General features: G+C 71.0%; 46 protein-coding genes (1 of these 46 running past the window's edge). 18 read left to right on the top strand and 28 right to left on the bottom strand.

The window, feature by feature from the left end; genetic code table 11:
* Positions 1–1,423, top strand: partial view of an MMPL family transporter gene (locus tag FK530_RS26915; protein ID WP_146489093.1) — the end only. 1,613 nt of this gene lie to the left of the window's left edge; only the last 1,423 of its 3,036 coding nucleotides appear in the window; its start codon lies off the left edge, out of view; its stop codon occupies positions 1,421–1,423.
* Positions 1,424–1,516: 93 nt separating this feature from the next.
* Here FK530_RS26915 and FK530_RS21905 read toward each other — a convergent pair whose 3' ends face one another.
* From FK530_RS21905 to FK530_RS21890, 4 genes are all read right to left on the bottom strand, one after another.
* Positions 1,517–1,990 (bottom strand): hypothetical protein, encoded by a 474-nt coding sequence (locus tag FK530_RS21905; protein ID WP_146489092.1) that lies wholly within the window; start codon positions 1,988–1,990, stop codon positions 1,517–1,519.
* A gap of 179 nt (positions 1,991–2,169) precedes the next feature.
* Positions 2,170–2,478: a hypothetical protein gene (locus tag FK530_RS26775; protein WP_231706749.1), complete on the bottom strand. Its 309-nt coding sequence runs from the start codon at positions 2,476–2,478 to the stop codon at positions 2,170–2,172.
* Between the two features lie 36 nt (positions 2,479–2,514).
* Positions 2,515–3,687 carry a fatty acid desaturase family protein gene (locus FK530_RS21895; protein WP_146489091.1) on the bottom strand — a complete coding sequence of 391 codons (1,173 nt, stop codon included), beginning with the start codon at positions 3,685–3,687 and terminating at the stop codon, positions 2,515–2,517.
* Between the two features lie 31 nt (positions 3,688–3,718).
* Positions 3,719–4,771 (bottom strand): flavin reductase family protein, encoded by a 1,053-nt coding sequence (locus tag FK530_RS21890; protein ID WP_146489090.1) that lies wholly within the window; start codon positions 4,769–4,771, stop codon positions 3,719–3,721.
* Between the two features lie 144 nt (positions 4,772–4,915).
* On the opposite strand from FK530_RS21890, the gene FK530_RS21885 reads away from it, so the two are divergent.
* From FK530_RS21885 to FK530_RS21845, 9 genes are all read left to right on the top strand, one after another.
* The gene (locus FK530_RS21885) at positions 4,916–5,575 is read left to right on the top strand and encodes a TetR family transcriptional regulator (protein ID WP_146489089.1); all 660 of its coding nucleotides are present in this window, start codon (positions 4,916–4,918) and stop codon (positions 5,573–5,575) included.
* 113 nt (positions 5,576–5,688) lie between these two features.
* Positions 5,689–6,069: a guanyl-specific ribonuclease gene (locus FK530_RS21880; protein ID WP_146489088.1), complete on the top strand. Its 381-nt coding sequence runs from the start codon at positions 5,689–5,691 to the stop codon at positions 6,067–6,069.
* 3 nt (positions 6,070–6,072) lie between these two features.
* Complete coding sequence (locus tag FK530_RS21875) at positions 6,073–6,360, top strand: barstar family protein (protein ID WP_146489087.1); 288 nt, start codon at positions 6,073–6,075, stop codon at positions 6,358–6,360.
* A gap of 76 nt (positions 6,361–6,436) precedes the next feature.
* The gene (locus FK530_RS21870) at positions 6,437–7,882 is read left to right on the top strand and encodes an aspartate ammonia-lyase (RefSeq protein WP_146489086.1); all 1,446 of its coding nucleotides are present in this window, start codon (positions 6,437–6,439) and stop codon (positions 7,880–7,882) included.
* A gap of 181 nt (positions 7,883–8,063) precedes the next feature.
* Positions 8,064–8,618: a hypothetical protein gene (locus FK530_RS21865; RefSeq protein ID WP_146489085.1), complete on the top strand. Its 555-nt coding sequence runs from the start codon at positions 8,064–8,066 to the stop codon at positions 8,616–8,618.
* A gap of 31 nt (positions 8,619–8,649) precedes the next feature.
* A complete protein-coding gene (locus FK530_RS21860) occupies positions 8,650–9,189 on the top strand; it encodes a DoxX family protein (RefSeq protein WP_146489084.1) in 540 nt (179 codons plus the stop codon).
* Between the two features lie 122 nt (positions 9,190–9,311).
* Positions 9,312–10,013, top strand: coding sequence for a GAF and ANTAR domain-containing protein (locus FK530_RS21855; RefSeq protein WP_231706748.1), 702 nt, complete (start codon positions 9,312–9,314; stop codon positions 10,011–10,013).
* Positions 10,014–10,284: 271 nt separating this feature from the next.
* The gene (locus tag FK530_RS21850) at positions 10,285–10,590 is read left to right on the top strand and encodes a GlsB/YeaQ/YmgE family stress response membrane protein (RefSeq protein WP_146489083.1); all 306 of its coding nucleotides are present in this window, start codon (positions 10,285–10,287) and stop codon (positions 10,588–10,590) included.
* Between the two features lie 13 nt (positions 10,591–10,603).
* Positions 10,604–10,885, top strand: a complete 282-nt coding sequence (locus tag FK530_RS21845; protein ID WP_146489082.1) for a hypothetical protein — start codon at positions 10,604–10,606, stop codon at positions 10,883–10,885.
* Between the two features lie 69 nt (positions 10,886–10,954).
* Here the strand turns inward: FK530_RS21845 and FK530_RS21840 are convergent, their stop codons facing one another.
* Positions 10,955–11,623: a response regulator gene (locus tag FK530_RS21840; RefSeq protein WP_146489081.1), complete on the bottom strand. Its 669-nt coding sequence runs from the start codon at positions 11,621–11,623 to the stop codon at positions 10,955–10,957.
* A complete protein-coding gene (gene macS, locus FK530_RS21835) occupies positions 11,596–12,804 on the bottom strand; it encodes a MacS family sensor histidine kinase (RefSeq protein WP_146489080.1) in 1,209 nt (402 codons plus the stop codon). Before macS ends, FK530_RS21840 begins: the two co-directional genes overlap by 28 nt.
* 34 nt (positions 12,805–12,838) lie before the next feature.
* Between macS and FK530_RS21830 the strand changes: the two genes are divergently transcribed.
* Together FK530_RS21830 and FK530_RS21825 are read left to right on the top strand one after the other, a co-directional pair.
* Positions 12,839–14,119: a lysylphosphatidylglycerol synthase transmembrane domain-containing protein gene (locus tag FK530_RS21830; RefSeq protein ID WP_146489079.1), complete on the top strand. Its 1,281-nt coding sequence runs from the start codon at positions 12,839–12,841 to the stop codon at positions 14,117–14,119.
* Positions 14,120–14,327: 208 nt separating this feature from the next.
* Positions 14,328–14,732 carry a DUF3054 domain-containing protein gene (locus FK530_RS21825; protein WP_146489078.1) on the top strand — a complete coding sequence of 135 codons (405 nt, stop codon included), beginning with the start codon at positions 14,328–14,330 and terminating at the stop codon, positions 14,730–14,732.
* A gap of 90 nt (positions 14,733–14,822) precedes the next feature.
* Here FK530_RS21825 and FK530_RS21820 read toward each other — a convergent pair whose 3' ends face one another.
* On the bottom strand, positions 14,823–16,454 hold the full coding sequence (locus FK530_RS21820) for an NTF2-like N-terminal transpeptidase domain-containing protein (RefSeq protein WP_146489077.1): 1,632 nt from the start codon (positions 16,452–16,454) through the stop codon (positions 14,823–14,825).
* A gap of 79 nt (positions 16,455–16,533) precedes the next feature.
* Here FK530_RS21820 and FK530_RS21815 point away from each other — a divergent pair, with 79 nt between their 5' ends.
* On the top strand, positions 16,534–17,259 hold the full coding sequence (locus tag FK530_RS21815) for a pirin family protein (protein ID WP_146489076.1): 726 nt from the start codon (positions 16,534–16,536) through the stop codon (positions 17,257–17,259).
* Positions 17,260–17,278: 19 nt separating this feature from the next.
* Here FK530_RS21815 and FK530_RS21810 read toward each other — a convergent pair whose 3' ends face one another.
* Together FK530_RS21810 and FK530_RS21805 are read right to left on the bottom strand one after the other, a co-directional pair.
* The gene (locus tag FK530_RS21810) at positions 17,279–19,351 is read right to left on the bottom strand and encodes a CocE/NonD family hydrolase (protein WP_146489075.1); all 2,073 of its coding nucleotides are present in this window, start codon (positions 19,349–19,351) and stop codon (positions 17,279–17,281) included.
* A 168-nt stretch (positions 19,352–19,519) separates the two neighbouring features.
* On the bottom strand, positions 19,520–21,592 hold the full coding sequence (locus FK530_RS21805; protein ID WP_146489074.1) for a CocE/NonD family hydrolase: 2,073 nt from the start codon (positions 21,590–21,592) through the stop codon (positions 19,520–19,522).
* Positions 21,593–21,750: 158 nt separating this feature from the next.
* On the opposite strand from FK530_RS21805, the gene FK530_RS21800 reads away from it, so the two are divergent.
* The 3 genes from FK530_RS21800 to FK530_RS21790 all read left to right on the top strand — a co-directional run bounded on the left by FK530_RS21800 (position 21,751) and on the right by FK530_RS21790 (position 25,481).
* Positions 21,751–23,775, top strand: a complete 2,025-nt coding sequence (locus FK530_RS21800) for a M13 family metallopeptidase (RefSeq protein ID WP_146489073.1) — start codon at positions 21,751–21,753, stop codon at positions 23,773–23,775.
* A 66-nt stretch (positions 23,776–23,841) separates the two neighbouring features.
* Complete coding sequence (locus FK530_RS21795) at positions 23,842–24,630, top strand: GAF and ANTAR domain-containing protein (RefSeq protein ID WP_316250509.1); 789 nt, start codon at positions 23,842–23,844, stop codon at positions 24,628–24,630.
* Between the two features lie 224 nt (positions 24,631–24,854).
* Entirely contained in the window at positions 24,855–25,481 is a 627-nt protein-coding gene (locus FK530_RS21790) for an HdeD family acid-resistance protein (protein WP_146489072.1), read from the top strand.
* Between the two features lie 106 nt (positions 25,482–25,587).
* Here FK530_RS21790 and FK530_RS21785 read toward each other — a convergent pair whose 3' ends face one another.
* A complete protein-coding gene (locus FK530_RS21785) occupies positions 25,588–27,780 on the bottom strand; it encodes a 3-hydroxyacyl-CoA dehydrogenase NAD-binding domain-containing protein (protein ID WP_146489071.1) in 2,193 nt (730 codons plus the stop codon).
* Positions 27,781–27,813: 33 nt separating this feature from the next.
* The gene (locus FK530_RS21780) at positions 27,814–29,025 is read right to left on the bottom strand and encodes an acetyl-CoA C-acetyltransferase (RefSeq protein WP_146489070.1); all 1,212 of its coding nucleotides are present in this window, start codon (positions 29,023–29,025) and stop codon (positions 27,814–27,816) included.
* Between the two features lie 156 nt (positions 29,026–29,181).
* On the opposite strand from FK530_RS21780, the gene FK530_RS21775 reads away from it, so the two are divergent.
* Positions 29,182–30,366 carry a TetR/AcrR family transcriptional regulator gene (locus FK530_RS21775; RefSeq protein WP_146489069.1) on the top strand — a complete coding sequence of 395 codons (1,185 nt, stop codon included), beginning with the start codon at positions 29,182–29,184 and terminating at the stop codon, positions 30,364–30,366.
* A gap of 118 nt (positions 30,367–30,484) precedes the next feature.
* The gene (locus tag FK530_RS21770) at positions 30,485–31,336 is read left to right on the top strand and encodes an endonuclease domain-containing protein (protein WP_146489068.1); all 852 of its coding nucleotides are present in this window, start codon (positions 30,485–30,487) and stop codon (positions 31,334–31,336) included.
* 85 nt (positions 31,337–31,421) lie between these two features.
* Here FK530_RS21770 and FK530_RS21765 read toward each other — a convergent pair whose 3' ends face one another.
* The 17 genes from FK530_RS21765 to FK530_RS21685 form a co-directional block, all read right to left on the bottom strand.
* Complete coding sequence (locus tag FK530_RS21765) at positions 31,422–32,078, bottom strand: nitroreductase family protein (RefSeq protein ID WP_146489067.1); 657 nt, start codon at positions 32,076–32,078, stop codon at positions 31,422–31,424.
* A gap of 22 nt (positions 32,079–32,100) precedes the next feature.
* Positions 32,101–32,748, bottom strand: coding sequence for a hypothetical protein (locus tag FK530_RS21760; RefSeq protein WP_146489066.1), 648 nt, complete (start codon positions 32,746–32,748; stop codon positions 32,101–32,103).
* A complete protein-coding gene (locus tag FK530_RS21755) occupies positions 32,748–34,823 on the bottom strand; it encodes a protein kinase domain-containing protein (protein ID WP_146489065.1) in 2,076 nt (691 codons plus the stop codon). The genes FK530_RS21760 and FK530_RS21755 overlap by 1 nt, the downstream gene beginning before the upstream one ends.
* A 66-nt stretch (positions 34,824–34,889) precedes the next feature.
* Entirely contained in the window at positions 34,890–37,049 is a 2,160-nt protein-coding gene (eccE, locus tag FK530_RS21750; RefSeq protein ID WP_146489064.1) for a type VII secretion protein EccE, read from the bottom strand.
* Positions 37,049–38,470: a type VII secretion-associated serine protease mycosin gene (gene mycP, locus FK530_RS21745; RefSeq protein WP_146489063.1), complete on the bottom strand. Its 1,422-nt coding sequence runs from the start codon at positions 38,468–38,470 to the stop codon at positions 37,049–37,051. The genes eccE and mycP overlap by 1 nt, the downstream gene beginning before the upstream one ends.
* A gap of 14 nt (positions 38,471–38,484) precedes the next feature.
* Positions 38,485–40,053: a type VII secretion integral membrane protein EccD gene (gene eccD, locus FK530_RS21740; protein WP_146489062.1), complete on the bottom strand. Its 1,569-nt coding sequence runs from the start codon at positions 40,051–40,053 to the stop codon at positions 38,485–38,487.
* A 6-nt stretch (positions 40,054–40,059) separates the two neighbouring features.
* Complete coding sequence (locus FK530_RS21735) at positions 40,060–41,847, bottom strand: hypothetical protein (protein ID WP_146489061.1); 1,788 nt, start codon at positions 41,845–41,847, stop codon at positions 40,060–40,062.
* 77 nt (positions 41,848–41,924) lie between these two features.
* The gene (locus FK530_RS21730) at positions 41,925–42,791 is read right to left on the bottom strand and encodes an ESX secretion-associated protein EspG (RefSeq protein ID WP_146489060.1); all 867 of its coding nucleotides are present in this window, start codon (positions 42,789–42,791) and stop codon (positions 41,925–41,927) included.
* Positions 42,792–42,858: 67 nt separating this feature from the next.
* Complete coding sequence (locus tag FK530_RS21725) at positions 42,859–43,161, bottom strand: hypothetical protein (RefSeq protein ID WP_146437939.1); 303 nt, start codon at positions 43,159–43,161, stop codon at positions 42,859–42,861.
* A 29-nt stretch (positions 43,162–43,190) separates the two neighbouring features.
* Positions 43,191–43,496: a hypothetical protein gene (locus tag FK530_RS21720; protein WP_146489059.1), complete on the bottom strand. Its 306-nt coding sequence runs from the start codon at positions 43,494–43,496 to the stop codon at positions 43,191–43,193.
* 53 nt (positions 43,497–43,549) lie between these two features.
* Positions 43,550–44,926 (bottom strand): PPE family protein, encoded by a 1,377-nt coding sequence (locus FK530_RS21715; protein WP_146489058.1) that lies wholly within the window; start codon positions 44,924–44,926, stop codon positions 43,550–43,552.
* A 13-nt stretch (positions 44,927–44,939) separates the two neighbouring features.
* Positions 44,940–45,215: a PE domain-containing protein gene (locus FK530_RS21710; RefSeq protein WP_269434177.1), complete on the bottom strand. Its 276-nt coding sequence runs from the start codon at positions 45,213–45,215 to the stop codon at positions 44,940–44,942.
* Positions 45,216–45,309: 94 nt separating this feature from the next.
* Positions 45,310–49,530: a type VII secretion protein EccCa gene (eccCa, locus tag FK530_RS21705; protein WP_146489056.1), complete on the bottom strand. Its 4,221-nt coding sequence runs from the start codon at positions 49,528–49,530 to the stop codon at positions 45,310–45,312.
* The gene (eccB, locus tag FK530_RS21700) at positions 49,530–51,128 is read right to left on the bottom strand and encodes a type VII secretion protein EccB (protein ID WP_158645168.1); all 1,599 of its coding nucleotides are present in this window, start codon (positions 51,126–51,128) and stop codon (positions 49,530–49,532) included. The genes eccCa and eccB overlap by 1 nt, the downstream gene beginning before the upstream one ends.
* The gene (locus tag FK530_RS21695; RefSeq protein WP_146489054.1) at positions 51,121–53,052 is read right to left on the bottom strand and encodes an AAA family ATPase; all 1,932 of its coding nucleotides are present in this window, start codon (positions 53,050–53,052) and stop codon (positions 51,121–51,123) included. Before FK530_RS21695 ends, eccB begins: the two co-directional genes overlap by 8 nt.
* Positions 53,049–56,642, bottom strand: coding sequence for a DUF5632 domain-containing protein (locus FK530_RS25970; protein ID WP_158645167.1), 3,594 nt, complete (start codon positions 56,640–56,642; stop codon positions 53,049–53,051). The genes FK530_RS21695 and FK530_RS25970 overlap by 4 nt, the downstream gene beginning before the upstream one ends.
* A 55-nt stretch (positions 56,643–56,697) precedes the next feature.
* On the bottom strand, positions 56,698–57,021 hold the full coding sequence (locus FK530_RS21685) for a hypothetical protein (protein WP_146489053.1): 324 nt from the start codon (positions 57,019–57,021) through the stop codon (positions 56,698–56,700).
* Positions 57,022–57,671 lie beyond the last annotated feature (650 nt).

Raw genomic sequence — 57,671 nt, 5'->3', positions numbered from 1 at the left:
CAAGCTCGAGGTCCGCGGGCAGCAGGTGTCGGTCCGCACGTCGAACGGCAGCATGCAGGACCCCAACGACACCGAGGCCGTGGGCGAGGCCGTGACGGCGCTCCGCGGCATCAAGATGGACGGCGCCGACGCCAGCAAGGGCATCGGCTTCCTGGTGGGCGGCATGCCGGTGCTGCAGCAGGACTCGATCGATTCGATGCTCGGCCTGCTCCCGCTGCTCATGGTGCTCCTCGTGGTGGTCACCACGATCGCGATGTTCCTGGCCTTCGGCTCGTTGACGCTGCCGCTCAAGGCCGTGCTCATGTCGCTGCTGTCCCTGGGCTCGACGCTGGGCTTCCTGACCTGGATGTTCGTCGACGGCCACGGCGGCGACCTGTTCAACTTCACCGGCGGCCCGATGATGGCGCCCGTCCTGGTGCTGGTGATCGCGGTGGTCTTCGGCCTCAGTACGGACTACGAGGTCTTCGTGATCTCCCGCATGATCGAGGAACGCGCGGGCGGCGCGACGACGAATCAGGCGATCCGCGCCGGTACGGCCAACACCGGCCGGATCATCACCGCGGCGGCCGTGCTGCTCGCGTGCGTCGCGGCGGCCTTCGCGACCTCCGACCTGGTGATGCTGAAGTACGTCTCCTTCGGCCTGATGTTCGCGCTGCTCATCGACGCGACCGTGGTCCGCATGGTGCTCGTGCCCGCGGTGATGAAGCTGCTCGGCGACGACTCCTGGTGGGCGCCGACCTGGATGCGCAAGATCCAGGAGGCCGTCGGCCTCGGCGAGACCTCGCTGCCGGCCGAGACCCGCGACGGCCGCCCGCTGTCGTCGGTCAAGCCCGCGACCGCGGCACCGGGTAAGGCCGCCCCCGAGCTCGTCGGGGCGGGGGCGCCGGCGTCCGCCGCGCGCGCGACCTCGGCGCCGGAGGACGGCCGGCTGCACCCGCCGGCGAACCTGCCCGACGTGCGTCCGGCCCGCCCGACCCCGGTCGGTCCCGGTCCGCGCCGCCCCGGCCCGCCGCCCGGCTTCTCGGGCCGGCTGGAGCTGCCGCCGCGCCCGTCGGCGCCCGTGCAGCGCCCGCCGCAGGATCCCCGCAGCTACCAGCAGCCCGTTCCGGGCCGCGGGCCGCAGCAGGGCCCGGGACAGGCTCCCGGCCAGCCCTCGCGGCACCGTCAGGGCCCGCCTCCCGGCCCGCAGGGCCCCGGCGGCCCACAGGGTCCCGGTGCGCCGCGGCCGAGCGGGCAGATGCCCCGCCCGAGCGGACAGATGCCCCGCCCGGGGGGACCGCAGGGTCCCCAGGGCGGACCGCAGGGCCCGCGCCAGCCCTATCCGCCGCGCCCGCAGGGGCCGGGTGGGCCGCAGGGCCCGCGCCCGCAGGGCCCGACCGGTGAGGGGCCGCGCCCCCAGCAGCGTCCCCCGCACCAGGACTGATCACCGACGAGCGAGCCCCGATCCACTCCGGATCGGGGCTCGCTTCGTCGTGCGGGTCGGGATCGCCGCGCGGTAGCCGGCGCGGGCCCCGGGTCAGGCCTTGGTGTCCTTCTTCGGGGCCGACGGTGCCGGCTTCGGCGCGGCGGCCTTCGTCGTCTCGGGCTTCGGCACGGGCTTCGGGGCGGGCGTCTTCGCCGCGGCGGGTCCCGGCCCCGCGGCGGTGGACCCCGCCTTCGGCCCCACGCTCGTCGGTGGCGCGCTCGTCGGCACCGGCGTGGCACCGGCCTTCGGCGCGGCAGGGGCCGTCACGCCCTTCACGGCCGCGACGTCGGCGGTGACGTTCGCCGCGGTGGCCTTCACGTCGGAGTCGAGCTTCGACCCCGCCGACTTCAGGTTGGACAGGCCCTCGGCGACCTCCTCCCCCGCGGACTTCACGTCGCCGACGTCGGTGGCGATCCGGGTCTTCTCGTCCGCGGCGCGGTCGGCCGCGCCCCGCGCGCGAGTCAGCCCGCCGACGATCTCGCTGATCTTCTTCACTACGGCCTTGCCCTGCTCGATCGCGCTCATGACCACACCTCCGGGAGATTGTTGGATTGCAACCTTCTCACGGCGGAGGGTGCGCTGCCACCGTTCTCATCACGGTGGCCGCGTCGACGGCGATCCGGCCACCGGAACGACGAAATCCGGCCCGCCGAGCCGCTGTGCGTGCTCGGGGACCGGATCCGGTCGTCGTGACGGGGGTGCCGTCAGCCCCGGTCGGGTTCCGGCGAGTCGGGCGCCGCGGCGGGGGACCCGGTCACCGGGGAGGTCGTCTCCGCCGCCTCGGCCCGTTCCTGCGGGGCCTGCCGCTCCTGCGGGCCGGCCTGCCGGGCTTCGTCGGCGGCGGCGGCCTTGGCGGCCTGCCGCATCTCGAGCGCGTCGCTCACGGCGTCGCCGATCTCCCGCGCGACATCGGCGACCGCGGTCGTGATGATGGTCGCGATCCGACCGACGCGGATGGAGGTCGACTCGATCGCGTCCTGCGCCGCGTCCTTACGCCGCTCGAGCTTGCCCACGTACGCCTCCTCCTGGTGCGATCCGGTGCGTCCGGCCTAGACCGACACCATCTCACGCTCGGCGGCGCGCTGCCAGCCCGCCTTGGCGAGGGCCTTCGATGCGGCGTCCTGGTGCCGGGCGCGCTCGATCGTCACCGCCAGGTCGGGTTCCTGCTTGGTCCAGCGGTTCGGCAGCGAGAGCTTGGCGATCTTCTTCCACGTCGACCCGAGCTGGCCGCGCAGCGAGCCCGTGTTGTAGGGCAGGCCGAACTCCTCGCACGTCGCGCGGACCTCGGCGGCGATCTCCGGGTAGCGGTTCGCGGGGATGTCGGGGAACAGGTGGTGCTCGATCTGGAAGCTCAGGTTGCCGCTCATGATGTGGAACAGGCGGCCGCCGTCGATGTTGGCCGATCCCAGCATCTGGCGGACGTACCACTCGCCGCGGGTCTCGTCGGCCGTCTCCTCCTTGGTGAAGGTCTGCACGCCCGACGGGAAGTGGCCGCAGAAGATGATGGAGAAGGTCCACAGGTTGCGGATCAGGTTCGCGGACATGTTGCCCAGGAAGGTCAGCGGGAACAGCGGCCCGGTGAGCGCCGGGAAGATGACGTAGTCCTTGAGCACCTGCTTGCCGGCCTTCCGGCGCATGCCGGCGACGAGCTCCTTGATGTCGCCCCATTTGCGCTCGCCCTTGACGATCCGCTCGGCCTCGAGGTCGTGCAGCATGACGCCCCACTGGAAGAGCACCATGAGCGCGCTCGCGTAGGCGAGGTTGCCGAGGTAGTAGGGGTGCCACTTCTGCTCGGGCGCCATGCGCAGGATGCCGTAGCCGATGTCGCGGTCCATGTCGAGGACGTTGGTGAACGTGTGGTGCAGGTAGTTGTGGCTGTGCTTCCACTGGTCGGCGGGGCACACGGTGTCCCACTCGAACTCGCGGGAGTTCAGGCCCGGCTCACGCATCCAGTCGTACTGGCCGTGCATGACGTTGTGGCCGATCTCCATGTTGTCGAGGATCTTCGAGACGCCGAGCGAGCCGACGGCGACCGGCCACAGCGGCGGCAGGTACATCATGGCGCGGCCGGCGATCTCGAAACCGCGCTGCGCGCGCACGATCTTGTAGATGTACTCGCGGTCCTTCTCGCCGAGATCGTTCAGGATGCGGGTGCGGATGGCGTCGAAGCGCTCGCCGATGGCCTCGACCTGCTCGGCGGTGAGGGTGATCTGTTCGGTCATGATGTCTCCCCTGGTTGTGTGGTCGTGGTGGCTAGAGCGCGATCTCGACGTCGCCGACGGGCGCGCTCACGCAGAGCTGGATGTGCTGGTCGGGCTCGTCGTCGGACTCGCCCGTGAGGATGTTGGTGGTGCAGCCGGACTTGCGGACGGCGGTGCAGGAGAAGCAGATGCCCATGCGGCAGCCGCTCTCGGGGAACAGGCCCGACGACTCGGCCTGGTCGAGAATGCTGCGGCCGTCGTTGTCGACGGCGGTGCCGGCCTCGGTGAAGCGCAGGGTGCCGGTCGCCTCGCCCGACGGTGCCGCCGCGACCGGCGGGGTGAACTCCTCGACGCGGAGCTCGACGCCGGCGTCGGAGTACAGCTGTTTCGCGGTCTCGAGCAACGGGGCCGGGCCGCAGGCGAAGCCGATGTCGCCGAGGTCCTCCAGATGCTCGGGGCCGAGGTGGCGGCCGCCCGCGCGGGTGTACACGTAGGTGACCGAGACGTTCCGCACACGGGCGAGACGCTCGAGCTCCTCGCGGTACGGGTTGTCGGCGGAGTCGCGGCAGAAGTGCAGTACGTCGATCGTGCCCTCGTGCTGCTCGTCCACGAGCGTGCGCACGATCGAGAGTACGGGTGTGATGCCACTGCCGCCGCTGATGAGGCGGATCCGCTCGGGGCGGTCCCCGGGCGTTCCGGGCAGCGTGAAGGTGCCTGCGGCGGGCGTGAGACCCAGCACGTCGCCGACCGCGAGGTTCTCGCGCAGGTGCTTGCTGACGTGGCCCTCGGCGTCCGCGGTCACGGTGAACTCGAGGTCGCCGCTCTGGTGGTGCGAGCCGGCGGGCGAGAAGCAGCGGGTCTGGCGGACACCGTCGATCACGGTGCTGACCTGGATGAACTGTCCGGCCTCGAAGCCCTCGAACTGTCGGGTGGGGGTCACGGTGAACGTCACGGTGCGATCGGTACGGCGGCTGACCGCGGTGACGCGACCGCGGATCTCCGTCCACGTGACCATCGGATCGACGAGCTCGAGGTAGCGGTCCACGGCGTGTGGGGTCAGCACCGCCTCGATGACGGATCCGGCGAATCGGGTGAAGCGGCTCATGGCTGTGTATCTCCGTTCAGTGCACGCTTGTACACTCACAGTATGCACGCAATCAGCAGCCCGCCGTCAAGGACGTGTTCCGTGACCTCGGACACAACCTCGGCGCGGCCCATCCCGAAACGCAGGGGCGATAGACTTGCGGACATGCCCAGACCGACCCCGCGCGCCGTCGAACGGCACACGCCGGGTCCGTCGCGGGCGGAGGCCAAGGAGCGCACGCGGCAGACCCTGCTCGACGAGGCGCTGGCCCTGGCCGGTGAACGCTCGTTCGCGAGCCTGTCGCTCCGCGAGGTCGCCAAGGCCGCCGGCGTCGTGCCCACCGCCTTCTACCGCCACTTCGCGTCGATGGACGACCTCGGCGTCACGCTCGTCGAGGACGCGATGCGTGTGCTGCGCCGCATGCTCCGCGAGGGCCGGCGCGAGGGCGTGGCCCCCAGCGGCGCCGAGGCGATCCGCATCGTCGCCAGACAGGCCCGCGCCAACGATGCCGAGTTCCAGTTCCTGGTGCGCGAGCGCTACGGCGGATCCCCCGAGCTGCAGCGCGCGATCGACGTGGAACTGCGGCTGTTCGCCAAGGAGCTCACCCACGACCTCTCGCGCATCCCGCCGCTCTCCGACTGGAGCGTCGAGGACCTCGACATGGTCGCCGATCTCTACGTCACGATCATGCTGGGCTTCGTCGCCGAGCTCGTGCGCATCGACGCCCGCAACACCCGTGACGAGGACGAGCTGATCGACCGCACCACCCGGCAGCTCGCCGTCGTCGCGCTGGGCCTGGCGTCGTACAAACCCCGCGAGCGCTAGTCGCGGGCCAGCGGCTGTCCGCGGTCAGCGGGCCGCGGCGCACCGGCGCTACTGAACGCGCATTTCACCCGGCCGCCACCCGACGATCATCTACTTCGGCTAACTTTCCGCTTATGCGCACCACAACCCGCCTCGCGGGCTCGGTCGTCGTGGCGCTCGGCGTCACCGTCGCGACCGTCTCCCCCGCCTCCGCCGCCCTGCCCACCTGCGCGCTGTCGTCCCTGCCCGCCGAGGCCACCGACACCGCGAACCTCATCCACCAGGGCGGGCCGTTCCCGTACCCCCGCAACGACGGGGTGGTCTTCCAGAATCGCGAGGGCATCCTCCCCGCGAAGGCCTCCGGCTACTACCACGAGTACACCGTGATCACGCCCGGCTCCTCGACCCGCGGCGCGCGCCGGATCGTGACCGGCGGCACCCCGCTCACCTCGCCGCCGAACTGGTACTACACCGGCGACCACTACGCCTCCTTCTGCATCGTGACGGGAGCCTGAGACGTGAAGACCTACATCGTGGACGGCCGCCGCGTGGCCGACGTCGAGGACTTCTACACCGAGCTCGGCCGCGCCGTGAACGGGCCCGACGGCTATTTCGGCAGCAATCTCGACGCGCTCGTCGACTGCCTGCGCGGCGGTTTCGGCACGCCCGAGGACGAGCCCTTCGGCTTCCGCATCACGCACGCCGACGATGTGCGCAGCGCGCTCGGCGCGAAGCTGTACGCCGAGGTGGTCGACGTCTTCTCCACCTCGGGCGTCCCGCTCACCACCTCGTCGTCCCCCGCGTAGCGCCGGCACGGGCTTGGCGCGCCGGGTATCCGGTGAAGCGCCCGCGGCCCGGCCGACGGTGCGGAACGATCGACGGATGACCTCTGCACAGACGCGCGGCGAGCACGACCTGCTCGGCGACATCGACGTTCCCGCCGACGCCTACTACGGTGCGCACACCGCGCGCGCCCTGCTGAACTTCCCGATCACGGGCGTGCCGATCGCGATCCACACCCATCTGGTGAACGCTCTGGCCGCGGTCAAACAGGCCGCGGCGTCGGCGAACCGGCAGCTCGGGCTACTCGACGAGGAGCGCTCGACGGCGATCGTCGCGGCGTGCGAGCGGATCCGCGGCGGCGGGCTGCACGAGTGGTTCGTCGTGGACACCATCGCGGGCGGCGCGGGCACGTCGACCAACATGAACGCCAACGAGGTGATCGCCAACGCCGCCCTCGAGCACCTCGGCCGGCCGAAGGGCGACTACGCGGCGCTGCACCCGCTCGACCACGTGAACCTGGGCCAGAGCACCAACGACGTCTACCCCACCGCGATCAAGATCGCCCTGATCACACAGCTGCGCGAGTTGCAGGAGGCGCTCACCGAACTGCGCGGCGCCTTCGCCGCGAAGTCGGAGGAGTTCGCAGGCATCGTGAAGATGGGCCGCACCCAGTTGCAGGACGCCGTCCCCATGACGCTGGGCCAGGAGTTCGGCGCCTTCGCCACGACGCTCGGCGAGGACATCGTCCGGCTGCAGGAGGCCACGCGCCTGCTGCACGAGCTCAACATCGGTGGCACCGCCATCGGCACCGCGCTCAACGCCCACCCGGGTTACCGCGGCAAGGTGATCGAGCGGCTGCGCGAGGTCACCGGCATCCACGAACTGGTGGGTGCGACGGACCTCATCGAGGCCACCGCCGATGTGGGCGTCTTCGTCCAGCTCTCCGGCGTGCTCAAGCGGATCGCGGTGAAGCTCTCGAAGACCTGCAACGACCTGCGGCTGCTGTCGTCCGGGCCGCGCGCGGGTCTCGCCGAGATCCACCTCCCCGCGGTCCAGGCGGGATCGTCGATCATGCCGGGCAAGGTCAATCCCGTGATCCCCGAGGTGGTCAACCAGATCGCCTACGAGGTGATCGGCCACGACGTCACGATCACCATGGCCGCGGAGGGAGGCCAGTTGCAGCTCAACGCTTTCGAGCCGATCATCGCCCGGTCGCTGGTCGAGTCGATCACCCACCTCACGCGGGGCGCCCGCGTGCTCGGCGAGCGCTGCGTCGCCGGGATCACCGCGAACCGGGACCGCCTGGAGCAGATGGTCGCCGAGTCCATCGGCGTCGTCACGGCGCTGAGCCCGACGATCGGCTACGCGGCCGCGACCTCCGTCGCCGCCGAGGCGCTGGAGTCCGGTCGGGGCGTCGTCGAGATCGTCCGCGAGCGCGGCCTGCTCGACGAGGACGTGCTCGCCTCCCTCCTCAGTCCCGAGTACCTCACCGGCCACCCGCCGCACGCCCTGCAGCCCCGGCCCGACGACGCTCCGGCCGGATAGCCGACCATCGCCGGAGCCCGTTCCGAGCGACCTCGTCCGGCGGTCACCGGTCGTCCGCGCATTCACGAGATCTTCACATTCGCAGAAACACCCAGCGTATGCAGTTGCGAACGGAATACCGTACTGGGTAAGGCCGTTGCGGCCGGCTGCAACGGCACGGAGCACGTGCGACGGTTCTCGTATGACGAAGCTCGCCCTCTCCCCGTCATCGCCGTGGCGGTCCGCGGCCGCGATCTCGGGGGTGGCGGCCGCGGCGCTCCTGCTGGCCGGCTGCGGCGCCTCCACATCGACGGCCGCACCCACGCCGGCGCAGTCCTCCCCATCGCAGCCCGCACCGCCCTCGACCGCCCCCGTCCCCTCCGCGACCATCGCACCGGAGAACGCCGGAGACCACGGGGAGGAGGCTGCGGGCGGAGTGCGCATCCCCATCGGTGAGTCCCGGTTGATTCCCGCGATCGCCGACGCCGTGATCGACATCAAGGTCGTCGCTCGCTCCACGAAGCAGGCCGAGACCGACCTGCGGTGCACCGCGACCGACGCCACGGGAAAGCAGCTTCCGCTCAGACCCGGCCCCGCGAACGAGAAGCCCGAAACGGCCGCCGGCGGCGCGGAGTGGTTGACGTTCCGCACCTTCACCCCGACCGCTGGCGCTACCCGCGTGGAATGCACGAGCGCCGGAGCGGGGTTCGGTGACGCCGACTTCGTCCGTGCGGTGCCGCGCGGAGTCACCCCGTGACCCGGGCGCCGAAGAACGGAGAGGAGTTCCCGTGACCGCCACCACGCCACCGCACACCGCCGCGCGACAACCGCGCGCCGGCTCCTTCGACGCCACGTCGGTGGGGCTGTTGCTGTTCCGCCTGTTCGTCGGCTTCTTCCTGATGATGCACGGCGCGCAGAAGCTCTTCGGCTGGTTCAACGGTCCCGGCCTCGATGCGACCGCACGTGGATTCGGGAACCTCGGTCTCTCGATGCCCACCGCCTTCGCCTGGTACTCGGGGATCGCCGAATTCGGCGGCGGCATCCTGGTGATGGCGGGCCTGTTCACCTCCGCCGCGGCCGCTGTCCTCACCGCCACGATGGCGGGTGCGGCCTGGGCGATGGCGTCCAACAACGACTTCCGGTTCTTCAACACCGAAGGCGGGTACGAGTTCCCGCTCTTCATGGGGCTGATGACCTTCGCGCTCACCGTCGCGGGTCCGGGCGCCTACTCGCCCGACCGCGGACGGTGGTGGGACCGACCGAGCGCCCGGGCGGCGGCGGCCGCGGTCGCCGTGGCCGGCTCCGCTCTCGCACTGATCATCAGCTGACCTCCTCAACCGACCGCGAGTCCGCCGGTCCACCGGCCTCGTCGGCTCCGGGGGAGGGCCCCGTTCACCGTGCTATTTTCTCACGGTAGAGCGACCACCGCCGGCACCGGAGGACGAGAACAGTGACTGACGAGGCGTTCGAGAGCCTCCTGTCGACGATGGCGGAGATGTCCCGCAACATCGCGCAGACGAGTTCTCTCGACAGCACACTCGAGAGTGTCACCTCCGCGTGCGTCCAGCTGATCCCCGATGTGGCGGGCGCCTCGATCCTGATCGTCGAGGGACCGGAGAAGTACGGCTCCCTCGCCCCCACCTCGGAACTGACGGAGAGGCTCGACGCGCTGCAGCACCACTTCCAGCAGGGCCCCTGCTGGGACGCGGCGACCACCAACCCCGCGACCCGCGCTCCCGACCTTCGGGCCGACGAGCGCTGGCCCGACTTCGCCCCCGCCGCAGTAGAAGCGGGGATCGTCAGCATGCTCTCCTTCCGGCTGTTCACCTTCGATTCCCGGGTCGGCGCGTTGAACCTGTTCTCGGCCAAGGTCGACGCGTTCAGCGACGAGTCGGAGACCGTCGGCGGCGTGTTGGCGACGCAGGCCGCGACCGCGCTCATCGCCAACGATCGTGCGTTGCAGTTCCGTTCCGCCCTGGCCAGCCGTGACGTCATCGGACAGGCCAAGGGAATGCTCATGGAGCGGTTCGACGTGGATGCGGTGCGTGCCTTCGAGTTGCTGGCCCGGGTATCCAGCGACAGCAACGTTCCGCTGGCCGAGATCGCGGAGCGCGTGGTGGAGAAGGGTTCCGCGAGCCGCGATCCCGCGTGATCCGGCGACGCCGTCCGCTGCGCATCGGAACGCTTCTCCCCGCGAAGGCCACGTGCTAGTGTTCCGCCCGTACCGAAGCGATGATCGCTTCGAGTGCATTCCGCATTGAGACCACGGTGCGACCGCTCAACCGACCGGCGTTTCACGCCCGTCGGTACGGACGCGCGCCGTCGGTACTTCCCCCGCAGAGCATCACGGATCACCGGTCTCCGTGCGCGTTCTCCGACTGAGTGGCCTCGCCGAGGTGTGCCCAGCAAGAAGGAGAAGACAGATGCAGCTCTCAACAACGGTGGTCGAGGCGAGCCTCGGATTCGACGGCATCGGCTGGATCGCATGGATCATCATCGGCGGCATCGCGGGGTGGCTCGCGAGCAAGATCATGGGAACCGATGCGCAGCAGGGCCTGTTCCTCAACGTCGCGGTCGGTGTCATCGGCGGGGTCGTCGGCGGCATCATCCTCCGGGTCCTCGGTGTCTCCACCGCCGGCGCCGGATGGATCCTCACGCTGCTCACCGCCCTCGCGGGAGCGTGCCTCCTGCTGTTCGTCGTGGGCCTGGTGACCGGACGACGTGGCTGAGGGGCGATCGACGATGAGAATGCTGCGATCGATCCGGTCCGTGCTCGTGATCGCCGCGCTCGCAGTGACGCTCGCGCTCGGCGGGTGCGCGAAGGCCGGTGCCGACACCACCTGCAAGGACTTCGTCGCGATGTCCGAGGCCGACCAGAACGAGCAGGTCCAGAAGATGTACAAGGACAAGCACGGCGAGGAGCCGGCCGCGGGTGCGGCGACCGCACTGCGCGCGGAGGCGCTCGCCTACTGCAAGACGGCGGGCAAGGAGGACACCAAGATCAAGGAGGTCCCGATCTCCTGATCGACCGCGGCAGCGTGCACGCGGTCCGGTCGCCGGCGGGCGGGGCGATCCCGCTCGCCGGCGCGCTCCCTAGTCGAGACCGTTCTCCAGGGCGTAGCGCGCCAGCTCCACCCGGTTGCCGAGCTGGAGCTTGCGCAGTGTGGCCTGCACGTGGTTCTCGACGGTGCGGTGGCTCAGGTGCAGCCGGGTGGCGATCTGCTTGGCGGACAGCCCCTTCGCCACGAGCCGCAGCACCTCGGTCTCGCGGGCGGTGAGCGCGGGGCCGGCGGGTTCGGGCGCCGACGCCATGCGCCGGAACTCGCCGAGCACCAGCCCGGCGAGGCCGGGGGTGAACACGGGTTGTCCGGCGGCGGTCGCGTGCACGGCGGCCACCAGTTCCTCGGCGGAGGCGCTCTTGACCAAGTAGCCGCAGGCGCCTGCCTTGACGGCCTCGACCACGTCGTCGCGCTCGTCGGACGCGGAGAGGATCAACACCTGCGCCTGCGGCGCGGCCTGCAGCACCAGCGCGGTGCCGGCGGCGCCGTTGCCGTCGGGCAGCGACATGTCCATGAGGACGACCCCCGGCTGCACGGCCTTCGCGATCCGTCCGGCGGCGGCCACCGAATCGGCGGTGCCGGCGACGGCGAAGCCCCGCGCCTCGAGATCGCGGGCCACGGCCTCGCGCCACATCGGATGGTCGTCCACCACCAGTACGGAGATGCCGGCCGGGTCTACGTTCGCGGTATCCACAGTTCCCATTCCACCCCTTCTCCCACGTCCGTGGTCAGGTCGGCGCGGCCGCCGAGCGCGCGCATCCTCCCGACGATCGACTCCGACACCCCCAGTCTGCCCTCCGCCCGCGCCGCGTCGAGGCGTCCCGGGGCTATTCCGGTGCCGTCGTCGCGCACGGTGACGAGCACGGCGTCGCCGACGTCCTCGAGAAGCAGGTACGACCGCGCGGCCGGCCCGGCGTGCCGTGCCGTGTTGTCGAGCGCGTTCCGCACGGCCGCTGCCACCTCGGCCGCGGGCGCCGCCGGGAGGGGCACGGCGCGGCCGGGCTCGGCGAGGGTCACCGTCGACGACGCGAGGGGCCGCAGCAGGTCCCTCAGGTCCACGAGGTCCCCGTCGCCGTCCTCCGGTTCGACGGTGCCGGACGGCGTCTCCGCGATCAGGTGCCGCAGCGCCCGCTCCTGCTGCGCCGCGAGTTCGCCCAGCGCACCCAGCTCCGTCCCGGGGCCGCCCAGGGCGGCGCACCGTCGGGCGAGGAAGGCGAGGGCCTGCAACACCCCGTCGTGCACCTCGCGGGCGAGGCGCTCCCGGGCACGCGCCTCGGCGGCGACCCGCTCGGCCTCGCGCAGCTGCTCCTGCGATCGGATCGCGACCCGGGCGGCGACGCCGAGCCCGAGACCGACGGCCATGAAGACGGGGTAGTTGGCGTCGCGGAGCACGGTCTCCGGAAAGGTGCCGCGGTAGATCGCGTTCACCACCGCGATGGCGATGCCGCCGGCCACACCCGCGACGGGGCCGCCGAGGATCGCGGCCGACACCACCGGATTGGTGAGCCAGAGCGTGGTCGGGAGCGTCTGGTTGTGGGCGGTGAACTCGGGCGAGGCCACCCAGACCGTGCCCAGAGCCAGCACCGCGGCCGCGGCGAACTCGCCGATCACGAACCACCGGTTGCGCCCGAAGCCCCGGGCGTAGCCGATCCCGGCGAGGAGACTGACCGCCACGACGGCGCCGATCATCACCCAGCTCCACCCGATGCGCTGGTACCGGTCGGCCTCGTCGACCTGCCGGCCCACCGCGTAGACGACGGACAGCGCGCGGAACCACTGCGCGCCGCGCCAGAGCGGCGCCCGGGGGTCGCCGTCGGAGGCGCGCACAGCGGCGGCGGCGCCCGAAGGTTCGACGCGCCGCAGCCGGGATGCGAGGCCTTGCATGTTCTCAACGTAACCGCTGAGTAGGCTGGCGCCGATGCAGGCAGACGACGACGCGCCCTCCGGCGCCGAGCCCTCCGGGGACGCGCCCTCGGTGAGCGCCCCCTCGAAGGACGTCGCGGCGACCCGGCGGCGACTGCGCTGGGTGCGCCGCGTACTCCTCGTCGTCATCGCGATCATCCTCGGCGTCGAGGCCTACCTGTTCGGCCCGACGGTCTCCAAGTCGATCCGCGAGCTGGAGCACATCCGCTGGGAGTGGGTCGTGGCCTGCGTGATCGCCGTGTTCTTCTCGATGGACTCGTTCGCCCAGGTGACCCGCGTGCTGCTCCGCTCGGCCGGCGTGAGGGTCACCCAGCGGCAGGCGTTGAGCCTGCAGCTGGCCTCGAACTCGGTCTCCCAGACCCTGCCCGGCGGCCAGGTGCTCGCGCCGACGCTGGTCTACCGCCGGACCCGTCTGTGGGGCGCCTCGCGGGTGGTGGCCGCGTGGCAGATCGTGATGAGCGGCCTGCTCATGTCCGCCGGTCTCGCGGTCCTGGGCCTGGTCGGCGCGCTGCTCGCCGGCGCCAAGTCGAGCCCGTACTCCGTGATGTTCTCGGTCGGCATGCTCGTGGTCTTCATCGTGCTCGTGCAGTACGTGGCCTCGCACCCCGACGGCCTGTACGTGGTGGGCGCGCGCCTGATCCGGTGGATCAACGACCTGCGCAACAAGCCGGAGGACACCGGGCTGGCCCGACTGCGCGAGGTCATCGAGCAGCTCCAGGCCGTGAAGATGAGCCGCCGCTACGGCGCGGAGGCCTTCGGCTGGTCGATGTTCAACTGGGTCGCCGACGTGGCCTGCCTGGCCTTCGCCTGCTACGCCGTGGGCGATGCGCCGGGGCTCGCCGCCCTCGCCGGGGCCTACGCCGCGTCCAAGGTCGTCAACACCATCAGCCCGATACCCGGTGGACTCGGCCTCGTCGAGGCTGCCCTGGTCCCCGCGCTGGTGCTGGCGGGCATGCCCGCCAGCCAGGCCTTCACCGCCACGATCCTCTACCGGCTGATCAGCTACGTGCTCGTCGTCGTGGTCGGCTGGATCGTCATCTTCGCGGGCTACCGCAGCTACCGCGCCACCCTGGACGTCGATCCGGACGCCGTGGACAAGAACGGCGAGAAGGCACCCGAAACCCCCACGGAGGGCGACACTCCCGCCGTTGCGGAGGCCGAGGGGACACCGTCGCTGGACGACGAACCCCCTAACCCCGGCCCGCTCGGCACGGAAGGACCGCACGACGGGGACGGCCCGTCGACCGGCGAGACAGGCCCTGATCAGCGCATTTAGCGCAGCCCAACCGGCCCTCAAGGGCTCGCGGGCATCGTCTGTCCTGTGAGCGAGAGACCCGTAGCGCTCACGGCGCCCCGGAGTGGAGGGGGGCGAGGGGGTCAGGCCCGGCCGGGGCCGCGGTGGGAGGACCGCGCCCCGGCCGCGTGCCGTCACAGCCCCGCGATCGGATTCCCGGCAGGAGCTGCAGATCAATTACCGTTGCCGTATGCGTATACCGGTCATCGCCGCGCTCGACGTGGTCTTCGTCCTGCTGTTCGTGGTGATCGGCCGGTTCAACCACAACGAGGCCTTCTCTCCGTCCGGCTTCGCCGAGACCGCGTGGCCCTTCCTGCTCGCGCTGGCCGTGGGCTGGGCGTTCACCTACGTGCTCGCGGCCCTGCGCGGCCACGAGCCGGGCCGCGCCGCGACCTTCGCCCCGGGGCGCGTCTTCCCCGCCGGCGTCATCATCTGGATCTCGACGGTGGCCTTCGGCATGACGGCCCGGGGCCTGCTCACGTCGAAGGGCGTCGAGGTCAGCTTCGTCATCGTCGCGACCATCGCCCTCGGCGTCTTCCTGCTGGGCTGGCGCGCGATCGCCACCGTGATCCGCTCGCGCCGGGCCCACGCCTGACCGTTCCGGTCGGCGCGCTCCGCTCCTGCGCCGCCGAGCAGTACCTGATCCTGCAGGCGGCCGGGAAGTAGTCGGTGCCGGGGCGGCGCGCTACTTCAGGTACGAGCCCGCGACCTGCAGCGAGCCGGCGCCCGAGCGCTCGCCGCTCACCATGATCGCGAAGGCCTGGTCGCCGCGATAGCCGATGAACCAGCCCGGCCCCTCGGGGCCGTTCGTGCCCACGAGCCCCTTGGCCTTGGTCGAGACCAGGTCGCTGCCGTCGCCGGACGGGGAGACGGTGGCGTCCATCTTGGCGCGGACCGCCTTGAGGATCTTCTCGTCGACGTCGCCGAGCGGCGCACTGGGCTTCGCGGTCTGGCCCTGCACCACGTAGGGCGCAGTGGTCTTGCCCTTGGCGATGGCGGAGGCGAAGACGGCCATCCCGAACGGGCTCGCCTTGACCGAGTCGGCGCCGAGCTCCGACGCGCCCCGGCCGCCCGTACCGGGCAGCTGGGCGGTCGTCGTCTTCACGCCGGTCATGGCGAACTCGGTGCCCATGCCGAGCGGCGCGAGCAGCTTCGACTGCTTCCCGGCGTCGTTGCCCGCGGCGGCGTTGACCTCGCTGTACAGCGGCTCGAGAACCGGGCCGGTGGTCGAAAGGCCGTTGAGTGCCCAGTCCGTCGCTATGCCGCTGGCCTGCGTGTTCTGGGCGGCGGCGAGCACGGCGCCCGTCGAGACCGAGAGCACCACCATGGCTGCGGGCTGGCCGAGCTGGACCACGGCGTTCTCGGCGTCGAGCTGCACCTTGGGATCCATCGCGGCCCGCAGATCGGGTCCGGGCGGGCCCTGGAAGCCGACGATCTTGGTGGCCGGCTTCCCGTTCGTGAGTAGCTGCACCTCCCAGCCGGCGGTCGCATCGCGGTTGGCCTGCCAGGCGCCCTTGATGCCGTCGAAGAGCGGGGAGAACAATTGCCGGTTGGCGATGAGCAGGTCGCCCGCGGTGGTGTCCTGCAGGCCCGGCACGGCGGTGAGGGCGTCGCCCAGGACGCCGTAGTCGTCGTCGCGCAGGTCCACGACGGGCACCGGCTTGCCGGGGTCCGCCTTCGCCCGCGCGGCGAGCGCCTCGGGCGTCACCAGGGGCGCGACCTGGGAGACGATCTTCGCGACCCGGTTCAGGCTGTCGGTGAGATTCTTGGTCTTGTTCGGGTCGACGGTGAGCCGGTGCACGGTGCCGGCGAACATCAGCTCGGACTTGTCGGCGCCGAAGACCTTCGGCGGCTTCGCGTCGGTGCGGATCTGCCGGATGGCCGTCTCGGGGGTGAGGCCGGGCGCGAGCACGGCGGGGTCCCAGGAGATGCGCCAGCCGATCGAGAGCTGCGAAGCGCTGCCCTTGGTGGTGTAGTCCCAGTCGCGGCCGTCACCGAAGTTCCAGTGCGTCTTGACGTCGAAGGTGGCGTTGCCGCCGGAGTAGCGCTGCACGTTGGAGGCCTTGACCTCCACGGACTTGGCGTTCATGTCGCGCAGCGTCCGGCCGATGACGCCGCCCGCCGCGTCGGGCGAGGAGGTGAACGCGGCGGCCGCGACGGCCTTGCCCTCGCCCAGCGCCGAGCCGTAGCCGTCGAGCATCTTCTGCACCTCTTCGACGGCGCTGTCGCCGCACGCGGCCAGCCCGGAGCCGAGCGCGAGCAGGAGCGCGGAGACCACCGCGGCGGCGCCGTACCGTGCCCGGCCGCTGCGTCTCACGTGGTCTCCTCGCTGCTCATGGTGCGTTCGGCATCCCTGGCCGCGGAGTTTACCGGTCCGCACATGTCATCCTTGGGATATGGATCGGTTGATGCGCTCCGAGGACCGCACGGCATCGTCGATGAGCGGCGTGCAGTCGCGGCACTGCTTCTCGTTCGGCGACCACTACGATCCGGACAATACGCACCACGGCGTGCTCCTCGCCTGCAACGCCGAGCAGGTCGCGGCGGGTACGGGCTTCGACACGCATCCGCATCGCGCCGTCGAGATCGTCACCTGGGTGCTGTCCGGGTCCCTCGTCCATCAGGACAGCGAGGGACACGCCGGGCTGGTGCATCCGGGCCTCGCGCAGCGGATGAGCGCGGGCACGGGCGTCCTGCACTCCGAGCGCAACGACCGGCCCGACCCGGCCGGCGCCGACGTCCGGTTCGTCCAGATGTGGATCCTGCCCGACGAGCCGGGCGGCGCACCGTCGTACGAGCAGCGGGAGGTGGATGCCGACCTCGCCGCGGGCGGGCTCGTCCCCGTCGCCTCGGGCGAGCCGACGCAGGACGCCGCGATCCGGATCGGCAACCGCGGCGCCACCCTGTTCGCGGCGCGGCTCGCGCCCGGCGGCGTCGTCGACCTGCCCGACGCGCCCTTCGGGCACCTCTATCTCGCCGCCGGCGCCGCCGAGGTCGAGGGCCCGGGGCCCTTGTCCGACGGGGACTCGCTGCGCACCGTCGGGGACTCCCGGCGCGTGACCGCCGGACCCGACGGGGCCGAGCTCCTGTTCTGGCGCATGCGGACCCGCCTGGGCGGCTGATCCCGCCCGGGCGGCTCGGCTACGCCAGCGGGCGGTCCGAGGGCACCACGAGGTAGCTGGGCCGCTTCGGGTCGATGACGACGTGCTGCGGCCGGAACTGCGTCTCCGAGGTCACGGGCCCGACGGTCATCGACTTGATCAGGTTCAGCGCGAAGACGTCGACCCGCAGCCGGTGCCCGGGCTTGAGGACCGCGCTCGTCGCGTGGGTCGCGATGTCGAGCTCGACCACCTGACCTGGCTTGACCAGCTGCCGCTGCTTGATGTCCAGCTGGTAGTAGGGCGCCGTGTAATCGCCACCCGCGGTGCGGATGCTGCGCGATTCGTCGATCTGCCGGAGCGAGGTGGTGAGCTGGCCGGAGCTGATGACCTCGGACCGGCCGTCGGGCGAGACGTCGGTGACCATGACGCTCCAGTAGGCGTCCTTCGCGTCCTGCGTGGTGGTCAGGTGCAGGTTGATCGGGCCCGAGATCACCGTCGGTTTCGCGACCGGTTTCGAGCTGAACGTGAGCCCGTTCATCTCCGCCACCCGGTTGTCGGCGGCGCAGCCCTGGAAGACCAGGAGGCCGAACATCGCCTGCCCGGTGTCGTTGGAGCACAGGGTCGTCAGGCCGGGGCCGACGGTGCGCCGCGCCGCGATCTTCGGCGGCGCGGTCTGCAGACTGTTGTCGCTGAGCGAGCCGGGCGCCGAGCCCGACGCGAGGCTGGAGAGGTACATGCGCTGGTACTTCTGCCCCGGCTCCGGGAACGTATCGCCCTGCCACCAGCCGCCGCCCTTGCGGTGCACGGTGACCGGGGCGTAGTTGTCGATCCCGTTGTCGACGTCCTTGAGCCACTTGTCGAACCACGCCTTCTGCAGCACGTCGGCGCGGGTCGGCTGGTTCACTCCACCCATGTCGTGGGTGACCGTGACGTGGTAGGCGTCGCCCATGATGAGCTTCTTCTTGCTCGGCGGCAGACTGCTCAGCTCCGTCGGGAGCCGCCACTCGGTGTTGGTGAACAGGTCGTGCCAGCCGCCGAGCGCGAAGGTCGGTGTGGTGATCTTGTCGAGCGGCGTGCGATAGGCCTGCCGGAGCGGCGAGTTCTTGTCGATCAGCTCCTTGGTCTTCGGGTCCAGTTGTTCCACGGTGGGTGAGAAGACGCCGGAGAGCAGTTGGGGTACGAAGACGGCGGGGTTCTGGATCCGGTCGCGCAGCCAGGTCCAATCGAACGTGCCGTTGAGCATCGAGCGCACGTCGGGCACGAACTTGAGGATGTTCACCAGGGCGAGCCACGGCCCGAGGAAGCCGACGCCGAGTCCGCCGCCCGGAGCGATGATGTCGGCCGCGAGGTCGGCACCGGGCACCACCGGGAACAGCGCCTGCAGCCCCTTCGGGTTCTTCGACGCCACCTGCAGCTGGTTGATCCCGGAGTACGACACACCGGTCATGCCCATGCGGCCGTTCGTCCACGGCTGGTTGCGCACCCAGTCCAGCACCTCGACGGTGTCCTGCTGCTCACGATCCGCGAAGACCTGCCACACGCCCTGCGAATTGCCCGTGCCGCGAACATCGACCACGACCTGCGTGTAGCCGTTCTGCACGAGCTTGCGGTCGACGCCCGTGAACGAGTTCGCCATGCCGCCGTTGAGCACGTCGCGCAGGTCGTTCACCCCGGCGATCGGCGTGCCGGCGAAATTGAAGACGTTGAGGATCCCGATGAGCGCGTCGGAGAGCACGGGCGTGTTCACCGCGATCTGCGCCAAAGCGCTCACGAACTTCGTGTACGGCGTCATGTTCACGACCGTCGGCGTCTTCGTCGTGATCGCCCGACCCGCGGCATCGGCGGGACGGAAGACGTTCGCCTTCAGGACCGTGCCATCGGACATCCGGATCGGCACGTCCCAGTCCACGGTCATGCCCGGGTACTGCGTCGGACCGTCGTGCGAGGCGATCCATTCGGGATTGATCATCCCCGCCACGCCGGGACCCGGCTTCCACGGCTCCGCGGCCGCGCGGGAGGCCAGGCCGGGGACCACGACCGCGGTACCGACGAGCAGGATCGCTGTGAACAGCGCGGCCAGGGTCAGCCGCAGGCGCGGACGAGTCAACCTCATGAAAAGAATCCCCTTTAACTTCTCAGCACCGCATCAGGCTAACCCGCATTGCGGTTTGCGTCACCCCGCACGCTAACGGTGTGCTGCGTCATAGGGAATACTGACGAGTCACTTCTCCCATCATGTGGGATTCTCGCCCCGGTGCGTCGGCCGGGCGACGCCGCACGATTACGGCAGCGGGGTGTCCGAGGGCACCACCAGGTAGCTGGGCCGCTGGGGATCGATGACCACGTGCTGCGGCCGCAACAGCGTCTCCGCCGTCACCGGCCCGACGGTCATCGACTTGATCAGGTTCAGCGCGAAGACGTCGACCCGCAGCCGGTGTCCCGGCTTGAGGACCGCGCTGACGGCGTGGGTACCGATGTCGAGCTCGACCACCTGCCCCGGCGCGACCAGTTCCCGCTGCTTGATGTCGAGCTGGTAGTACGGCGAGGCGTAGTCGCCGTTCGCCGTCCGGATGCTGCGGGACTCGTCGATCTGGCGCAGCGAGGTGGTGAGCTGACCCGAACTGATCTTCTCCGACCGGCCGTCGGGCGAGACGTCCGTGACGATCACGCTCCAGTACGCGTCGCGCGCATCCTGCGTGGTGGCGAGCCTGAGGTTGATCGGACCGGAGATGACCGTCGACTTCCCGACCGGTTTCGACGTGAACGTGAGCCCGTTCATCTCCGCGACGCGGGTGTCCTTGGTACACCCGGTGAAGACGAGGAGGCCGAACATCGCCTGGCCGGTGTCATCGGAGCACAGTGTCGACAATCCCGGGCCGACGGTGCGCCGCGCCGTGATCTTCGGCGGCGCGGTCTGCAGACTGTTGTCGGAGAGCGCGGTGGGCGCCGTGCCCGAGGGCAGGCTGGAGAGGTACATGCGCTGGTACTTCTGCCCCGGCTCCGGGAACGTGTCGCCCTGCCACCAGCCGCCGCCCTTGCGGTGCACGGTGACCGGGGCGTAGTTGTCGATCCCGTTGTCGACGTCCTTGAGCCACTTGTCGAACCACGCCTTCTGCAGCACGTCGGCGCGGGTCGGCTGGTTCACCCCGCCCATGTCGCTGGAGACGGTGACATGGGCGATGTCCCCCATGATGAGCTTCTTCTTGCTCGGCGGCAGAGCACTCAGGTCCTTGGGCATGCGCCACTCGGTGTTGGTGAACAGGTCGTTCCACCCACCGAGAGTGAAAGTCGGTGTGGTGATCCTGTCGAGCGGCGTGCGGAACGCGGCCCGCAAGGGTGAATCCTTGTCGATGAGCTGCTTGGTCGTGGGCGTCAGCCCCTCCACCGTGGGCGAGAAGACACCGGACAGGAGTTCGGGCACGAAGACCGCGGGGTTCTGGATCCGGTCCTGCAGCCATTTCCAGTCGAACGTGCCGTTGAGCAGCGAGCGCAGGTCGGGGATGAACTTGAGGATGTTGACGATCGCAAGCCACGGTCCGATGAAGCCGACACCGAGTCCGCCGCCGGGAGCGACGATGTCGGCCGCGATGTCCGCCCCGGGCACCACCGGGAACAGCGCCTCCAGCCCCTTCGGGTTCTTCGACGCCACCTGCAGCTGGTTGATCCCGGAGTACGACACACCGGTCATGCCCATGCGGCCGTTCGTCCACGGCTGGTTGCGCACCCAGTCCAGCACCTCGACGGTGTCCTGCTGCTCACGATCCGCGAAGACCTGCCACACGCCCTGCGAATTGCCCGTGCCGCGAACATCGACCACGACCTGCGTGTAGCCGTTCTGCACGAGCTTGCGATCGACACCCGTGAACGAGTTCGCCACCCCGCCGTTGAGCACGTCGCGCAGGTCGTTCACCCCGGCGATCGGCGTGCCGGCGAAATTGAACAGGTTGAGGAATCCGATGAGCGCGTCGGACAGCACGGGCGTGTTCACCGCGATCTGCGCCAGCGCGCTCACGAACTTCGTGTACGGCGTCATGTTCACGACCGTCGGCGTCTTCGTCGTGATCGCCCGACCCGCGGCATCGGCGGGACGGAAGACGTTCGCCTTCAGGACCGTGCCATCGGACATCCGGATCGGCACGTCCCAGTCCACGGTCATGCCCGGGTACTGCGTCGGACCGTCGTGCGAGGCGATCCATTCGGGATTGATCATCCCCGCCACGCCGGGACCCGGCTTCCACGGCTCCGCGGCCGCGCGGGAGGCCAGGCCGGGGACCAGGACCGCGGTACCGACGAGCAGGATCGCCGTGAACAGCGCGGCCAGGGTCAACCGCAGGCGCGGACGAGTCAACCTCATCGAAAGAATCTCCTCTAACTTTTCAGCTGCACGAGCAGACTAACCCGCATTGGGATTCGCGTCACCTTGAACCTGGAATCCACTGTGGTCCGGCGAGCACAGGCGATCGTCCATCCCACTCACCGGGATCGGCGGGGAGAGACTGGCAGGATGGAGCGGTGACCACCTCTCCCGCTCTGGACCTCAGCCACGTCGACGCCGGCATCCGCGTGCAGGACGACCTGTTCGGGCACGTCAACGGCGCCTGGCTGGACACGCACGAGATCCCTGCCGACCGCTCCACCGACGGCGCCTTCTACGCCCTCCGCGACGCCGCGGAGGAGACGGTGCGCACGATCATCGAGGACTGCGCCGCCCGTCCCGATGCGACCGGCGACACCGCCCGGATCGGTGACCTCTACGCCAGCTTCATGGACACCGCCGGGATCGCCGCGGCCGGGCTCTCCCCGCTGGCCGGCGAACTCGCCGAGGTCCGCTGGGCGGGATCGCAGGAGGAACTGGTCACCGTGCTCGGCCGCCTGCAGCGCACGGGCGTGAGCGGCCTGATCGGGTACTACGTGGACACCGACGCCAAGCGCTCGGACCGCTACCTGGTGAACCTGGTACAGAGCGGCATCTCCCTGCCCGACGAGGCCTATTACCGCGAGGAGCAGTACGCGCCGGTGCGGCAGAAGTTCGCCCAGCACGTCGCCGCGACCTTCCGCCTCGCCGGCGACGTCCTCGAGGGCATCGTGACACCCGGCGAGGAGGACGACGCCGCCGCACAGGTCCTCGATCTGGAGACGGCGATCGCCGCGGGGCACTGGGACGTGGTCGCCCGCCGCGACGCCGACAAGGGCTACAACCTCCGCACCTTCGCGGAGCTGTCGGCCGAGGCCCCGGGGCTCGCGCCCGCCGCCTGGGTCGCCGCCGTCACCGGCACCGAGGCGTCCGCGGCCTTCGCCGAGGTGAACGTCCGGCAGCCGTCCTTCGCGACGCTCGCCGCGAACCTGCTCACCGACCGCCCGCTCGCGCAGTGGCGGACGTGGCTCGCATGGCGGGTCCTGCACGCGCGCAGCCCCTTCCTCACCGACTCCCTCGTCGACGAGCACTTCGCCTTCTACGGCACCGTCCTCACGGGCACCCCGGAGATCCGGGACCGGTGGAAGCGCGGCGTGACGCTGGTCGAGCAGTACCTGGGCTTCGCGGTCGGTGAGCTCTACACGGCCGAGCACTTCCCGGCGGACTCCAAGGAGCGGATGCAGGCGCTGGTCGCCGATCTCGTGGAGGCCTACCGCCGGCGGATCACGGACCTGCCGTGGATGACCCCGGCGACCCGCGAGCGCGCCCTGGAGAAGCTGGGCAAGTTCACGCCCAAGATCGGCTACCCGGACGTCTCGAGGGACTACTCGGCACTGGAGATCCGCCGCGACGACCTGATCGGGAACCTGCGCCGCGGCGACGCCTTCGAGCACGATCGTGAATTCGCGAAGATCGGTGCGCCCGTCGATCGCGACGAATGGTTCATGACCCCGCAGACGGTGAACGCCTACTACAACCCCGGCATGAACGAGATCGTCTTCCCGGCCGCGATCCTGCAGCCGCCCTTCTTCTCCCCCGACGCCGACGACGCCGTGAACTACGGCGGCATCGGCGCCGTCATCGGGCACGAGATCGGCCACGGCTTCGACGATCAGGGTGCCAAGTACGACGGTGACGGCAACCTCGAGGACTGGTGGACCGACGCCGACCGGGAGGAGTTCGGCAAGCGCACCACCGCGCTCATCGAGCAGTACGACGCGCTCGTGCCGCGCGAGCTGGCCGGTGAGCCGGGCGCCGACGAGCACCACGTCAACGGCGGCTTCACGGTGGGTGAGAACATCGGCGACCTCGGCGGCCTCGGCATCGCGCTCGTCGCCTACGCGATCGCGCGGGAGCGAGCGGGCGGCACCGTCGACGACGAGTCCACGCGGATCGACGGCCTGACCGGCCTGCAGCGCCTGTTCTTCAGCTGGGGCGTGGTCTGGCGGGGGAAGTCGCGGCCCGAGGAGGCTATCCGGCGGCTCGCGATCGACCCGCACTCGCCGGCCGAATTCCGTTGCAATGCCATCGTCTCGAATCTGCCCGAGTTCTACGACGCGTTCGACGTCGATGCCGGGGATCGCCTGTTTTTGGACCCGGACCGCCGGGTCTCGATATGGTGAGAACCGATCAGTAACGACCTTCGAACGTCCCGTCCAGCAACCGGCGGATACCCATGATGTGACCCCGTGCCCATCCGGCACGGAGAACGGGTGGCCGTGCACTCACGCAAGCAGTCCAGTGAACAACTCCCCTCCGTCCTCGGTGTCGTCCACGAGTCACCCGAGGTTCCGCTCGAGGAACTGACCCTCAGCGAGCGGATGGGCGAGATCGCGAGGCTGCTGCGAGAGCAGTCGTCGGATTCGGAATCGCTCCTCACCGCCGCCACCCAGTTCGCGGTCGACCAGGTCCCCGGTGCCGACTTCGCGTGCGTGACCCTCGTCGACCCCAAGGGCGGCATCTCGCATCCCGTGGTGATCGGCGAGGAGGCGCAGCGCGTCGCCGACGTGCAGCGGGATCTGGAGGAGGGCCCCAGCGTGGGCGCGACTTTCGAGTCGACCACGATCCTCCTGCTGGAGGACACGTCCACGGACGACCGCTGGCCGCGCTTCGCCTCCGCGGCGCACGCCGCGGGCGTCGGCTCGATCCTGTCGTTCTGCCTGTACGTGCAGAACGAGGCCTACGGCACGCTCGATCTCATGGCACGCGAACCGCACGCCTTCGACGCCGAGTCGATCTCCATCGGCTCGCTCTACGCCGTGCACGCGGCCGTCGCCTTCTCCGCGGTGCGCGAGAAGGAACAGATCCGCGCGGCACTGACCACGCGCGACGTGATCGGCCAGGCCAAGGGCATGATCATGGAGCGCTACAAGCTGGACTCCGATGCCGCCTTCCGCCTCCTCGCGCGGCTCTCCCAGGACAGCAACGTCCGCCTCGCCGAGGTCGCCGAGCAGGTCATCGAGGCCGGACCGGAGTAGCCCGACGGTCCGCGTGCCGGCCCCCGGCACGCTCCGGGGGAAGAACGCGAACCTCCCGCGACCCGCACAACGCGGGCGGAGCCGAGTTCGAACTGCGACGATTCCTACCCTCTGTTCGTATCGCAAAATTCGGTCTGGTGTGATTGTCTGTCGACGGCGAAGTGAGACGAACCCCGGTTCACCTCCATCCATCGCCGGGAACGTCTCACGAGAAGAGGGAGATCATGTCCACCTACCCGAACGGTCCGGTCGATACCGGCACTTCGATCATCAACGACGTCCGCGGCTTCGCCGCCGACGTCGCCAAGCGCTCCTGGCAGACGGCGATCGCCATCGGCGCCATCGCCGCGATCCTCGGCATCGTGCTCCTGGCCTGGCCGCAGCCGACCCTGCACGTCGTGGCGATCCTGTTCGCCCTCTACCTGCTCATCACGGGCGTTCTGCAGGTCGTCTCCACGTTCGGCATCCTCCAGTCGTCGGGCTTCTGGTGGCGCCTGCTCACCTTCCTGTCGGGCGCGGTCTCGATCGTGCTGGCCGTCGTCGCGTTCCGCGACGTCGTCGAGTCGCTGGTGCTCCTCGCCATCTGGATCGGCGTGGGCTGGATCTTCCGCGGCGTCGCGGGCCTGTCGCTCTACACCGACTTCCCGAAGGGCGCGCCCGGCAAGGTCTGGGGCATCATCCTCGCGATCATCTCGATCGCGGCGGGAGCCTTCGTGGTGATCTACCCGTACGACTCTATCCCGTCGCTGGTGCTGGCCACCGGCATCGTCCTGATCGTGCTCGGCCTGGTCGAGATCTTCCACGGCATCCAGATCCGCTCGAACATCAACCGCCTGCATCCGCAGGTCTAGTCCGCTTCCCCGGACCCGCCGGCCTCACCCCGGCGGACGAAAGGGCCGGCACCGTCGCGATGACGGTGCCGGCCCTTTCGGTGTTCACGCCGCTGGGCGGTGAGTCCTACTCGTAGGTCTCGCCGGCCTCGGCCTTGGCGACCAGCGAGGCGGGCGGGGTGAACTGCTCGCCGTACTTGCCGGCCAGGAACTTCGCCTGCTCGACGAACGCCTTGGGACCGGTGAGGCCCTCGGCGGGCGTGCCCGGGCGGCCCTCGTAGCCGTTGATGTACTGCAGCACGCCGCCGGTCCAGGCGGGGAAGCCGATGCCGAAGATCGAGCCGATGTTGGCGTCGGCGACGGAGTCCATGACGCCCTCGTCGAAGCAGCGGACGGTCTCGATCGACTCGATGAAGAGCATGCGCTCCTGGAGCTCGGCGAAGTCCGGCTTCACGGAGCCCGACTTGAAGTGCTCCTGGAAGCCCTTCGACAGGCCGGTGCGCTTGCCCTCGGCGTAGTCGTAGAAGCCCGCGCCGTCCTTCTTGGACGGACGGCCGTTCTCGACCATCCAGTCGACCACGGCGAAGGCACCGTGCTGCGGCACGTCCTTGCCCTCGGCCTTGAGCGCGGTCTCGGTCGCGAGACGGATCTTCTGCATCAGGGTGAGCGTCAGCTCGTCCGCCAGCTGCAGCGGCGCCGCCGGGTAACCGGCCTGCTGGCCCGCCTGCTCCAGGTACACCGGGTCGACGCCCTCACCGACGGCCGCGAGGGCCTCGTTGATGAACGTGCCGATGACGCGGGAGGTGAAGAAGCCGCGGCTGTCGTGGACGACGATCGGGGTCTTCTTGATCTGCAGCGTGTAGTCGATGACCTTGGCCAGCACCGCATCCGAGGTCTTCGCGCCGCGGATGATCTCCACCAGCGGCATCTTGTCGACCGGCGAGAAGAAGTGGATGCCGATGAAGTCCTCCTGGCGCTTCACGCCCTCCGCGAGGATGGTGATCGGCAGCGTGGAGGTGTTGGAGCCGAGGATGGCGTCGGGCTCGACGATGTCCTCGATCTCCTGGAAGACCTTGTTCTTGACCTCGACGGACTCGAACGCGGCCTCGATGACGAGGTCGACGCCCTGGAAGTCCTGCGGGTCGATCGTGGGGGTGATCCGGGCGAGCAGCTCGTCCGACTTCTCCTGCGTGGTGCGGCCCTTGGCGAGCGCCTTCGCCTCGAGCTGCTCCGAGTACGCCTTGCCCCGCTTGGCGGCCTCGATGTCGATGTCCTTGAGGACGACCTCGATGCCGGCCTTCGCCGAGACGTACGCGATGGCCGCGCCCATCATGCCGGCGCCGATGACACCGACCTTCTTGGCGGTGTACTTGTCGAAACCCTCGGGTCGCGAGCCGCCGCCGTTGATGTGCTGCAGGTCGAAGAAGAAGGCCTTGATCATGTTCTTCGACACCTGGCCGGTGGCCAGCTTGGTGAAGTAGCGCGACTCGATCTCGAGCGCGGTGTCGAAGTCGACGTAGGTGCCCTCGAACGCGGCGGCCATGATGGCCTCCGGCGCCGGCATCGGCGCGCCCTTGAGCTGCTTGCGCAGGTTGGCCGGGAAGGCCGGGGCGTTGGGGGCGAGCGTCTTGTCGATCGGCGAGCCGCCGGGGATGCGGTAGCCCTTGACGTCCCAGGGCTGCACGCCGCCCTCGGGGTTGGCCTTGATCCACGCCTTGGCGGCGGGGAGCAGCTCGTCGACGGTGCCGACGACCTCGTTGACGAGGCCGGTCTTCTGCGCCTTGGTCGGGTTCATCTGGGTGCCCTGGAGCAGCACGCCCATGAGCGCGCCCTGCAGACCGAGCATCCGGACGGTGCGGGTCACGCCGCCGCCGCCGGGGAGCAGGCCCAGGCTGACCTCGGGGAGGCCGATCTTGCTGCCCTTGGCGTCCGCCGCGATGCGGTGGTTGGCGGCGAGGGCGATCTCGAGGCCGCCGCCGAGCGCGGCGCCGTTGATGGCGGCCACGACGGGCTTGGGCAGCTTCTCCAGGCGGCGGAGGTCCTTCTTGATCTCCTGGACGTTGTCGAAGACCTGCTGCGCGTCGGCCTTGGTGGCCTTGCGGATCTCGGTCAGGTTGCCGCCGGCGAAGAAGGTCTTCTTCGCGGAGGTGATGACGACACCGGTGATCGAATCGACCTCGGCCTCGAGGCGGTCGACGGTGGCGCGCATCGACGTGCCGTACAGCTCGTTCATGGTGTTCGCGGAGCTGGTCGGATCGTCCATCGTCAGCACGACGATGCCGTCGGCGTCCTGCTCCCAGCGGATCATGTTGTCAGACATGTGTTCTTGTCTCTCCTGTTGTTCCGGCGGGCGTCAGACGCGCTCGATGATGGTGGCCGAGCCCATACCGCCGGCGATGCACAGCGTGATGAGGCCGTAGCGACCGCCCGTACGCTCCAGCTCGTCGAGCACGGTGCCCACCAGCATGGCGCCGGTGGCGCCGAGGGGGTGGCCGAGCGCGATGGCGCCGCCGTTGACGTTGACCTGCTCGCGGTCGAGCTTGAAGTCCTTCATCCACTTCAGGACGACCGAGGCGAAGGCCTCGTTCAGCTCCCAGACGTCGATGTCGTCCTTGGTCAGGCCCGCCTTGGCGAGGACCTTCTCGGTGGCCGGCGTGGGGCCGGTCAGCATGATCGTGGGGTCGGCGCCCGTCGACGCGGTGGCGACGATGCGGCCGCGCGCGGTCAGGCCGGCCTTCTTGCCGCCGGCCTCGTTGCCCACGAGGACCAGCGCGGCACCGTCGACGATGCCCGAGCTGTTGCCACCGGTGTGGACGTGATCGATCTTCTCGACCGTGGTGTAGCGCTGCAGCGCGACGGCGTCGAAGCCGCCCATCTCGCCGACGACGGTGAAGGCGGGGCGCAGCTTGCCGAGGTCCGCGGCGGTGGTGCCGGGGCGACGGTGCTCGTCGTTGTCGAGCACGACGAGGCCGTTCTGGTCCTTGACGGGTACGACGGACTTGGCGAAACGCCCCTCGTCCCAGGCCTTCGCTGCCAGCTCCTGCGACTCGGCCGAGTACTGGTCGACGTCCTCGCGGGAGAAGCCCTCGATGGTGGCGATCAGGTCGGCGCCGATGCCCTGGGGCGCGATGTAGTTGTCGTAGCTGTACTGCGGGTCGTAGAACAGCGCGCCGAAGTCGGAGCCCATGGGCACGCGGGACATCGACTCCACGCCACCGGCGAGGACGAGGTCGTCGCCGAGGGCCGAGCCGACCTTCTGCGCCGCCATGTTGGTGGCCTCGAGGCCCGAGGCGCAGAAGCGGTTGATCTGCACGCCCGCGACGGTGTCCGGCAGGCCGGCCACGATGGAGGCGGTGCGGGCGATGTCCGCGCCCTGCTCACCCACGGGCGAGACCACGCCGAGCACGATGTCGTCGATGGCCGCCGGGTCGAGGTTCTCGTTGCGGTCCTTGATCTCGTCGATCAGGCCGACCACCAGGTCGGTGGGCTTGATCGCGGTCAGCGAGCCGTTCTTGAGCTTGCCACGGGGCGTACGGATCGCCTCGTAGATGAATGCGTCAGACACTTGGTCTTCCCGTCCTTTCGAAGAAGGTGTTTCCAGCCCCCACGGATGCCGCGGAGCCCGTCACCCCTACAGGCTAACCGGCTGTAGCTTAATTCGCTAGACCGGCAGGTAGAAGTTCATCTTGAAGCTCCCCGATGGGCTATTGTGACGTTAATCATGGCAGCAGCAGCACGTACCGCGGGCACCCGCCTGCGCCCCGCAGAGCGGCGTCGACAACTGGTCGACGTCGCCACCGCGTTGTTCCTCGAGCAGGGCTACGGCAAGGTCTCGGTGTCGGACATCGCGCGCGCCGCGGGGATCAGCGGCCCCAGCGTCTACCGGCACTTCCCGGACAAGGAGGCCATCCTCGCCGCGGCCATGCGCTCCGCGGTGGACGAGATGGCGGAGACCACCGCGCGGGTGCTCGCCCGCCCCGGGGCCACGTTCGACGACCTCTCGTCCGCGGTCTTCGCGATGGCGGTCTCCCGGCCCGGGCCGCTGGCGTTGTGGCGCTGGAACCGGCGTCACCTCACCGCCGAACAGGCGCGGGAGATGATCGCCGCCAGCGAGTCGGTGCTCGGCTCGTGGACCGAGGTGCTCCGCCGCGACCACCCGGAGCTCACCGACGACGACGCCCGCGTCCTCACCTGGGCCGTGCTCGCCGTCGGTGGTTCCGTGCCGCCCAGCCGCGGCCGCATCGGGATCCGCCGCTACCGCGACGATCTCGAGGTGATCGCGCAGCGCGTGCTGGCCGCGGCACCGTCGACCGCGCCGGAACTGCCCGCGCCCCCGCCCCGGCGCGCCCCGGTGGTCCGCAGCGACGAGATCCTCGACGCCGCCTCGGAACTCTTCTTCTCCCGCGGCTACAGCACCGTGAGCATGGACGACATCGGTGCGGCCGTGGGCATCTCGGGCCCCAGCGTGTACGGGCACTTCCCGTCGAAGGGCTCGATCCTGGTGGGCATCGTGGCCCGGGCGCGCGCCGCGCTCGAGATCGGCGTGGTCGGCGCCGCCGGGGTGTCCGACGGTGACCCGCTCACCGAACTGCGCTCGCTGGTCCGCTCGTACGCCGCGAACCTGGTCAGCTCCACCGACCTCGCCGTCGCCTTCACCGTCGGGCGCGAGGTCGTCATCGAGTCGGGCGGCGAGGCACTGCTCGCCGCGCAGAAGGCGTACGTGGCGCGCTGGGTGGCCCTGCTCGCCGAGGGGTCCGGCGCGGCCCTCGATCCCGCGGGCGCACGCATCGCCGTCGGCGCCGCCATGACGATCGCCAACGATTTCGCCCGCACCCGCCGCCTCCGCCGCCGCCCGCGCTTCCACGACGAGCTCGTCCACCTCGTCGACGCCGCCCTCGGCATCTGACCCGGCACCCCTCCCGATCTTCGGTGCGTGTCGGCGACAATCGCCCGGCGTGTCGTCGCCGACACGCACCGAATGTCCGGGCGGGATCCGTTCGACGGGGCCGGTGCGTCTAATGAACATGGGGAGCAGACGGTCCGCACTCGCATCCACGCTCACCGAGCACGCGATCCGCAGGGACTACCAGAAGGTCCTGCACGGTATCCGACTGCCGTGGGACGAGGAGATCACCTTCGCGGAGCGGCGGCGCGCCGTCCTGCAAGTCTATCCCGACGCGGTCTTCTGCGGATGGACTGCTGCGCGGATGCACGCGGTCCCGTACGCGAACGACGACGCGTACCCGATCGAGCTGTGGCTCCCCGAGCACCGCAAGCGCTCCGGCGTCGTGATCCGACGGTGCGCGCTTCCCGCCTCGGACATCGTGCGCAGGAAAGGGTTCGCGCTCACGACCGAGGTGCGCACCGCGATCGACCAAGCCCGATTCATCCCCGGCGACGACGCCGTCGCAGCCGTCGACCAGTGCACGCGGATCGATCGCTACGGCCGGCAGGTCACCTCGGTCGAGGAGATGGAGCGCTACCTCGACACGCACCCGCGGCTGCACCGGTCGACGCGCATCAGGGAGGTCATCGCGGAAGTCGACGGTCGCGCGGAGTCGCCGCAGGAGACGCACGCCCGCCTGCTGCTGCACCGCGCCGGGCTCAGCGTGCTCGTCCCGCAGGTCCGGATCGCGCACGGCCGATTCCGCGTGGACCTGGGTGCGGAGCGGTTCAAGGTGGCCGTCGAATACGACGGCGGTCACCACCGCGATCGCGAGCAACACCGCGCCGACGTGCAACGCTGGAACCGCCTCCAGAACGACCACGGGTGGACCGTCGTTCTGGCGAACGACTGGTCGCTCTCGACCGCGGGCCGGCCCGAACTGCTCCGGCAGACGCGCAAAGCCCTGCACGACCGCGGGTGGCGCCCCTGATCCTCGGTGCGTGTCGGCGACGACACGCCGTCGACGCCCCGCCGGAACGCACCGAAGATCGAGCGGGCGACGGCGGACCGTCGGGCTACCAGCCGTTGACGTGCAGGACCGTCTCCAGCGGGGCGCGCTTGGCGGGCTTGAAGTCGGTGCCCTTGGTGTACGCGACGGGGAGCAGCACGCCCTGGCGGACGGTGGCGGGGATGCCGAGCGCCTCGGCGACCTCGCGCTCGTACCCGAGATGCAGTGTGGTCCATGCGGATCCGAGGCCGCGCTCGCGCAGGGCGAGCGCCAGGCTCCACGCGCCGGGGAGCAGCGATCCCCACAGGCCGGCCTGGTTGCCCTCGGGCAGTTCGCCGCCGGGCACGTGGATGGCGCCGATCACCAGTGCGGGCACCTGCTCCATGATCTCGGCGAGGTACGTGGCGCTCGAGGCCACCTTCTCCGCCGTCTCCAGGTCCTTCGGCGGCTTCGCGGCCCGCGCCGCCGCACCGGCCTCGGCGTAGGCGAAGTAGGACTTGCGGTAGTACTCAGCGACGATCTTCTTGGGCTCGGGATCGGTGAGCACGATCCAGTGCCAGCCCTGCGCGTTGCTGCCCGACGGTGCCTGCAGGGCCACCTCCAGGGCGTCGGTGATCACCTCCAGCGGCACCGGCCGCTCCAGGTCGAGACGCTTGCGCACCGACCGGGTGGTGGTCAGTACCTCGTCGGCGGACAGGTCCAGGTGCGGGAAGTCGAAGGCCATGCCTCGACCCTAGCGAGTGGACCTAGCGGGCGCGGGCCGAGCCGCTTCCCCGCTTGGCGCGATCGAGGGTCGCGAGCGACTTCTTGGCGGCGGCGAGCTCCGCCTGCAGCGCCGCCACGCGATCCGCGGCGGCGTCGCGGGCGGCGGAGAGCACCTCGTCGACCGCGGCCTGCGCCTCCTTGTCGCCGAGTCCGGCGAGCGCCTTGTGCAGGGCCGGCAGCGGGATCTCCTGCGCCCCGGCGGGCTTCTGCGCGTTCCGAGTCACCTTGAGCGAGGCGGTGTTGTCGGCGCCCACGTACACGGTGATCGCGACGGACCGGGCCGCCCTGGCCTTCGCCGCCGGCTTCCCCGCGCCCGCCTGCTTCCCCGCACCCGCCGCCTTCGCCGCCCCGGCCGCCTTCGCCGCCCCGGCCGGCTGCGCCGCCCGCTTCACCGGCTTCGGCTGCTTGGTGGCGCGCAGTTCTCGTGCGTCGTAAGGCAACTGGTCGTCGACACCCGTCGGCTTGACCGTGACGACGGCACCGTCGACCTCGACGACCCGGGCGGACGCACCGGCGTCCAGCCCCAGGCTCGGCACGCCCTCGACGAGGTAGACCAGCGGCTTCTTGCCCTCGGCGAGGGCCGCGGCGTACCGCTCGAGGTCCGCCGCGGTCAGCGTCTGCTCCGCCATCACTTGATTCCCTTCACCAGCGCGGGCACCACCGACTGCTCGATCGTGTCGATGGCGAGCGGCCCACCGTACAGGAGTGCGTCCACGCCGTTCGTCTTGTCCAGGATGATGATCGGCACGCCGTAGGTCAACGACGAGGGGACGCCGTCGAAGCCGCCGTTGCCGCCCGCCGGATCGGTACGCGCCACGACCGTCCGGTCCACCGTGCTCGAGTTGACCGCCTTGTAGATGTCGCCGGACGCCAGCGGAAGCCACGAACCGGACCCGTCGACGGGGGTCTGCGTCGCGAAGCCGAGCTGGCCCATCAGCTGCAGCGCGTTCGCCGAGCTGCCGGCCAGCTTCGTCGCCTTGCCGTCGTAGTGCACGACGTCGAGCTTCTTCCCCGAGAACTCCGGGTGCGCGGAACGCAGCGCCGTGATGCGGCCCTCGTAGGTCTTCTTCACGGCCTCGGCGCGGTCCTTCGCCCCGAGGGCCTCCGCGATGAACGCGAGCTGCTGCTGCCACGTCCACCCCGACTTCCCCTCGCCGGAGACCGCGATCGCGCGGCCGCCGGCCAGGGACTTGAGCTCCTTGACCTTGTCGGCCGCGTCCGGATCGGTATCCAGGATCAGGTCCGGGTTCGCCTTCTCGATCACCGACCTGTCCGGGTTGGTCGACGTACCCGCGGTCGGCACGCCCGAGAAGGCGGACACCCACGAGGGCAGCTCCGACTTCGGGCCGTTCGCCCCCGCGACCACCTCGAAGCCGAGCGCCGAGACGAGCTCCGCGTCCCCCGGGCCGAGCGCGACGATCCGCTGCGGCCGCTCCGCGAGTTCGGTCGAGCCGTTGACGTCGGTGACGGTGCGGGCGCTCCAGGCGTCGAGGCCGGGCCGGCCGTCGTCGTCGCCACCGCCGCGGACGACCACGATGGTCAACACCGCCGCCAGGATCACGACCAGAGCGGCGGCCCCGCCGATCAACAGCTTCTTCCGGTTCGTCGCCGGCGCGCCGCCCCCGCCGAGCACCGGCATCGACGGCGAGCTCGGCCCCATCGGTCCGCCGGGTCCGCCCGGTCCGCGGGCGCCGGCCGGGCCGACGGGGCCCAGCAGCCCCGTCGGCGCGCCGGGCGGCAGTCCCTGCCCGCCGGCCACCGGCGGGCCGGGTTGGTTGTAGCCGGTCGCGAGCGCGGGATTCGACGGCGTGCCCTGCCAGTTGACGCCCTGCGGCGCCGCCGGCGGGGCCATGCCCGAGGCACCCGACATGCGGCGCGCGGCCGCGGCCAGGGCATCGGCGAACTCGCCGGCGGTGGAGAACCGGTCCGCGGGGTTCTTCGCCATCGCGCGGCCGAGCACGTGGTCGATCTCCGGCGACAGGTCCGGCCGCTTGAGCCGCACGCTGGGCGGGTTCTGGCTGATGTGCGCCAGCATCAGCTGACCCGAGACCGTGGTCGTGAAGGGCGGCGCGCCCGTGAGCAGCACGACGGTGGCGCAGGCCAGCGAGTAGACGTCGGCACGGTGGTCCACCGGGTGCCCGAGCAGCGCCTCGGGCGCGGTGTAGGCCAGGGTGCCGACAACCGTGCCCGCCTGCGTGTTCTGACCGACCTCGGTCTGGGCGGCGCCGATCCCGAAGTCGGCGAGTTTGACCTGTTCGCCGCGGCGGCCACGGTCGACGAGGAAGTTGGCGGGCTTGACGTCGCGGTGGAGGATGCCGTGCTGGTGCGCGTAGTCGAGCGCGTCCGCCACCTGCTCGATCACGGCGACCGTGCGGTCCAGGCTGAACGGGCCCTCGCGCTGCACCGTCGTGGCGAGGTTGCCGCCCTCCACGAGCTCCATGGCGATCCACAGATGCCCATCGGATTCGCCGCGGTCGTAGACGTCGACGATGTGCGGGTGCTTGAGCCCGGCGATCAGGTCGGCCTCGCGGTCGAACCGCGCCCGCACCGACGGATCGGCGGAGAGCTGGGTCTGCAGCACCTTGAGCGCGACGGACCGGGGCAGCGTGCGGTGCCGCACGCGGTACACCGTGCCCATGCCTCCGGTACCGAGGATCGACTCGATCACGTAGCCAGCGATCGACTCACCGGGTTCCGACGCCACGAACACACCTCCGCTCCTGTACGTGTACAGCGGTAAGAATCTACCGCGATGCAGGTTGCGTGCTGCTTAACGTGGGGTTGGCGGCTCGTCGGACGAGGGCGGCTCGCCCGTCTTGCCCCACCGGGGCGCGCTCGGCGGCTGCAGCGGACGGCGCCGCGGGCCGCGGTCGTCCTGGTCCTGCGAGGGTCGCACCCAACGGTCCCCGCCCTGCTTGCGCTGGGCGCCGCTGCCCCGCTCGTAGGGCGGCGGGGGCAGCGGCCGCACCGGGCGGGGCGGCCGCGGGGGCGGCGTCTGCGGGGGCGCCGGGTACGGCGCGGGCTGCTGCATCGGGACGCCGGGCGCCGCGGTATGGGCGCCCGGGGCCTGCGCGGCGGGCGCCGCGGGATAGGGCGCGGGGGGCCGCGGGCCGCCCGGCTGGGCGTGCCTCCCGGCGGGCGGCACCGGGACCTGCGGCGCGGACGGCGGCACGACGGGCTGCGCCGCGATGCCGGGGGCGAGCCGCGGCGGCGCGGGCACCTGACGCGGCTGGCGGTGCGCCGGCTGCGGCGGCGCGGCGGCCGCGATGGGCTGCGCCTGCACGTCGCAGTAGCGCAGTTCCTCGTCCGTCGGGTTGAGCACCACGTCGAAGGGATCGCGGTGCCCGATCCGCACGCGCACGGCGGACGGTGACACCTGCTCGATCACGAGGTCCGCGTTCGCGCGCAGCGGGGCGCTGCCGGGCGCGCGCAGGGTGAGCATGGTGCGCTCGGGCACGGAATCGGCCGGCGCACCGTCGAAGACGGTGATGTCGGCCGGCCGGCCGCCGGGGCCGTCGGCGATCCGGAACCGGGCGGGGTCGGCCAGGGTCGCGGCGAGCGTGGCCCACTGGGCGGGCCGGTCGGTGTGCACCGCGACGGACGCCCCCGCACCGACGGACCGCAGCAACACGAGCTGCAGCGGGATCAGCTCGGTCGCGAAGTCCACGACCAGCGTCTCGGGGACCGGCGACCCGTCGAACAGCGGCAGCGCGACGGCGTCGATGCCGGAGACGCCCCACACGGGTCCCGCGGGTCCCACCGGGATCTCCACGGCGCCGAGGTCCTCCAGCGGCGCCGACGGCAGGTCGACGACGCTCGATCCGCCGCCCGGAAGGGTGCCGCGCGCGAGTTCCAGCTGGCGGCCCGGCATCGGGACGAGCGCGTCGTCGAGGTTGTCCACGATCGGCACCGCGGTGTCGTAACGGACCAGGCCGCTGATCTCCACGGGCGCCTGGGCGTCGGCCTTGCGCATCCGCAGCACGACCGAGGTGCTGTCACTGTCGAGGCCCCACCAGCGGTCGAGCTTCTCCGTGGACGTGCGGACGGGGTCGACGAGATAGGTGGTGGCGAATTCGGCGTCGTGCTCGATGTTCTGCCAGTTCTCGGTGCCGCCGAGCGGATCCGCACCGAAGGTCATGCGCGCGCCGAGCCCGGTGAGCTCGTCGGCGGGCAGCACGCGGGCGCGGATCAGCCGCTCCTGCAGGCGCTGCTCGAGCCGCCGGGTCGCGGCCATGAGTGCCTGGGGGCCGGCCGTGCGCGACGGCCCGCGGCGCACGATGCCGGCGAGGTTGCGCTGCGTGTCCACGCGCAGGATCAGCCAGGTCGAGCGCTCCGCCATCGCGGCGTAGAACCGGACGCCCTGCGAGTACGAGGCGCGGTACGCGGGACCGGGCGGCACGCGCCGGCCCGCGGAGACGATGTCGATGTCCACGTCGAGCCCGTACTGGGTCATCATGGTCGCGAGCAGGTCGAGAGGCACGGTCTCGGCCGCGAAGGCGCGGCCCTCGCGCAGCCGGGTCTCGGCCGGATCCGCGGTGAGCTCGATCGCCGAGACCAGTTCGAAGCCGTCGCCCTGCCGCACGCCGACCCCGTCTACGTCGATGACGCGGCCGGGGATGCCCCCGGACCCGCGACGCCGTCGGCGCAGGTACCGGTAGCGGGCCCCGATCTTCTCGCTGAGCACGGTGCCGTGCAGCGAGACGAACGCGACCAGGGCGCCCAGCACGATGAGGGTGATCACCGACCACAGCGGCCATGTGGCGCCCACCAGCGCGAACAGGCTGGCCGAGAGCACCGCCCAGACCAGCGCACGGCGCAACGAGATCCGGACGCCGACCGGCCGGCGCAGCCGCGCGACCTCGGGGTGGGTCGGGACCTCGGGCCGCGAGGGGGCCGCCGTCGGGGCGCCCGTCGTCAGGGTCTCCGTCATCACGACCTCCGCTTCCGGCCGGGCCGCGTCAGCGCGACCACGCCACCGATCACCAGGAGCGCCACCGCACCCGCACCGGCCACGATCGCCGCCGTCCGCCGCGGCCGGGTATCGGGGTCGGGCGGGGGCGGCGGGACGAGCAGCTTCTCCACCGACTGCGGGTCGATGTCCGCATCGATGTCGGGGACCTTCGCGGTCAGGGCCGCCACCGGGTCGATGAGCCCGCGCCCCACCTTGTTGTCCGTGCCCCGGCCGGGGGCGTGCGCCGTGGCGACGAGCCGCGCCGCCGCCTGATTCGCCGAGAGCTGCGGGTACCGCGAGCGCACCAGCGCCGCCGCGCCCGCCGCGTAGGCCGCCGCGAACTCGGGTCCGGCGAAGGGCACGAGGTTCCGCTCGAAGGGGGCGCCGTTGATCACGCCGTCACCCCCGCGGGAGCTCAGCGAGACGATGCCCGCGCCGGGCGCCGAGACGTCGAGCCAGGGACCGTTCAGCGATCCGGGCAGCGGCGTGCCCTCGGCCGTGGTGGCGCCGACCGAGAGCACCTGCCCGTCGAACCAGTTCGGGGTCGCGACGGTCGTCACGCGCCGCCAGCCGCGCGGATCGTCGGGCTGGCCGGGGTCCGGGTCGGGGTTGGCCTTGCAGTCACCTCCGCCGACGGTGCCGCCCTGGCGGTCCGTCGCGCCCGCGCCGACCACGACCAGCGCGTCCTTGGCCCGGAGCGCGTAGGCGACGGCGCCGCCGATCTCCCGCTGGCGGAACTGGTCGTCGGCGGCCATGCACACCGGCTCGGGCACGACGATCACCTTGGCGCCGCGGTTCGCGGCGCGCACGATCGCGCGCGCGATGCTGCGGGCGTTGACCGCGGGGCGGCCGAGGTTCGGGTCCGCGTCGTCCGCGGGATTGTTCTGCAGCGCGAAGCCGGCGGAGTCGACGCGGATCGAGAGGAGCCGCGCGTCCGGGGCCATGCCCACGAAGCCGTCGCCCGCGGCGGGCTGCGCGCCCACGATCCCGGCGACCAGCGTGCCGGTGGAATCGCAGTCCAGGAGCCCGCGGTCGGCGGCCACCATGTTGTCGCCGGCACCGTCGAGGCCGCGCAGGCGGGCCTGGGGGCGCACGCCGGTGCTCAGCACCGCGACGGTGACGCCGGCGCCGGTGGAGAACCGGTGCGCCTCGTCGATCCGCAGGGTGTTCGCCGGCGCGGGGGCCGCGGCCAGGTTCGAGTTCGGCAGGACGCCGGGCTCGACGCACCGCGGGTTGTTGTTGCGCAGCGGCCGTTCCGGGCCGTCGGTGTCGGGCGGCGCGCCGCCGATGTCGGCGACCGGCGGCACGACGGCGCCGGAGAGGGCCGGGGCCCAGGAACCGGCCACGACGACGGTGACGGAGACGGCCGCGACCGCGGCCGCCCTCGGGAAACGGAGCACGGACCCCAGCCCCTCTACTTCAGGAACGACAGGTCGAGTTCGCGCATGGCGGCGAACAGGCGGGTGCACCACAGCGCGAGCAGGACGACCGCGAAGATCGCGAGCTTCTCGCCGGCCTCGATGCGGCCGAGGAGCCGCGCCGACAGCGGGCGGCCGTGGCCGCCGGCGTCGGTGGCGACGCGGTCCGCGAGCAGCAGGCCGGCCGCGCCGAAGCCCGCCAGAACGGCGGCACTGAGCACGATCACGACGAGCCGGCCGAGGTCCGAGTCGAGCGCCTCGACGAGGACCACCGCGAGGCCCGCGGCGATGACGAAGCCGGCCACGAAGAAGACGGTGGCGTGCACCCGGTCATCGAGGGTGCGGCCGCGCAGCACGCAGATCACGGAGGTCAGGACCGCGATCGCCACCTCACCCCAGAAGTAGTGGCTGTCCGGCACGATCACGGTGAGCGCGGAGACCACCAGGATCCCGGCGATCGCGACGTAGAAGCCGGTGAGCAGCTTGGCCGCGGTGCGGGCCTTGCGCTCGAGTCCGGTGTTCTCCTGCGCGCGCGCCAGCTCGGTCGTGCTCTCGTCGTCGAAGGTGTCGACGTGGTACGCCGCGTCGAGCTCGCTGCGGTCGATGTCCTCACCGGGCGGTGGGAGCGGGTCCGGCCGGACACCGGCGAGCATGAGTGCCCAGCCCTGCGCCCAGTTCGCCAGCAGCAGCCCCGCGATCACGCCGATGGCGGGGATCGCGGGCCGGCCGAGCGGCGTGTACGCGAACAGGGCGCTCGCGACGACGACCGCGGCGGCGGTGAGGCCGAGCGCGGCGAGCACCGTCGCGCCCAGGCGGCTGGCGCGGCCGAGCACCACCACGCCGATGAGCGCGAAGGTCGACCCCGTGAGGACGTTCGCGGCGGTGAAGGCACCGTCGACCCCGCCGTCCGGGGGGATGAGCACGAACCCGGCGGAGAACAGCACCGGGACCGCCGCGAGTTGCAGCGCGTACGCCACCTGCGGCGCGCGGTACTGCCGGTCCGCGGACAGCGCGGCGAGCACCACGGCGATCGAGGCCAGCGCCGCCACCGGGAACCACCACAGCACACTGGAGTGCTCGAACCAGGCGATCAGCACCAGCGCGGAGAAGACGGTCGCGCCGAGCACCAGCGCGAGGAGCCCCAGCGCCCGTGCCGTCGCCGACTCGAACCGGCGGAAGCGCTGGCGGCAGAACTCCTGGATCGCGTCGGCGGTGCTCTCGATGAGCGGCCGGAAGGTCTGGGTCGAGAAGGTCTCGGCGAGGATCAGCCGGTCACCGTCGAGCACGCCCGCATCGGCGAGGGACTTGTCGCGCGCGAGCGGCGTTCCGCCCTCCCGGGCGAAGGTCCAGGCGCCGGTCGTCGCGAAGTCGTGGTCCGGGAAGATCTGCTCCAGCCCGGGAATCACGGAATCCATCACGACCGACAGCCGCCGGCGGGCGAGCAGGCTCCGCTCGACCGAGTTCTCGCCGACCTCGACCAGGACGCGCACCTGCTCGGGGACGGCGGATCGCCCGGGGCCCGCGTTCTCGGTTCCGGCGGGCTCCGGGGTGATCGGGAAGACCATCTGGCGTCAGCGTCCCTCTGTCGTGCGCACCTGCTGCAGCTCGGCGAGCTTCTGGGCGGCCGGGGGCTCGTAGCCCGAGTTGAAGCCGTCCGCCAGGTCCGCGGCCAGCTCCTCGAAGGCACGGATCGTGCGCTTGCGGAGCTGGTCGATGTCGATCGGCTGATCCGAGTCCAGGTGCGGGTCGTACGGGATCTCGTGCACGCGCAGCTTCTGTCCGGCGCGGAAGAGCTCGTCGAACTGCTCGACGGAGACGCTGCCCCGGCGCTTCGTGTGGTTGATGACGACGATGGTGTTCGCTAGCAGGCCGTGCCAGCCGTGGTGGCGCAGCCAGTCGATGGTCGCCGCCACCTTGCGCACGCCGCGGGTGGTGGCCGAGGCGGGCAGGATCAGCGCCGATGAGATCTCGAGCACGCCGGTGCCCGTCTGGGTCTGCAGGCCGCGGCCGGCGTCGACCAGCGCGAGGCTGTAGTGCGGGCGGAAGATCGAGTACAGGTCGAGCACGTCGTCGTAGTCCGTCACGTCGCGGCCGTTGAAGCGCCACGGCGTGGGCAGCACGTGCAGGTTGGTCGCCGTCACCGCGAGGTGCTTGTCCACCTGGTTGCGGTCCGAGAGATCGCTCTGCTGGATCAAGGTGCGGGCCGTCGACCCGCCCTGGTGCCACGCGGTCACCTGGTCCAGGTCGCCGCCGTCGGGATCGAGGTCGAGCGCGACCACGTTGTCCGCGCGGGTGCGCTCGAGGATCTGGCCGAGCACGCCCACGAGCAGGGTGCCGCCGGCGTTGTCCGCGAAGACGCTGGTCACATGGAACTTGTGCTTCGGGACGCGGATGCGGTGCACGAGCTCGGCGTGCTCCTGGTCGTTCGCGCTGGGCCCCACGTCGAGGCCCATCTTGCGCAGCCAGGCGCGCCAGCCGGAGACGCGCACGGCGGCGTCCGAGAAGCGGATCTGCTGGTTGAAGGACGACGAGGCGGTCGACATGGGCGCCGAGAGCGACTCGCCCATGGGGCGCATCGGGGCCTGCTGGTGCTGCGGCACCATCGGCGCCGGAGCGCCCTGCGCGGGTGCCTGCCCGAAGGGCTGCGGAGCGCTCGGGCGCTGGAGCTGGCCGGAGGCCTGCGGGGACTGGAACTGGCCGGCCTGCGGGGTGCCCTGGAACGGGGCCTGGACCTGGCCGTTCGGGACCTGCGCGTGCTGCGCGGCAGCGGGGACGAAGCCGTTCTGTCCACCCTGCCACTGCTGCTGCAGCTGCGGCACGGGCGCGGGGACGGGCTTGGCCGACTGCGGGGCCGACGGTGCCGCGGGCTTCGCGGCATCGGCCTTCGCGGCCTCCGCCGCGGGGCCCTCCGCCTTCGCGGTGTCGGCCTTCGGCGTCCCGTTGGTGGCGTCCGCCTTCGGCGCCTCGCTCTTCGGAGCGTCGGCCTTCGGGGCGTCCGCCTTCGGAGCGTCGCTCGCCGGCGCGCCGTTCTTCGGCGCACCGGTCTTCGCGGCGTCGGCCCTGTCGTCGACCACGGCCGGCTGCTCGGCGGTGGGGCGCTCGTCGGCGGCCACGATCACGGGCGCGACGGCGGGAGCGGTCGGCACCGCCGCGGAGCCGTCGAGGTCGTCGACCTCCGGCAGGTCCGGCTCCTCCCACTCGCCGCTCACGGGCTCGGACAGCGGCGCACCCGTGGGAACGGACGGGCGGACCACCGGCACGGCGGAATCGGTCGAGGGCAGGATCGCCGACGAGTCGTTCTCGTCGTGACTGTTTTGCGGCACGAAAGGCACCCGAACGTTCGTAGCTGCGTCGCTCATGGATCGCACCTCTCTCGATGGAAGAATTGTTTGCAGTCTAATACTCGTGCTGGTCAGATGAGCACCAGGGTCGGCTATCAGTTTGCTGTGTCGAACCATCCGGTGCAACCCCCGCGCTCGACGAGCGCGGCGATCCCCTCGGAGAACCGTCTCCGGGTACCGGGGCTCAGCGTCACGTCGAGCACGCCCTGCGAGCCGCGCTCCGTGGTCGACAGCACCCGGCCGGCGGCCGTGTCCATCACTCCGACGGCCCACCCGGCCCGCGTCCGCACACCACTGGAATCCGTACGGTGATAAACGATCTCGGCCCGCCGGCCCGAGTAGCGCGCCGCGTCGAGGAGGACGTCGACGGTCTGCTGCGACAGATCGTGCTCGCGCAGCCGACTGCGCACCTCGCGCTCGCCGCGGGGTCCCGCGACCTGCGGGTCGAAGCTCGCGACGATCTCCGCCAGCTCCCCGGCCTCGACGGTCAACGATTCGAAGTCCGCGGGATCACGCGCCCCCAGCACCCGCCACAGGGGTTCGACCACGGTCGATTCGAAATCCTCGCGATCGGTGCGGAAGCCCTGCACGGTGAACTGATCGTCGTTGCGGAAGGCGACGACCACCAGCTCGTCACGGCGCACGACCGCGCCCCGGAGCACCGCGTCACCGTCGAAGACGCGGATCGCGACCTCGGCGGCGGGCGCCTGGAGCGCGCGCAGCCAGTGCCCCACCTGCGGATCGACGGCCCCGTCGGCATCCACGAGCCCCGCGTCGACCAGCCCCGGCAGGACCGCGAGGTCCACCACCAGCTGGTCGTCGGGCCGGTAGACGTTGGGATGCACCGCCAGCACCACCGGTGCCAGCTCAGTGACGTCCGCGAGCCGCATGAGCAGCAACAACTCGTCGATGTCGGCGGCGAAGGCGGACAGCTTCGCCGGTTCCTCGCGCAGCACGGCCACTCGCCCCTCCTCTTCCAGAGCGGCCCGGCCCCCGCAGGTGCGGTGGCCGGGCCCCGTCCTCGTCGTACTAGATGCCGTAGAGGCCCGCGGCCTGCGCCTGACCGGCCTGATGGATCGTGGCGGCCGTCTGCAGGTTCACGCCCGTCTTGCGGATCGCCATCGAGAGGTTCTCGTTCGCCTTGAGGCAGATCTCGTGGACGTGCTGGTAGCTCTCCTGGTCGACGCCCACCCAGTTGCCCAGGTTGAGGTTCGCGGTGTTGTTCGCGGTCAGCTCGGCGATGTTCGCGTCCGCGACGGCGGAGGCCTTGCCGAGGCTCGCCGACGTGATGTCGTAGCTCGCGTAATCGACCTTGATCAGCGGTGAAGTCATGTTCGTGACCCTTCGTGGATGGTGGCGGGCTAGATGACGTAGCCGGTGAACAGGCCGCCGGCGTCGCCGTCGGTGCTGGTGATGAGGCCGCCGTTGCGGCCGAGGGCCTCGGCGACGGCCTCGAGCTTCTGCTGCTCGGCGTTGCACACGGCGATGAGCTCCTCCATGTGGGCGCTCGCCTTGTTGGTGGTGTCACCGGCGTTCGCGGCGCGGTACGCCTCGGCGGTGGTGCGGACGAACTTGATGTTGGCGAGGGTCGTCGCGGCCACGTCGTGGGTCTTCGCGGTACCGGCGGCGTGTGCGCCGGTGTTCATCTCGTAGATCTGCGGGGGCATGAGTGTTCCTCCAGTTCAGGGGTGGTCGTGGTGGGTCGAGTGCGAGGTGGGGATCAGCGTCCCTCCCCACTCGACGGGACGTCGACGGGAACGGACTCGTACTCGGGCGCCGAGTCCTGGTAGACGGGGATCGCGGCGGTGTCGGGGACGACGATGCGCTCGCGCTGCTTGCCCTTCGACCGCGCGACCGGCGCGCTGGAGCCGGTGGGGAGGACCGGACGCAGCGGCTCGGCCGCCACGCGCGGGACCGGCGGGGGCGGCGGCGCGACGGTGAGGCCGTCGGTCGCCCAGTTGGCGGGGGCGGCCACCTGGGGCAGCGCCGCGGTGCCGGGCTCGGCGCGGAGCGCGGAGGCGGTCGGCCGCGCCTGCTCGCCGCGGGACATCCGCTCGAGCGTGGGCGAGCCGGGGCGGGCGCCGAAGTAGCCGACGGTGCTGGTGCGGTTCTCGGAGTGCACGTTGGCGAGCAGCGCGCTCATCGGCTGGTAGACCACGCCGCCGCCGGTCGTCGCCGTGCCCGCGCTCACGCCGGTCTGCAGCGCCTGACCGCCGCCCGACACCGCGGCACCCACCACGCCGCCGCCGACGCCGGCGGCCACACCGCCGGCACCGCCGAGCTGCTGCACCAGACTCTGGCCCAGCTGCTGACCGGTGGTGGGACGCGCGAGGCTGTTCTCGCGCGACTGGGACCCCGCGGTCGCCGCGTTGGAGGCGGCCTGCTCGAGGCGCTGGGCCTGCACGACGACGGTCTGCCCGAGCTTCGTGGTCGAGAGCACGCCACCCGCGGTGCGCATCCAGAGCATGCTCGCGGTGGCCTGCGCGCCCTGCGCGGCGAGGGTCATCTTGGTGACCACGGCGTCGCCGACCGATGCCGCTCCCGCGGCGGCCGCGGGGATCGGCACGCCGATGGAGGTGGCCATGGGCTTCGGCGGGATGAAGGGCTCGAAGGTCATGTTCGCGGTGGAGTTCGCGAGATAGGTCAGCATCATCGTGGCGTTCTGCGCCCACATCGCGGCGTACTGCGCCTCGTTCGCGGCGATCGCGCCGGTGTTGACGCCCAGGAAGTTGGTGGCCTCCAGGACCGCGTGCGTGACGTGGTTCAGCGCGATCTCGGGCAACTGCGCCATCCCGGCCAGCGCCGCCGAGTAGTCGGCCGCCTGCTTGGTGTGCCGCGTGGAGGCGAGCAGCGCCTGCGTGCGCAGCGCCTCGTTGTGCGCGAGGTACATCGCGACGTTGCGCGTCATCAGCGCCGTCTCCGGCGCCTGCCACGACGCGGCGAGACGCGGCAGCAGCGACTGCAGGAAGACGGACCGCGCGCTGACGGAGGCTGCGACCGAGGCCCACGCCGCGGCCGCAGCGGTCGCCGGCGCGGGGCCCGCTCCCGACATGAGGCGCCCCACGTTGACCTCGGGGGGAAGCGCTGGGAAGGTCACGACGTCACGCTCGTCAGAACTGCACGGCGTTGTCGGCCATGATGTACGTCGAGGCGACCGCCGAGAGGCTCACCGCGTACTGCGCGACCTCGGCGTGGTCGATGATCGACGTCGCGAGGAAGTTCGCCGCGTGCGCCGCGGAACTGGCCGAGACCAGCAGCGAGACGTCGTCGGCGCCCGCGGGCACGACGGCGCCGATGGCCCCGGCGGCGCCACCGATCAAGCCCGAGGTGGTGGCGACATTCGCCATGACCTCGTTGGTTCCTGCCAAGAGCTGTATAGGCGCCACGTTCAGGCCCACCTGCTATCCCCTTTACTTGATTTTCAAGTTGCAACTAAAACAGAATTGTCAAACTTCGTCAATCCCTGGTTGTCCGATATTCTCACCCCCAAACATCCTCGTCGGCCTCCGCTTCGTCCCTGCGCACGCCGTTCCAGGCCACTTGGACGATGTCCGACGGGGCCCCGCGCCCGGGATGGAAACGGCCGCGGCCCGGAACACCGAAGCGCTGCCCGCGCTCACCTGCGATGTTGACGTTGAACTTGTCCGCGGACAGGGCCAACGCCATCGAGCTGTGCGTGTCGAGGTACTGGATCAGCGGGTCCGAGCTGGCCTTGTAGAGGTACTCGGAATCGTTGAGCACCACGATCACGTGGAAGCCGCGAATGACGCCGTCGTTCATCAGCTTCACGGTCTGGGTGATGGGGTTGGTGCGGTCCCCGCGGGCGACCACGGCGTCGTAGTCGTCGATGATGAGGAAGACCTCCGGCCCCGTCCACCAGTCGCGGCGCGCGAGCGCGGCGCTGTCGGCGGCATCGGGCACCCGGCGGTAGGTCACCTTCTCCGGGTCGGTCTCCCCCTCGCCCATCCAGTCCACGAGCTTGTCCTGCCAGCGGCGCAGGAAGTCGTAGAGGTCGGAGCCGTGCAGCCCGAGGTTCTTCGGGTTGGGGGCGAACGCGCCGCGGTGCACGCGCTTCGGGTCGAGGAGCGCGATGGCACCGTCGTCGATGGTCGGGTACCGGCGGCTGATCGCCTCGATGAGCGTGTGCACGAAGGCGGACCGGCCGGAGCCGCTCTCGCCGACCACGTACATGTGCGCCTCGCGGCCGAAGTCCGCGACGGCGAGGCCGGCGTCGGTCTCGCGGACGCCGAACGGCAGGCGCACGCGCTCGCGCGCGCCGGCCTCCGCGGGGAGCACCGAGAACAGGTCGTCCTGCAAGACCACCTCGGGCAGCGCCAGGAGCTTCGGCGCCTCGGCGCCCGAGGTGTTGGCGCGGCGGATCCGCTCCACGACCTCCTCGATGCCGTCGCTGAGGGTCTCGGGCGAGGAGTCCCCGTCGGCGCGGGGCAGCGAGACCAGGGCCAGCAGTTCCCGGTCCGTGGTGATGACGTGACCCGCCTTGTCGGGCACCGCCTTGTTCCGCTGCGAGTTCACGACGGACATGTCGTAACTGGCGGTGGACACGCGGCCCTCGATGATCGTGTGCATGTGACTCGCGAGGCCGCGGAGCACGGTGTTGCGCGCGGTCGTGATCACGAAGTGGATGCCGTAGTTCAGGGCGCCCGAGGCGAGCGCCTCGAGCACCGGCACCTTGTCCTCGAAGACGCCGCCCTCGGTGACCGCCGCGTCGAAGCCGTCGATCACGATGAAGACGTCGCCGAAGGCGTCCTCGGTGATGACCTCCGCGCCCGGATCGCTGCGCAGGCGGCGGTACTCCGCCATCGAGTTGACGCGGTACTTGCGGAAGAGCTTGACGCGCTGATCGATCAGGTCGGACATCTGCGAGATGATCCGGTTGATCGCATCCTCCTCGGACCGGGTCGCGATCCGGGAGACGTGCGGCAGGTCCTCGAGTCGCATCCAACCGCCGCCGGTGTAGTCGACGATGAAGAACTGCACCTGTTCGGGCGCGTGGGTGAGCGCGAGGGACGTCACCAGGGTCATCGCAGCGGTGGTCTTGCCCTTCTGGGGCGCACCGTAGATCAGCACGTTGCCCTGGCCGCCCGACAGGTCCAGCTCCCACACGGGCTGCTGGTGCTTGGCGGGGTCGTCGAAGACGCCGAAGGGCGTCTTCAGGGTGGCCGGGGTGGTCACCGCGGGCGCGACCCACTCGCCGGCCGCGAGCGACGGCGCCAGCACGTCCAGCGTGGTGGACGTGAGTTCGGGAAGCCACGGCTTGTAGGCCGGGCGCGCCGGCGCCGCGGTGAGGAGCTCCTTGACGACGGTGAAGACGGTGGGCGCGGCGAGGATCTCCTCCTCGGTGCGCACGATCTCGTCGTCCTCGACGATCTCGGCCTCGAGGTCAGGGATGTCCACCCGCCGTGCGGTGAAGGCCCGCGAGGAGAGGTCGTCGGCGGTGGGCTGCACGATCTCGCGGACGACGGGCTCGGGGGCCGCCTCGGGGGCGAAGTAGGGCTTGCCCGTGAAACCCGCGTAGAACCGGATCAACTCATCCTCGTGGAGCGTCTTGATGAGGCCGTTTCCGGGCTTGCCGGGCAGGTTCTTGGCGTCGGGGACACCGATCACGGCACGTGAGTCTCCGGCGGTGCCGGTACGAAGAGCGATGTGGTAGTGGATGTTCGATTCAAGGCCCCGCGATCGCGCCATCTCCGCGTTCTGCGAGGCGAGCAGCAGGTGCACGCCCACGGACCGGCCGACGCGGCCGATCTGGCTGAAGATGTTGACGAACTCGGGCTTCGCCTCGAGCAGCTCGGTGTACTCGTCGATGAGCACCAGCAGCGCGGGCATGGGCTCGAGGTCGGGGCAGTGCCCCGACTCGCGGGCCTTCTCGTACTCGGTCAGTCCGATGATGTTGAACGACGGGTATCGCGCTGCGGCACTGTCGAAGAGCTGCTGGCGCCGCTTGAGCTCACCGGTGATGACCTCCATCATGCGGTCGACCATGCTCTCGGACTTCTCGAGATTGGTGACCACCGCGGCGACGTGCGGGATGTCCTCCATCCCCTGATAGGTCGCGCCGCCCTTGAAGTCCACGAGCAGCAGGTTGAGCATCGTCGGCGAGTGGAACAGGCAGGCGTCGAGGACGAGACAGCGCAGGAACTCCGACTTGCCGGATCCCGAGGTGCCGATCATCTCGCCGTGCGGCCCGGTGCCGCCCTGGCTGGCCTCGCGCATGTTGAGGAAGATCCGCGTGCCGTCGGGCCCGAAGCCGATCGGGAAGTTGAGGCGGCGCGGATCGTCGAATCGCTTGATGCGCTGCCAGAAGTCGACGACGTCGATGGCGCCGGGGTCGTCGACCTGCACCAGGTTGGCCCAGTCCCGGCCGGTGTCCTGGCGCTCCTTCGACAGCAGCGAGGCGGTGGTCTCGAGCTCCCACCGGGCGAGCTTGCGCGCGTGGCTGTGCGCGTCGATGAGGTCGAGCTGATCGGCCCGCGCGATCTCCTTGGGCGCCTCCAGCGGCAGGTCCGAGTCCCACCGGGTCACGATGCCCGTGGGGGCCACGTCGAGCAGGACCGCGTGCGGGAAGGAGTCGATCACGCCGTCGGGCGGCGACATCAGGATCCAGGTGACGTCGGCGAGCGAGGCGATCGCCTGGTCGGTCATCCGTGCGCGCTCAGCGGATTCCACGATCACGACGGTGTGCCGGGTGCGGCCGGTGACCTCGGACTCGGTGGTGAACGGGCGGGAGTAGTCGACGATGCGGTCGGCCTCGGCGGTCGGCTGCTCCTCGCTCCCGGCGAGTTCGTCGAGGAAGTCCGTCCAGTTGCCGTAGATCATCCGCCGCGAACCCAGCGCGTCGATGAGCGACGGATGCTGCGTCTGCGGAAGCCATTTCAGATACTCCCACCGGCCCCCGTCGGGGGTGTCCGCGACGACCGCGAAGCGCAGCCGGTCCGGGCCGTGCGTGATGGCGAGGTGATTGAGCATCGCGCGCACCATGCCCGCGGCCCGCTCGGGATCGCCCCCCACGCCCAGCACGGGGACGTTGCGCAGGGTGAAGGCCAGCGGCATGTCCGCGATGGTCGAGTGGGTGTGCAGGAACTTCACCGTCTCGGTCCACTGCACGGGATCGAGGAACTCCCCGTCGGGCGCCTCGGGCGTGAGCAGCTTGGCCTTCGGCACGATGCGGCCACGGCCGTACCGCGCCGCGGTGAACCGGGCCTTGCGCTCGGAGTCGCCGCCGCCGACCTCCCACATCCGCTCGGTGCCGATGAGAGAAGCCACGACCGACGGATCGGGGTACGCGTGAGCGAGGGCGTCGAAGTAGTTGCGGCCGCGGGAGAGCGCCTTCTCACGCGAGGTGCCGATCGATCGGCTGGCCTGCTTGCGGTCGTGCAGCAGCTGGGCCTTCGACTTGCTGCCGCTGCCGCCGGGCCCGCCGCCCATGTAGGCGAACATGCCGAACAGCAGCATCATCGGCATGAGCAGCATGACCGGGTTGAAGCCCCGGTTCATGCGGATCATCATGAACAGCATGCCGAGCACGGCGACCACCATGATGACGGGCATCATCACGGTGCGCCACTTGCCGGGCGGGTCGACCTCGTCGATGGTGTCCGGCGTGCGGACCTCCACCTCCTTCTTGACGACCCGGGGCTCCTTCTTCGGGTGGAGCGGGGGCTCGAAGACCTGCCTACTCACTACTTCCCCTTCGGGTCGAACTTCGCGACGACGGGGTCCTGGGCGCCGCCGTCGTGCTTGATGGACGCGCTGGCCTGGGAGAGCGTGGGGCCCGGCGCGAACAGGCTGACGATCGTCCACGGTGCGGGCACCGGGTCGCTCAGGCCGAGGGCCTTCGCGGACGATCCCGGTTCGTTCGAGCCCTGGTCGTCGATGCCGTAGCGGATGCCGGTGTCGGCGATCCAGAACTCGCCGCTGTGCTCGCGCGAGTCCTTGGCGGAGCCCGTGGCGTAGACGTAGCGCCCACTGTTCGCCGGGAGGTAGACGTCGTCGGCGATGGTGCCCGCCGAGCCGGCGGCACCGATCAGGGGGATCCGCGCGGCGTTCTGCTCCGCGGTGAGCGGCAGCGTGCCCGCCACCAGCACCCGCTGGTCGGCGGTGGGTGCGGAACCGTCGTGCGACCAGGTCATGCAGGTGACGGGGTCACTCGTGGCGTCCTCGACCCGCACCTTGCCGGACGGGAAGTGGTCGACGGCGATCTGCTTGCCCACCTTGGGCCACTGGTTCGCCTTCGACGCCTCCGTCTCGACGACCCCGCTCTTGACGGGCGAGACCGTCTGCAGGATCGACGCGGCGGTCTGGCTGATCTGCTGAATCCCCTCGGCCGCGACGACGTAGTAGGTCCACCCGCCGTCGACGGTGGCGACGCGCAGCGTGGTGCCCACGAGGAGCTTCTCGGTGTTCGGGAACCGCACGGGCTTACCGAGATCCGTGATCTGCGGTACGTCGATGGGCTCCCGCGCGGCGAGCGCGTTGAACAGCCCCGACGACATCGGGATGACCCGCTGGTCGATGCCGATCCCCAGCGCCTCGCGGATCGCCGAGTTGCCCAGATCGAGCCGGGCGCGGGCGACGACGCCGTCGTCCTCGTAGACCAGCCAGGTCTGATTGTCGAAGGCGACGACGCGGGCGCGGTCGCCGCTGAGCTCGTCGGTGCCGTCGGCGGGTGTCAGCGGTCCCCCGATGACGCTGACCTTCACGGCGGACGTCGCGGTGGTGGGCAGGCCGGTCGACGGGTCGAGCGGCACTGCGGAGCCGGTGGCCGTCGTGTCGCAGACCGCCCACTGCGAGAGGCGGCTGGCGGAGTTGCGGATCACCGTGGGGGCGTAAGGAATACCCACCATCGGGCCGCGCGGCAGCTTCTCGATCTCCCCCGACTTCGCCAACACGGGCTTCGCGGGGGAACCGATGATGAGCTGACCGGAGACCACGTTCGGGATCGGGCTCAGTGCGTCGCCGACCTTGACGTACAGGGCACCGGTCTGGCTGTCCTGGATGATCTCGCCGTCGCCGACCTTGCCGGCGGGGAAGATCACGGCGCCGATGACGCAGCCGAGCGCCACGACCAGGCCGACGGCGAGCGCCATGTAGAGCGGCGAGCCCTGGAACTTCTTGACGTCGTCGATCCAGCGCGTGTCGCGGCGCACCAGCGCCTCCTCGTTGCGCCGCTGCAGGTAGGCCTCGCCCGACTTCTGGTACTTCGAGGTCAGGCGGAATCCGCGGACCCGCTCCTGCAGGCCCGATTTCGGATTCGACGGATCCGGCGTCATCTCAGCCATTCGATTCCTGCCAACTCGTCTCCAGGAGGTGCCACTGCGACCAGGGGAAATTCGGCGAGACGCGCAGCGTCTCCTCGTACGCCAGGCGCACATCCTCGAGTTCGAGGGTGCGCAGCAGCGTCCGCTTCTCCTCCGACGAGAGCGACGACCGGTCGATCGCGCTGACCCGGAAATCGCGGAATCCCCGCGCGGAGGAGATCACGGTGCGCATGAACCGGGCGTTCGACATCAGGTCGATGCCGGTGCACAGGCGGCCCTTGAGGTCGAGGGCGCTGACCTCGGCGAGCCGCTTGTTGTGCTCCTCCAGATAGCTGCGCACGCCGACGCCGAGCTGCTCACGATTCCTGGCGGCGACGGACTCGGCGATCTCCACCAGCTCCTCCGCGGTGAAGGAGCTGAACGATATCCGGGTCGGAAAGCGCAGCGGGAGACCCGCGTTCACCTGCAGCAGGCGGTTCATGTCGTCGTCGTACCCCGCGAGCACCACGACGACCTTGTCACGCAGGGGCTTATCGCCCTCGTTCTCGATCCGGGCGAGCAGTGCCTCGAGCGCTTCGCGGCCGAAGCGGGAGGCCTGGTCCTCACCGTCGCCGGCGACGAGGCCGTACGCCTCGTCGAGGAAGAACAGGCCGCCGCGGGACTCGTCGACCAGCTTGTTGGTGCGGATACCGGCCTGTCCCACGTAGCCGGTCATCATGTCGCTGGGCTGGTGCTCGTACACCTCGGGCTTGGCGATCACACCGAGCCCGTAGTACAGCTTCGCGAGGATCCGCACGCCCGTGGTCTTGCCGGTGCCGGGCGGCCCGGTGATGATCGCGGAGAGGCGCATCTCCTCCTCGCTGTACTCCTCGCCGAGTTCCTCGCTGAGCTCCTGGCGCTCGCGGTCCATCTCGACCTTCGAGGCCAGGCGGCGGATCTGCGACTTCACGTCGGGGCTGCCGACGAGGGCGTCGAGTTCGCGCCACGCGTCGGCGAGCACCACGTCCCGTTGCCGATCCAGGCTCTCCTGCTCGATCTCCTGGGCCGTGGTGCCCGTGGCCGGGTCCCACGGGTCGGTGCGCGTGTTCATCGACTGGGCGGTGACCACCTCGAGGGAGCCGCCGGCGGCGGCGTGATCGAGGTCGGGACGCGCGGAGATCCAGGCGCGCGCGTCACGGAGCAGCTTGGCGGCGCCCTCCTCGTCGCCCGTCGCCCGCAGCGCGTAGGCCTGCGTGACCAGCAGGCTCGCCTGCACCAGCTTGAAGTCCTCGGAGGCGAGCGCGGTCTTGGTGGCGGACAGCGCCTGGTGGGCGTCGCCGGTGCCGACGAGGGCGCGCGCGGTCAGCGCGGTGACGCCCAGCTGCCAGAAGCGGACGGCACCGTCGGTCTCGGCGGAGATCCAGAGGGGCTCGCGGCTGTCGGCCACCGTGGAGAGCACCTCGGGCCAGCGGTGCGCCATCCCGAGCAGGCAGATCCACAGGTAGCGCAGGTAGTTCCGTTGTGCCGGCGAATCCGCGCTCACCTCCCGCTGGAGGCGGGTGAGTTCGGCGGCCGCCTCGGTGAGGTGACCGGCCTGAGCGAGGATCACCGCCGCGCCCGCGCGGGCGTAGATCACGTCGGTGACGGGCATCCCGAGCTCGACGACGCCCATGTGCACCGGGATCTTCAGCCCGAGCGCCCCCTCCGCCGGGTCGACGACCATTCCGTTGCGGCGCAGCTCCGCGCCGAAGTTGCGGGCCGAGTTCAGGAGTCCGCGGGCGGCGGCCGGATCGCTGAGCTGGGTGCGGTCGACCGCCATGAGGCCGATCCACGCATCGCACATCGTGGGGTCGGCTTCGACGGCGAGCCGGAACGCCTGGGCCGGTTCGCGGCTGTCCGTGCGGGCCGCGAGCGATCGCAGCCCGAGCGAGAAGTACCGCTGGGCAGTGGGATTCGAGGTGGTCATCGTGCTTGCTTGGGATCCTGATCCTGGCTCGAGAGGAACCGTGCGTACGTCCAGGCGTACAGCGCCGACTCGATGTCGTGGTACGCCGCGGCGAGCGTGGCGACGAGGATCGCCCGCTCCAACATCCGGTCGCGCAGCCGCGCCGCCTCGGGCGCGGGGGCCGTCAGGTCGGCGGCGGAGGCCGGCGTCCGATCCAGGGTCAACGCGTCGGCGAGCGCCCGCTCGTCGGTGTGCAGTTGCTCGAGGACCGCGGGCGGCACCTCGTCGCGCTCGTCGAGGAAGCAGCGGGCGTCGATCCGCGCCGCCTCGATGCCGATGGCGTGCTCGGGCGCGATCGGCTGCGTCTCCAGGTCGCGGATCAGCGCCCGGGCCTGCCGCTCGGCCTGCTCGGGATCGAGCGACCGGACGTGCTGCAGGCGGGCCGGCGAGACCGTGGCCTCGAGCCTGCTGCGGCCGCCGGGGAGCACCGCACCGGGGCGGAGCACGCCGACGAGGTTCTCCTCCCCCACGACGGGGGCGTACGCGCGGCTCGGATGGGTCGTCGCGACGGCGGAGAGCGTGTACCCGTCCTGCCGGGCGTACTCGATGAGCTGGCGCACCGGGTCGTCGATCGACGCCCAGCGGAAGCCCGAGGGCACGTTCCACAGCACCCGCACGCCGGCCGGGATCACCACGCCGGGCGGCAACCAGCCCGCGTCCGAGGTGGTGACGGCCATGATCGTCTCCGCGTCCTTGACCAGCAGGCCGGCGGCCCAGTGCAGGCCGGACTCGGGCCCGTGGGGCCCGCCGCGGAGCGAGCCGAGGATCGACGCCACCGCGTCGTGCACCTGCTGCACGGCCGGCGACGCCCGCCGGCGCAGCACCAGGGGCTCCGCGCGGCCGAGGATCGCGGGCCCGGTGGCGAGCACCGGCGCCGGCTTCGTCGGGGCCTTCGGTTTCGCGGGCGCATCCGGCGCACCCGGCGCATCCGGCGCGGCGGGAGCGGGCTCCGTGGTCGCGGCGGGAGCGGGCTCCGCGGCGGGAATCTCCGCCGACGCCACGAGCGCGGCGGGCGCCATGTGCGCGGGGTCGATCTTGGACGCGTTCGCCGCCTTGAGCAGATCCGAGAACTTGACCGGGCCGGACTTGCGCACCGGCCGCGGCGCCGCGAACGCGCGCGTGGTCGCGGCCGCGGCGGGCTCGTCGGTGGAGCGCTCCTCGGCGGCGGGTTCGACGGTGTCCGCGTCGTCGGAGGTCGCCTCCTCGACCGCAGCCGATTCCGTGTGCACGGCGTCGGCGACGTCGCCCTCGGTGAGGTCGGCGTCCGCTTCATCGTCGGCGTCCGGGGCTGTTTCGGCGTCCGCCTCCGCTTCAGCTTCAGCTTCGGCATCGGCTTCGGCTTCGGCTTCGGCTTCGGCTTCGGCTTCGGCTTCGGCAGCATCCGCGGAATCGCCTGCGGCGGGCTCCTCGCCCTCCGCCTTCGCGAGGTCGGCAGCGACCACGGGCTCGTCGGCGTCCTCGGCGCCCACCGGTGCGTCCGCGTCCTCGGCCGGATCGCCGGACGCGGGGTCGTCGGGGGTCGCAGCGGTCTCGTCCGTCGCGCCCTCGTCGATGCGGGACTCGTCGGCCCGACCCGCGGCGGCGTCGGGCTCCTCGGGCTCCTCGACCTCGGCGATCACGTCGCCCTCCAGCGCATCGTGCTCGTCCTGAGCGGGAACGTCGTCGGCGTCCAGTTCCTCGGCGAAGTCCACCTCGGTGTCCGCCTGCTCATCGGCGACCTCGCCGTCGACGTCCTCGACGTCCTCGAGAGCGACCTCTTCAAGAGCGCCCTCGTCGGTCTCCTCCGCCTGATCGGCCACGTCCTCATCGACGTCAGCCGTGGCCTCATCGACGGCGGCCGATTCGTCCGCCACCTGCGCCACCCCGTCGCCCTCGTCGACGGGGGACGTGGCCCCGGGTTCGTCGGCGTCGCCCTCGTCGGCGTCGCCGACCGCGCCGTCGGCCTCGTCCGGAGCATCGCCGGATTCCGCGCCGTCCGTGGTGTCGTCGGCCTCGGCGCGCTCGATCTGGGCACCGTCCTCGACGGGCTCCGCGATCACGGCGTCGGCCTCGTCACGGGTCTCCGCATCGGGAACGGGCTCGGGCGCGACGGGCACCGTCGGGAGGGCCCCCGCACCGCTCCAGGCGCCACCGGGGACGCGACCGAAGGAGAGGAAGCCGTCGTCCATCGCCTCCTCGCGCTCGCTCGACGGTCCGCCCGTGGCCCCGGACAGGGGCATCGGGGCGCCGAGCTCGATACCCGCGGACTCCCCCATCTCGCCGGCGACGATCTCGGCCGGCGTCGTGGGGATCGGCAGGAACTGCGTCGGCCCCGCGACGGGGATCGGACCGCTGCTGGGCCCCTGCGGCGCACCGGGCTCGTCCGCGCCGGGGGTACGCCCGAAGGACATGAATCCGTTGACCAGCGGCTGCGGCACCACGGGGACCGCGGCATCGTCGGTCGGCGCGACCCCCGTCGACGGCACGCGGCCCAGTCCGAGGAAGCCGTTCGCCACGATCGGGGCATCCGCCTGGCCGGAATCCCCCGTGGAGACGTCGTCGTCGGTGCGATGATCGCCCGCCTCGGCCACCGCCTCGTCGAGCGGTGCGGCGGCGGTCTCGTCGCGGGACTCGGCGCCCGGCGTCGCGAGCTCCTCGGCCCGCGGGACCGAGGTCGACGGTGTCCGGCCGAAGCCCATGAAGCCGAGGTCCATGGCGGTGTCGTCGCCGGAGTTCGCGAAGGCGTCCTGTGCCGCGGCGGCAGCGTCCTGCTCGGTGCCGTTCGCACGCGCGGCGTCCGCAGGACGTTCGCCGATCCGGTGATCGCTCGTCCCGGCGTACCCGTTCACGGTCTCGTGACCGTTCGTCCCGGCATGGCCGTTCACGATGTCGTGGCCATCCGCCGCAGCGCGCGCGTCGGCCGCGTCGTGGCCGTTCTGGTCGGTGCGCGTCGTGCGGATCGAGTAGCCGTTGCGCGCATGCCCGTTGCGGGCCACGCGGCCGTTGCGCTCGGTGGCCCCGGCGCTGGCACCGGGTACCCGCCCAAAGGCCATGAATCCGCTGACCAGGCCGGCGGCGGGCTTCTTGGTGGCGCTCGTGGTCTCGGGCGTCGTCATCTTCTCGGCGACCTCTGCCGCGCGCGCCCGGGCGCCGGCGATGAGCCGGGCGATCTGGTCGGCCGGATCGACACCCGCCTGCGCGGACTGCCGCTGGGCCGCCTCGATCTCGGCCTCGACCTGGTAGACGATCTCGGACTGCTCGAGGTTCACCTGCTGCAGGCTGCGCGCGAGCTCACCCAGCGCGTGCGAGACGTGGACCAACGACTCGCCCACGCGGACGATGCCGATGAAGCCCTGCGCCCACTTGCCCGTCTCGGACTCGAGGAACTCGGCGACGTCGACCTCGCCCAACTGGGCGGTGGCGGTGGTGCCCTCGCTCGCGACGCGGAAGGCGTACGACGATGCCTGGGCGGCGGACAACGCGCGCGACGCGAGGTCGTCGGGCGTCACCTCGTCCTCCCAGATCCCTTCGAGGAGGACGTCGGCGTGGGGGGTATCAGGACGTTCGATCACTTCGACACCTCACTTCAGGCCGGGCGCGGCGCGACCGCCGCGGCGAACGACGTGCTCACGACGAGGCCCCCACGGTCGACTGGGTCTCGACCCACAGCGACGAGCGCGACGTGGAGCCGCCGTCGGCCGCGCGGCCGGACCTGCCTGCGGCGGTGATCGCCTCGGCTGCCTCGAGCTCGGGCACGACGTCGTCGATGAGACCGTCGATCGTCTCGACGATCCGTTCGCCGTGCGAGCTCGTCCAGCCCACCGACGAGCTGATCGATGTCACGGTCGATCGCAACTGCGCCGTCGCGATCGCCGCGCGTGCCTCGATGGCACGCGCACCTGCGCTCTGGCCGAGGTTCGCACCGGCGTCCTTGTCGGAACTCAATGCCACCCTCCCGTCCTGCCCAGCCAGACGGCACGTACGTACCGACTGAATTCGTTGTCGCAAAAGAATGTACCACCCGCATTGCAACTGCACTTCTTTGAAGTCATCGTTGTTCGATTGCAAGACGGGCAGGTCAGACCCCACAGGATCATCATTGACAATTCTGGTTGTCGATCACGTTGTGCACGGCGCCGGGCCGCTGACCCGCGCTGCGGTTCGACGCGGCGCGGTGCCGCCGAGACCCTGCCGACGAGATCAGCGAGAACACGTTGCACCGCTGCCGGGTTTGAGCCGAGAGCACAGGTCGGCGCCCTACTTCCCCGCTCCGGCGCGGCGACGTGGCGGCGAGGCGATCCTCATCCGCACGTGCTTCGTGAGCATTCGCACCGACTACAGGAATTCAGTTCAGTAATTTTCGTATCGGAGCGTTCCCCGTCACGATCGGCACCCGCTGCGCCGGCGGGAGCGGCCCCGCAGTGCAACCGGCCCCACGATGCTCCGCCGGGACGGGGACGCGGACGGACGTCGGGCCGATGCGTGCAGGAGGAGAACTATCAGGCGGTCGCGCGGGAGACCGCGCCGAGCGGATCCGTGTAGACACCGTCGAGCGCGGCGGCTCCGGCGGCCTGCTGCTGCACGCGCCCACCTGCCCCGCT

It is taken from the genome of Tsukamurella conjunctivitidis (assembly GCF_007858475.1).
GTDB lineage: Bacteria > Actinomycetota > Actinomycetes > Mycobacteriales > Mycobacteriaceae > Tsukamurella > Tsukamurella conjunctivitidis.
This window is presented reverse-complemented; position numbering and strand designations above follow the sequence as displayed.

Coding starts and splice junctions, on each gene's coding strand:
- macS (WP_146489080.1), bottom strand. CDS start 12,804: ATGCAAGGCCTCGCATCCCGGCTGCGGCGCGTCGAACCTTCGGGCGCC.
- FK530_RS21760 (WP_146489066.1), bottom strand. CDS start 32,748: ATGGCGGAGCAGACGCTGACCGCGGCGGACCTCGAGCGGTACGCCGCG.
- FK530_RS21845 (WP_146489082.1), top strand. CDS start 10,604: ATGAGAATGCTGCGATCGATCCGGTCCGTGCTCGTGATCGCCGCGCTC.
- FK530_RS21840 (WP_146489081.1), bottom strand. CDS start 11,623: ATGGGAACTGTGGATACCGCGAACGTAGACCCGGCCGGCATCTCCGTA.
- FK530_RS21890 (WP_146489090.1), bottom strand. CDS start 4,771: ATGAGCCGCTTCACCCGATTCGCCGGATCCGTCATCGAGGCGGTGCTG.
- FK530_RS21895 (WP_146489091.1), bottom strand. CDS start 3,687: ATGACCGAACAGATCACCCTCACCGCCGAGCAGGTCGAGGCCATCGGC.
- FK530_RS21905 (WP_146489092.1), bottom strand. CDS start 1,990: ATGAGCGCGATCGAGCAGGGCAAGGCCGTAGTGAAGAAGATCAGCGAG.
- FK530_RS21805 (WP_146489074.1), bottom strand. CDS start 21,592: ATGAGGTTGACTCGTCCGCGCCTGCGGTTGACCCTGGCCGCGCTGTTC.
- FK530_RS21735 (WP_146489061.1), bottom strand. CDS start 41,847: ATGAGCGACGCAGCTACGAACGTTCGGGTGCCTTTCGTGCCGCAAAAC.
- FK530_RS21880 (WP_146489088.1), top strand. CDS start 5,689: ATGCGCACCACAACCCGCCTCGCGGGCTCGGTCGTCGTGGCGCTCGGC.
- eccB (WP_158645168.1), bottom strand. CDS start 51,128: ATGGCTGAGATGACGCCGGATCCGTCGAATCCGAAATCGGGCCTGCAG.
- FK530_RS21785 (WP_146489071.1), bottom strand. CDS start 27,780: ATGTCTGACAACATGATCCGCTGGGAGCAGGACGCCGACGGCATCGTC.
- FK530_RS21850 (WP_146489083.1), top strand. CDS start 10,285: ATGCAGCTCTCAACAACGGTGGTCGAGGCGAGCCTCGGATTCGACGGC.
- FK530_RS21790 (WP_146489072.1), top strand. CDS start 24,855: ATGTCCACCTACCCGAACGGTCCGGTCGATACCGGCACTTCGATCATC.
- FK530_RS21865 (WP_146489085.1), top strand. CDS start 8,064: ATGACGAAGCTCGCCCTCTCCCCGTCATCGCCGTGGCGGTCCGCGGCC.
- FK530_RS21765 (WP_146489067.1), bottom strand. CDS start 32,078: ATGGCCTTCGACTTCCCGCACCTGGACCTGTCCGCCGACGAGGTACTG.
- FK530_RS21775 (WP_146489069.1), top strand. CDS start 29,182: ATGGCAGCAGCAGCACGTACCGCGGGCACCCGCCTGCGCCCCGCAGAG.
- FK530_RS21815 (WP_146489076.1), top strand. CDS start 16,534: ATGGATCGGTTGATGCGCTCCGAGGACCGCACGGCATCGTCGATGAGC.
- eccD (WP_146489062.1), bottom strand. CDS start 40,053: ATGGTCTTCCCGATCACCCCGGAGCCCGCCGGAACCGAGAACGCGGGC.
- FK530_RS21695 (WP_146489054.1), bottom strand. CDS start 53,052: ATGACCACCTCGAATCCCACTGCCCAGCGGTACTTCTCGCTCGGGCTG.
- FK530_RS21720 (WP_146489059.1), bottom strand. CDS start 43,496: ATGCCCCCGCAGATCTACGAGATGAACACCGGCGCACACGCCGCCGGT.
- FK530_RS21870 (WP_146489086.1), top strand. CDS start 6,437: ATGACCTCTGCACAGACGCGCGGCGAGCACGACCTGCTCGGCGACATC.
- eccE (WP_146489064.1), bottom strand. CDS start 37,049: ATGACGGAGACCCTGACGACGGGCGCCCCGACGGCGGCCCCCTCGCGG.
- FK530_RS21885 (WP_146489089.1), top strand. CDS start 4,916: ATGCCCAGACCGACCCCGCGCGCCGTCGAACGGCACACGCCGGGTCCG.
- FK530_RS21725 (WP_146437939.1), bottom strand. CDS start 43,161: ATGACTTCACCGCTGATCAAGGTCGATTACGCGAGCTACGACATCACG.
- FK530_RS21770 (WP_146489068.1), top strand. CDS start 30,485: ATGGGGAGCAGACGGTCCGCACTCGCATCCACGCTCACCGAGCACGCG.
- FK530_RS21830 (WP_146489079.1), top strand. CDS start 12,839: ATGCAGGCAGACGACGACGCGCCCTCCGGCGCCGAGCCCTCCGGGGAC.
- FK530_RS21810 (WP_146489075.1), bottom strand. CDS start 19,351: ATGAGGTTGACTCGTCCGCGCCTGCGGCTGACCCTGGCCGCGCTGTTC.
- FK530_RS21825 (WP_146489078.1), top strand. CDS start 14,328: ATGCGTATACCGGTCATCGCCGCGCTCGACGTGGTCTTCGTCCTGCTG.